The following is a 57,156-nucleotide window of genomic DNA, read 5'->3' on the forward strand; positions in this document are numbered from 1 at the left end:
AGAACGGCAAGTACGAGATCAGCGGCGAGGGCCTGAGCCTGTCGCCGGTGGCCTTCGCCGACTACCTCGCCGATCTCACCGAAGCCTATCCGATCATCTCGATCGAGGACGGCATGAGCGAGGACGATTTCGAGGGCTGGAAGGCGCTGACCGACAAGATCGGCCACAAGGTCCAGCTGGTGGGCGACGACCTGTTCGTCACCAACCCCAGCCGCCTGACGATGGGCATCGAGAAGGGCCTGGCGAACTCGCTGCTGGTCAAGGTCAACCAGATCGGCACGCTGACCGAGACGCTCGAAGCCGTCTCGATTGCCAACCGCAACGGTTACACCGCCGTGATGTCGCATCGTTCAGGCGAGACCGAGGATGCGACCATCGCCGACCTTGCCGTCGCCACCAACTGCGGCCAGATCAAGACCGGCTCGCTCGCCCGTTCGGACCGGCTTGCCAAGTACAACCAGCTCATCCGCATCGAGGAAGAGCTGGGCAAGGCCGCGCGTTACGCCGGCCGCGGCGCGTTCGGCCGCCTGAGCGTATAAGGGAAACGATGCGGGTGACCGGTGCCGGGCATTGGCACCGATCACCCGCTCCCCCGCATCGCCGGCCGGTCAATCCTCCCATGGGGAAAGAGGCGGTGACGGCCCGGCCGGTGTCAGCGTGCGGCGGCGATGTCCTTGGCGGACTCGTCGAGCAGCACGACCGAGCGTGACGCGGAGGCGAAGTATTCGAGCATGGCGGCGTAGCCGCGCGCGCTCAGTTTGACGTAGACCCGCCGCGCATCGCCGGGATCGGCCTCACGCATGAGCAGGCCCTGCTTCTCCAGGATGGCGATCCAGCGCAGCGCCGTCGTCGAGGGGACGGCAGAGCCGATGCAGGCGCTGGTCACCGAGACGCGGCGACGCTCCTTGGCCGCGATGAAGAGGTCGAGCAGGATATCCCAGGCCGGTTCGCCGAACAGTTCCTCCGAGCGGAAGATCTTGGTCCGCCGGCGGCGGTCATCATATGTCTGGCGGGCCAGTTCGACCCAGATCGGGTGGTCCTGGCTGGCCGCGGCCTTGCCGCTTTCTCGTGTCTCTCCGGCAAGGGCGAGGCTTTCCAGGATCGCCGAAGGGCTTTCCCCGATTTCCAGTTCCCGCGCCATGGCCAACAGTTCGTTGGCGATGCCGATGAGGCGGATCGCCTTGGCCCGATTGCGCATCAACTGGTCCGTGTTCTCCATCCAATAGGGCCGCCAGATGCAGGCCGCGCGACTTCGTTCGCGAAAGTCATCGCGGCGGTTGTTGCCATCGTTGCGAGAAAAGCCGCGAAGACCAGCGCATCATGCTGGTCAGTCGCGTCCTGTTGCTTCGTCCGCCACGGATAAATCATAGGCAGACTCACGAGGGGGCGTCTCGCGTAGCTTAATCCGTATTGGACGCTTTGCGCGGGATATCGAATTCGCGACAGAGGGCTTCGATGGCAGTCTCGAGATGGGCTGCGGCGACGAGCGCGCCGATGGCCTCGATTTCGCCCAGCCGCGATTCCAGATCTGCGACGAGCGATTTCGCAATTGCGTCCTTGTTCACCCAAGAGTTCTCCAGCGGGCGAGGATGTCGTTCCTCGTCCGGACTCGACACCACGAGCCTTGGTTTGCGACCCGCCGGTTGGCCCGGCGCCGATTGTTTCAGGTTATATCTCCGTTTTCGATCAAAATCGGAGTCATCTTGGGTCGAACTACACGAAGACGGAGAATTGAAAACCGGCAATTTCGCGATGTCCTAGATGTGAACATCTTGAAATCACCGATTACCTCAGGGTGTATTGCGTAATCATGAATGAATTTTCTACTTATATGTAGATTTTCTTATAAGTAGATTTACTTATGCGAATGTAGGCATTGTCCATTCGCCTCGCCGGGGCGCCTGTTGGTGTCCACGCGCGCCCGGGAGCATATCGTGCTTCAGGCGCCGAAGCGCTCCTTGAGCTGGTGCAGCGCGATCGCGGCCTTGGCTGCCTCGCCGCCCTTGTCCTTCTGCGCCGCGTCCGCACGCACGAGCGCCTGCTGTTCGTTCTCGACGGTGAGGATGCCGTTGCCGATGGCGATGCCGTCCATGGTCAGCGCCATGATCCCGCGGGCGCTCTCGCCGGCGACGATCTCGAAATGGTAGGTCTCGCCGCGGATGACCACGCCGATGGCGACGTAGCCGTCATAGTCGCCGGTCGAGTCGGCGAGCGAGATGGCGGCGGGGATCTCCAGGGCACCGGGCACCGTGATGACGTCCGCCTTGTGTCCGGCCGCCTTGAGCGCGGCCTTGGCGCCGGCGACCAGCATGTCGTTGAGATGGTCGTAGAAGCGGGCCTCGACGATGAGGAAGCGGGCCATGTCAGTTCGATCCTTCGCAAGCCGGGGCGGTGATGGGCCGCTCGCCGACGATGTTGAGCCCGTAGCCTTCCAGCGCCACCAGCGAGTGATGGGTGTTGGTCAGCAGGACCATGTCGTGAATTCCCAGTTCCGCGAGAATCTGGGCGCCCACGCCGTAGTCGCGCAGTTCCTCGAGGTCGGGCGTGCCGCCATTGCGGAACTCCTGCTTGATGTCCATCACCCGCGACATCAGCTTGTTCATCGGACGGTTGATGACCACGATCACGCCAGAGCCCTCATCGGCGATGATGTTCATCGAGTGCTGCAGCAGATCGGTGCGGTCGCCGGTAGTCTCGCCGAAGATGTCGGCGAACAGCGAAAGCGTGTGCATGCGCACCAGCGTGGGTTTCGAAGGGTCGATGCGGCCCTTGACCAGTGCCACGGTCTCGTCGCCGGTCGCCCGGTTGAAGTAGCTTCGTGCCACCCAGTCACCGCCGTGGCGCGACTGGAAATTCAGTTCGTTGCGCTTCTCGATCATGCGATCGTGCTTGCGGCGATAGGCGATGAGGTCGCGGATCGTGCCGATCTTGAGATCGTGCAGGCGTGCAAAGCCAATGAGGTCGTCCATGCGCGCCATGGTGCCGTCCTCCTTCATGATCTCGCAGATCACGCCGGAAGGATTGAGCCCGGCGAGGCGCGAGATATCGACAGCCGCCTCGGTATGACCGGTACGGACCAGCACGCCGCCGTCGCGGGCGCGCAGCGGGAAGACGTGGCCGGGGGTGACGATGTCGTCGCGGGTCTTGGTACCATCGATGGCGACCGAGATCGTACGTGCGCGGTCGCCCGCCGAGATGCCGGTGGTGACCCCCTCGCGCGCCTCGATCGAGATGGTGAAGGCGGTTTCATGCCGCGTGCCGTTGTGGCGGCTCATCAGGTTGAGCCCGAGTTCATCGACCCGCTGGCTGGTCAGTGCTAGGCAGATCAGCCCGCGGCCGTGCGTGGCCATGAAGTTGATCGCCGCCGGGGTCGCCATCTGCGCCGGGATGATGAGGTCGCCCTCGTTCTCGCGGTCCTCGTCATCGACGAGGATGAACATGCGGCCGTTGCGTGCCTCGTCGATGATCTCCTCGATCGGCACCAGCACTTCGCGCTCGTCGTTCGAGAACAGCACGCGCTCGAGTTTGCCGAGGGTATCGGCGGTGGGGTTCCAGTCGTCCTCGGTGCAATCACGCAGGGTATTGGCATGGAGGCCGGCAGCACGCGCCAGGCTGGACTTGCTCATGCCGCCCTCGGTAACGAGCTTGCGGACCTTGTCGATCACATCGGTTGCCATTGTGGTGTACGATCTCACATTACGATGTGATCGAGGTAATCGTCATTCACATTGCGATCAAGAGCCTTTGAATTCCGGTGCGCGCTTTTCGAGGAATGCGGCAACGGCTTCCTCGTGGTCGCTGGTGGCATGCGCCGCAGCCTGCATGGCCGATGCCATTTCGAGAAGCGTCGCAAGGTCTGCGCGGCGGCCTTCCCAGAGGAGGCGCTTGGTCATCCGGACGGCGTGCGGAGGGTTCGCGGCAATGCGGCGGGCGAGGGCGCGCGCTTCGCCGAGCAGGTCGGCATCGGGCACGACACGGTTGACGAGGCCGCAGGCGAGTGCCTCGGCTGCGTCGATCGCATCGCCGGTCAGCGCCATCTCGGCGGCTTTCGACCAGCCGATCACGCGGGGCAGCAGCCACGAGCCGCCGTCGCCCGCGATCAGGCCCAGCTTCACGAAGCTCTCGGCGAATCTGGCGCTCTCGCCGGCGATGCGCAGGTCGCACATACAGGTGAGGTCGCAGCCCGCGCCCATCGCGGCGCCGTTGACGGCGGCGATGACGGGTACTTCGAGCGCCGCGAAAGCGAGCGGGAGGCGCTGGATACCGCGCTTGTAGGAGAGTCGCGTGGCGGAAGGCGATCCGGCATTGAGGCTGCCGCCGGGTTTCATTGCGTTGATATTGCCGCCCGAGGAAAATCCCTTCCCCGCGCCCGTTAGGATGGCGACACGCGCCTTCGGGTCGGCTTCCAGCCGGGCGAGCGCGGCGAGCAAGGCCTCGATCACCTCGGCGTCGGAGATGGGATTGCGCAGTTCCGGCCGGTTGAGCGTGAGAAGGACGATGCCTTCGTCGTCGATCTCGTAAAGCACTGCGTCATTCATCGTATCGTCTCCTGTCCGGTCGCGATGCTTTAGCATGTGGCCTGTCATGCGAAAGACCCGGCCGGCGTGGTGCCGGCCGGGTCTTCGATCGGGATCGCCGGATTGGAGACGCTCAGGCGTCCTGCTTGCGCGCCATCATTCTGGTGATATCGACCTGGCCGGTCGCAAGCCCGCCCATGAAGCCGCCGTCCACCGGCAGGACCACGCCGTTGACCACGCCGGCCAGGTCGGAGTTGACGAGAACCAGCGGCCCGGCCTGCTCCTCGGGCGTGGTGTAGCGGCCGAGCGGCTCGGCGGCGGCATCGACCACGTCCTTGCCGGAAACCGCATGGAATGTCGCCATCATCGGCGTCTGCGTCGGCGAGGGGAGCGAGCAGTTGATCCGGATGCCCTGCTTGATGAGACGGGCACCCATGAACTGGGTCCAGACGATGACGGCCTCTTTCGAGAAGGCATAGCCCTCGCCGACCTGGTCCATGTTCGCCTCGCACCAGTCTAGGCCGGCCTGGAAACCCTGCGTTGCCAGAAGTTGCATGTGCACCGGGATCCGGCGACTCCAGCCCAGGCCGCCGGTGGAAGCGATCGATACGATCGCTCCTTTGCCGCTCATCAGCGGGATGACCTGTTCGGTCAGGTGCCGGGTGCCGAGGAAATTGACCTTCATCGTGTCCATGGCCGGGAAGCCGCCGCCGCCCGGCAGGCCGGCGCAATTGAACAGCGCGTCGATCTTGCCGCCGACACCCGCCACGGCCGCTTCCAGGCTGGCCGGATCGCGCAAGTCGATCTGCGTGAACGACGCCATTGGCACGGTGCTGGGCTTGAAGTCGAAGCCGTGGACTTCGGCGCCGAGCGATACCAGCAGCTTCGCCGCCGCCTCGCCCATGCCGGAGAAACAGCCGCTGACGATTACGCGCTTGCCCTGATAGCCCAGAACATCACTCATCTTGCCGATCCTTCCTCTCTCGGGCTCGGTGCGGGATGGGCCGACCTGCCGCTTGCTGCGCGTAGCTAGGCGCTGTGGCGTGGTCGGTTCAACCATGGCTGCGGCTCATCGCGGGTACGATGGGCCGGGCCCGAGATTCGCGCTAGCGTTCTCCCGCCCCGTCCGCGCGGCGCCGTTCCGCGTCGGCGCGTCGGTGTTTGCGGCGGGCGAGTTGGCCCATCGAGGGTACGCCGTCGTCGATGAGGTCCGCCAGCACCGCGCCGCGCTCTCCGGGTGGGCGGGTGGGGCCGACGGTGGTGTCGCAGAAGGTCTGGCGCTCTATTTCGGCATTGAGCAGCGCTCCGAGCAGGACGCCGTAGGCCGACAGGAATAGCCACATCAGGAACACCACGATGGCCGAAAGCGAGCCGTACGTGGCGTTGTAGTCGCTGATGTAGGCGACATAGAGGGAGAACCCGAACGACACCAAGAGCCACAACAGCGTCGCCAAGAGTGATCCGGGAGCCAGCCAGCGCCACTTCGCGGGGCGGCGATCCGGACCATAGCGCATGATGAGCGCGAACCCGCTGCTGCCCAGCGCGATGGCCGCCACCCAGGTCAGGATTTTGAAGGTGAGTTGTGTCGCGTCGCCGAGGTATACGCTCGTCTGGGTTTGCAGCCAGGCGAAGACACCGCCGGACAGCACGCCGGTCAGGGCCAGCATGACCGCCGCCAGGGTGAGGGCGCCGGTCCGCAGGGTCATCGCGATGAAGCCGCGTGTCTCGCGCTCCTCGTTGATGATGTTGAGCGCGCTGACCATGCCGCCCGCCGCACGCATGCCTCCATATATCGCGAAGAAAAGCGCGATCACCAGCGCCAGCCCGGTGACCCCGGAGTTGGTCGAGATGATCCGCATCAGTTGCTCCTCGAGCAGCCGTGCGACTTCAGGCGGGACCACGCCGACGATGCTCTGCATCTGCTGGCGCACCATGCCGACGTCGGCGACGAGGCCGTAAACCATCACTGTGGCGGCGATCAGCGGGGTCAGGGCAAGGAAGGTGTAGAACGCGAGGCCAGCCGAGAGCAGCCCCAGTTCGTGGAAGCCGATCATCACGTAGACGCGCTTTACCACCCGCAGCCAGGCGGCGCCCGGCATCGCCCAAGGCGCCTGTGCATCGGCGCCGGGTACGGCCTCGACACCCGTGCTCCCGCCGCTATGCATGGTCAACCTGTGTTAACGAGGGAACTTTCGCTGTTGCAATGCGATAGGCTTCTTCAGGAGGGGCCGGGCAGGCCGGTTCGGCAAAGGGGTGATTCGTCGCAGTGTCCATGTTCAGGCTAATCGACCACCGGGCGGCTTGTTCCCTGGCTTCGCGCGAAGGTTCAGTGGCGGAAGCTCTGGCCTTGGTACTGGCGCTGGCAGCAGTGTTTCCCGCCGGTCCGGCGCTTGCGCAGACGACCGCGACCTCCGGGACGGATGCCGCGCAGCCTGTCGACGATGCCAATCTGGAGGCTGGCAAGCTGGCGGTTCCCGCGCTGCCGGCAGAACCTGCGCTGCCGCAGGTCGATCCGATCATTCCGGACGGGGAGTTCAATTCCTCGGTTCCCGCGCTCGACGCTGCTGACGATCCCGAACTCGACAAGCCGCTCGAATCGATCGAGGAGTTCGAGCGTCGCACCGCCACCAGGCAGGCCGGGGCGAAACCCGAGGAGGGGCAGTCGGCCCCGGCGGGCGACCCCGCGCTTGCCGATGGCGACACCAGCGAGGCGATCGGCGATGCCCCGGTACGCGATGCGGAGTTGTCCGCGCCGCTTCCCGCGCTCGACCAGTTCGAGGTGACGCCGGTGAAGATCGCCGAGGATGCCGATGCGGACAGGAAGGACGTCGAAGTCCGCTATCGGCTCGACCTGAAGGGTCTGGACCTGGCGGACAAGGACACCGACACCGACCTCAAGGCGGAATTCAAGTCGGCTTCGGCGCTCGAGAAGGGCGACGGCAAGGCCTCCAACACGGCGATGATCGCGGCGCGTCTGACCGAGGACAGTCAGCTCATGGAGACCGTCCTCGCCTCCGAGGGCTGGTACAGCCCGCAAGTCCGCACGCGGATGGAGCCGCCGTCGAGCAAGGACGATCCGGCGATGACCGCCGTGATCCAGGTCAATCCCGGCAAGCGCTACGTCTTCTCCGATATCGTGATCAAGGCCGACCCGACCGAGCCGCCCGGTCTCATCGCCGACAATTTCCCGCTCAAAGTGGGCGAACCGATCGTCGCCGAGCGGGTGCAGGGTGCCGAGGCGCGGGTGGCCGTGGCGCTGCCGGAGAACGGCTACCCCTTCGCCGAAGTGGGACAGCGCGACATCCTGCTCGATCAGGATGCGGGCAACGGCGTCTACACGCTGCCGGTTACCGTCGGTCCGCGCGGGCGCTTCGGCGGCTTCCGGACCGATGGCGACCTCGCCTTCGATGCCGACCACATCCAGGTTCTCTCCCGGTTCAAGCGGGGGGAACTCTATGACAGTCGCAAGGTCGACGATCTGCGCAAGGCCCTCGTCGCCACCAGCCTGTTCTCCACGGTCTCGGTAGAGCCGGAAAAGACCGGCGAGGCGGCAGGCGACGGTGCCGAATACGTCACCCTCTACGTCAAGCAGGACGCCGGCCCGCCGCGCACCATCGCCGGATCGCTGGGCTATGCCGCCGGCGAAGGCATCACCGCGCAGGCGACCTGGACGCATCGCAACATGTTCCCGCCCGAGGGCGCGTTGATCGCCCATGCCATCGCCGGTACGCGCCAGCAGGGCGCCGGGGTCACCTTCCGCCGCTCCAACGCGGGCAAGCGCGACCGCACCTTCGAACTCGTGGCCGAGACGTTCCACAACGATTACGACGCGTACAGCGCCTATACGGGACGTATCGCGGCGCGCATCGCGCGCGATTCCACGCCGCTGTGGCAAAAGCGGTATACTTACGCCTTCGGCATCGAGATGCTGGGCACCGCCGAAACCGACTATGACGCCGCGACCGGCGGACGCAAGCGTAACACCTATTACGTCGCCGGGCTCAACGGGCAGGTCGGCTTCGATACGTCCGACGACCTGCTCAATCCGACCAAGGGCTATCGCCTGACAACGCTGCTGCAGCCCGAAGCGACCGTGCGCGGTGGGTTTGACCCTTACATCCGCGGGCGGATCGATGCATCGACCTACTATCCGGTGAACGACAGCCTGGTACTGGCGGCGCGTGTGCGACTGGGTACGATCCAGGGCGCCGGGCTGTTCGACATCGCGCCTTCGCGCAGGCTCTACGCAGGCGGCGGCGGTTCGGTGCGCGGCTATGCCTATCAGGCGCTCGGCGAGCAGGCGCCGGACGGCAACCCGGTCGGCGGTCGCAGCCTCAACGAGGGGTCGTTCGAGGCGCGCTACCGCTTCGGCAACTACGGCGTGGTGGCATTCCTCGACGCGGGGCAAGCCTATCGGGAGACGACCCCGCAGTTCAACGACCTGCGCTACGGCGTGGGTATCGGCGGGCGCTTCTACACCAACTTCGGTCCGATACGCCTCGACGTCGCCACTCCGCTCGGCCGCAAGCCAGGAGAGGCGCGCCTCAACATCTACGTATCGATCGGGCAGGCATTCTGATGGCCGGGGAAGACAACATCGGCGAGGGCAACCAAGGTAACGGCGACGGCATGGTGCCGCAGGACGCTACCGTGACCACCGGCGGGGATGCCTCCCGCCCCTCGCGCTGGCACCGCATCCGGGTGCGGGCGCTCAAGACGATCGCCTTCGTCGTGCTGGGCGTGGCCGCGTTCGTCCTGGCGGTCGTGCTGGGCATCAACACCGGCCCGGGCCGCCGCTTCGTGGCCGACCAGATCGCCGCGCTCGAATTCGAGAACGGCATGCGCATCACGGTCGCCCGGATCGATGGTTCGCTCTACGGCAAGATGATCCTGCGCGGCCTGTCCGTGCGCGATCCCAAGGGCGAGTTCCTCTATTCGCCGGAGATCCGCATAGACTGGAGCCCGTTCTCCTATCTGCAGAACCATGTCGACGTGCGCAGCGCCACGGCGCAGCGCGTCGTCCTGCGCCGCACGCCGCATTTCCGCGAAACCCCGCCGAGCAACGAGCCGCTGCTGCCCGATCTCGATATCGACGTCGGCACCCTGCGCATCGACCGCTTCGTCGCGGAGGCACCGGTCGCGGGCAAGCGGCGTATCGTCACCGTCTCCGGCCGCGCGCACATCGCCGATGGCCGCGCGCAAGTCAGTGCCAAGGGCGGCACAATCGCCGTCGAGGGCAAGGAAGGTGGCGACCGCTTCGATGCCACGCTCGATGCCGTGCCCGCCCGCAACCGGCTGGACCTTTCGCTCGACATGGATGCGCCCAAGGGCGGCCTCATCGCCGGACTGGCGGGGCTGACCCAGCCGGTCACGCTGAAGCTGGCCGGCAAGGGCGACTGGAAGGCCTGGAACGGCAATCTCAACGCCGATCTTGGCGATGGCGAACTGGTGCGCCTGGCGCTGACCGCGCGGGACGGCACGTTCGCGATCAAGGGGCCCACGCATGTCGCCAGGCTGTTCACCGGCCCGACCGCGAGCCTCCTCGGCCCGATCACCGACATCGACCTGACCGCCGCTTTCGAAAAGCGTCGGGCACGGGTTTCCGGCCTCATTTCCAGCGATGCCTTCCGCCTGACCCCGAATGGCCTCGTGGACCTCGGCGAGAACCGCTTCGAGGATCTGAAGCTGGCATTCCTGCTGACGAAGCCCTCCGCCATCGCGGAGAACTTGAGCGGCGCCGGCCTGACCGCCAACCTCGCGCTCGACGGCGCCTTCGCCACGCCCTCGGTGAACTACGAGATCGCCGCAAGGCGCATCGTGATGAACGACATGGGGCTGGAGAACCTGTCGGCCAGGGGCGCCGCCAAGGTCGATGCCGGGCATATCATGATTCCGGTCGCGGCCCGCGTAGCGCGTATCACCGGGCTCGACAGCGTGGCAGGCGGCAAGCTCGCCAACGTCAATCTCAATGGCGATCTCGCGATCGAGGGCACGCGCGTCCTGTCGGACAACATGCGACTGCGTTCGGACCGCATCGATGCCGGGCTGATCCTCGTCGCCGACCTGAGCAAGGGGCTCTACACCGGGGCGATCGACGGCAAGATCGACAATTATCGCGTCGAGAGCGTCGGCATCTTCAACATCCGCACCAACATGGACCTTAAGACCGAGGGTCAGGGCTTCGCGTTGCAGGGCACCGTGCGGGCGCGCTCGACCAAGCTGCTCAACGACAGCCTGCAGACGTATCTGGGCGGTAATTTCTCGGCCTCTTCCAACGTCAGGTATGGCTCGGACGGGGTCGTGCGCTTCTCGTCGGTGCGGATGAACGCGCCGTTGCTGAAGGTTACGGGCGGGCAGGGTAGCTGGTCCCCCGATGGCCGCATCGCACTGGCCGCGAACGGCACTTCCAGGGAATACGGCGCGCTGGGCGTCCGGGTCACCGGCACGATCCAGAACCCCGACGCCCACGTCACCGCCGAGCATCCTGGCCTCGGCATCGGCCTCGCCAACCTGGACGCGCGGATCAAGGGCGCGCCGGGCGGCTACCGGCTCGATGCCAAGGCGGATACCGATTACGGTCCGCTGCGTGCCGACGTCACCCTCGGTCTCGGCAAGGCCACCTCGGTCCAGATCAATAGCGCGAACCTGTCGGGCGTCGATTTCGCCGGGCGCATCGTCCAGACCCCGGCCGGCCCCTTCGCGGGCCAGCTGACCGCCACCGGCAACGGCATCGGCGGCGTCGTGCGGCTCGACGCTGAGGGCAAGTACCAAGCGGCCGACTTCAACCTGCGCGCGAAGAACGCCATCTTCGACGGTCCCGCCAAGCTCTCGATCGGCTCGGCGATCATCGACGGGCGCGCGGTGCTTTACGACAAGCCCTATATCGTCGCCGACGCCCAGATCGCCGGGACCAGCGTGGGTGCGCTCGACCTCGCCGCCGCACGCGTGATCGTCGACTACCGTGACGGGCGCGGCAAGGCGAAGGGCCTGATCGAGGGCGTCAGCGGCGTGCCGTTCCGCCTCGGGCTCAACGCCGACCTACAGCCCGAACTGTGGCGCGTGGCGCTGCAGGGGCGCGTGCGCGGGCTCGACGTCAAGACCACCACACCGGCGCGGATTGTGCCCAGGGATGGCACTTACGAACTGCTGCCGACCAACATCGCCTTCGGCGGCGGCAGCCTCAAGCTCGCCGGCTCCTACGGTGAGGGCATGAAGTTGCAGAGCCGTCTCGAAGGAGTCGACCTCGCGATCCTCAACGCCTTCGCGCCGGGCTACGGCATTGGCGGCAAGGCGAGCGGCAGCTTCGATTTCGAACAGGCGAGCGCCACCGCCTTCCCGCGTGCCGACGCGCGCCTGACGCTGAACAACTTCACCCGCACCAGTTCCTCCGCGGTCAGCCAGGGCGTCGACGTCAATTTCGTCGGCAAGCTGCTGCCCGATGGCGCGGAAGGCCGCGCGGTGATCCGCCGCGCCGGAACCGTGATTGGTCGCCTGGTCGCCAGCCTCAAGCCGCTTCCGCCAGGAGAAGGGCCCTGGAGCACGCGCTTGATGGAGGCGCCGCTCGGCGGCGGCATCCGCTACAACGGTCCTGCCGACACGCTGTTCTCCTTCGCGGGGATTTCCGGACAGACGCTGACGGGCTCGGTCGGGCTGGCGGCCGACTTCTCGTGCCGCGTCTCGGACCCGTGCATCAACGGCGTCGTCCAGGGGCGCGACATGGTCTACGAGAACCAGGCCTATGGCACGCGCCTCAGCAACATGGCGCTGGCGGGCAAGTTCACTGGCAATTCGCTCGAACTGACCTCGCTGACCGCCCGCGCCGGTGACGGCACGGTGAGCGCCAGCGGCAGGGTCAGCCTCGCCGCCGACGCCGGCTATCCGATGGACCTGACGGTGAAGCTCGACCGTGCGCGCCTGGCCCGCAGCGATGCGCTGTCGGCGACCGCGACCGGAAACTTGCGCCTGACCAAGGCGGCGGGCGAGCCGGCGCTGCTGTCCGGCGAGATCCGCCTGCCCGAAACGCGCTACCAGATCGTGCGCGAGGGCGCGGCTCAGATCCCGCGCCTTACCGGCGTACGCTTCAAGCCGCCCGTCGGGCCGCATCGCATCACCGGCGACGAACCCGCCCCGACCGCCACCAGCGCCTTCGCACTCATCCGGCTCGACCTGCGCCTCCGTGCGCCGGAGAAGCTCTATGTCTCGGGCATGGGCCTCGAATCGGAATGGAGTGCGGACTTCCGTGTCAGCGGTACCAGCGCGGCGCCGTCGCTCTCGGGCGAGGTCAAGCTGGTGCGCGGCACGCTCGGCTTCGCGAGCCGCTCGTTCGAGCTCAGCGACGGCCTGATCTCGTTCAACGGCGGCCAGACGATCGACCCGACCGTGGACATCACCGCTACCGACGATGTCGACGACGTCACCGTCAACGTGAACGTCACCGGGCGTGCGATGAACCCGACGATCGATTTCTCGTCCGATCCCAGCCTGCCGGACGACGAAGTCCTCTCGCGCATCCTGTTCGGCAGTTCGATCTCCAACCTGTCGGCGCTGCAGGCGGTCCAGCTGGCTTCTTCGCTGAACTCGCTGCGGGGTACGGGGGGCGGGCTCAATCCGCTGGGCAAGCTGCGTTCGGCGGCCGGGATCGACCGCCTTCGCATCCTCGGCGCCGACGAGACCACCGGCCGCGGCACCGCCGTCGCGGCGGGGCAGTACCTGACCGATGACATCTACGTCGAACTCATCACCGATGCGCGCGGCTTTACCGCGACGCAGCTGGAAGTGAGCGTGACCAAGTGGCTGTCGGTGCTCAGCCAGGCCGGCGGTTCGGGCGTCAACAGCCTGAACGTGCGTATCAAGAAGGACTACTGATGCGCGCCGGAATGCTGACGGTTCTCGCGCTCGCGGCGCTGCTGGGGGGCTGCAAGCGCGAGCCGAGCTTCGACGAGCGCTACGATGCCGCCAACAAGTCGATCGTCGAGCGGGCAAAGCGCATCGACGCGCAGATCGCCGCTACCGGTGCGCCCCCCTCGGGTTCGAGCGAGGGGGCATCCAGGGCTCCGTGAAACTTCGGGTTTACCTCTGATCGCTAGGACCGGTGCCTGCCCCCTCCAGCCTCCAGAAGGAACCCCATGCAGCCTGACGACAACGACCGGCTTGCGCCGCGCGGCACGGTGCTGCTCCAGGCGCGCTGTCGCAAGTCGAGCTGGCACGTCTTTCCGGTGGAACTGGGCGATCTGTCGCAGGGTGGCTGCAGCATCGTCGGCAGCGGCGAATCGTTCGCTGTGGGCGAGGTGGTGCGCCTGACGTTCGCGAACCTCAAGCCGATCGAGGCCCAGGTGCGCTGGGTGGTCGAGGGGACCGCCGGCGTCGAGTTCCGCGCCGCGCTCAAGGCACGGGTGATCGACGAACTGAGCGCGGTTTATGGGATATCGGGATAGCGAAAGGGTGGTGGACGCACTTGGGCTCGAACCAAGGACCCGCTGATTAAGAGTCAGCTGCTCTACCAACTGAGCTATGCGTCCCCACAGGGTCTTCGCAGAATAGGATGGTGGACGCACTTGGGCTCGAACCAAGGACCCGCTGATTAAGAGTCAGCTGCTCTACCAACTGAGCTATGCGTCCACGCTACCTGTCCTCGAAGGGCCTTGCGGCCCCGCCGGTCGGCGGCGGAGAGGCCCCTATAACGGCAGATTTTCACATTGGAAGCGAAAATGTGAAAAAGTTTTACGCGGCCCTCAACGCAGCGAACCTCTTCCCTGATTCCAACGGTTTACGGCCATGATCGTGCCAAGGCAGATCATGTTCGTCAGCATCGATGTACCGCCGTGGCTCATGAAGGGCAGGGGAATGCCCACGACCGGTGCCAGGCCCATCACCATCATCAGGTTGATCATGACGTAGAAGAACATCGTGGTCATCATGCCGGCTGCCAGCAGGCTGGAGAACCGGTCGGGCGCCCGCCGCGCCACGCCCAGGCCCCAGCCCAGTACCACCGTGAATACGAACAGCACGAACAGCCCGCCCATCAGTCCCCATTCCTCGGACATGGTGGCGAATACGAAGTCCGTGTGCGGCTCGGGCAGGTATTGCAGGTGGCTCTGGGTGCCGTTGCCGAAGCCCTTGCCGAAGACCCCGCCGGAACCGATCGCGATCTTGGACTGGGTGATGTGATAGCCGGTGCCGAGCGGATCGGCCTCCGGGTCGAGGAACACCAGGACGCGGTTGCGCTGATAGTCGTGAAGCAGGGTGAAGAAGGCGATCGGCGCGATCACCATCAGGGTACCGCCCGCGCCGACGAACCACCACAAGGGCAGCCCGGCGAGGAACATCGTCACCACGCCTCCGAAACAGATCGCCAGCGCCGTGCCGAGATCGGGCTGGATCATCACGAACAGCGCCGGAATCCCTATCAGCACGCCGGCAGGGACCAGCCCGCGCCAGCTTGCGGTCATCGCATGGGGCAAGGTCTCGTAGAACCGTGCGAGGACGAGGACGATCGCGGGTTTCATCAATTCCGAAGGCTGGAGCGACATGAAGCCGAGGTTCAGCCAGCGCTGGCTGCCGCCGCCGACCGCGCCGATCAACTCGACCAGCACCAGCAGCACCAGGATGCCGCCGTAGACCGGATAGGCGACCAGGCGAAAGAAGTTGCGGCTGACGCGCGAGATGCCGACCGCCATGACGAGAAACAGGCAGAAGCGCACGACATGGCTCAGCGCGTAAGGCTGCAGGCTGCCGCCCGCCGCCGAATAGAGCACCGCCGCGCCCAGCGAGACGAGCCCGCACAAGGGAATGATCATCTGCCAGGGCTGGCGCGAGATCGCTTCCGGCACGATCGAGCGGTTCATGGCGTCTGGCCTCCGGTCGAGGGTGTGGGCGTGGGAGCGGCGGGCGTCGGGACGGGCTCGGGCCGGTCGGCGGCGTCGGGCTCGGGCGCGGGGGACTGCGCCCCGCTGATGGGCTGGCGCGGCTCGTCGGGGTCGTCCGCGCCCTGCAGGCGGCGGCTCTCCTCTTCGGGCGAGACCTTGGGCGCGCTGACGCCATATTGCGCGCTATAGGAGCGGAAGCGCGCATCGAGCCGTTCCTTGGCGGTGCCGCCCCAGGTCTTTTCCAGTTCGAGGAGGATATCCATCCCCTTCTGCCGGTCGAAGATATAGGTCATCACGTCACGCGCGATCGGATAGGCGGAGCCGGAGCCGCCACCATGCTCGACGACGACGGAACAGGCGTATCGCGGTGCTTCGGCCGGCGCGAAACAGATGAAGTGGCCGTGATCCCGGTGCTTCCACAAGCCGCCCTTGCCGTTGCCGACATTGAGGCCGACCACCTGCGCCGTACCGGTCTTGCCGGCAAGCTTGATGTCGGGGAACGGCAGCCTCGCATGCGGAGCCGAGCCGGGGCCGTTGGCGACGTCGGACATGGCCTGGTGGATGTAGGCGAGGTGATCGGCCGGAATGCCCATCGAGGGCTGCTGCTCGTTTTCGTGGCCGTGGATCAGGCGCGGCATGATGATGCGGCCGCTGGCGAGGCGCGAGGCCTGGATCGCCTGTTGCAGCGGGTTCACCAGGAAGTAGCCCTGGCCGATCGTGGCGTTGACCGTGTCGAAGGTCTGCCACTCCTTGCCGTACTTCTTGAGCTTCCACGCCGGGCTGGGCACGGTGCCGTAGGACTGGCCGGCCACCGGCAGCGGGAATTCCTGCCCCAGCCCCAGGCGCTTGGCCATGGCGGCGATCGGGTCCATGCCGATGCGCTGGGCGAAGTGATAGAAGTAGACGTCGCAGCTCTGGTAGATGCCCTTGGCCATGTTGACCTGGCCGTGGCCGCGATGGTTCCAGCAGTGGAACACGCGGTTGCCCACGCGCAGGCCGCCGCCGCAGAACACCGATTCGTTCGGATCGAGGCCCGCTTCCATGAACGAGAGCGCCACCATCGGCTTGACCGTCGATCCTGGCGGATAGAGCCCGCGCAGCACCTTGTTGCGCAGCGGCACATGGTCGTCGTCCGACAACATCTTCCATTCGAGGCGGCCGATGCCGTCGGAGAAGCTGTTGGGATCGAAGCTGGGCATCGAGCACATCGCGAGCACGTCGCCGGTCTGGCAGTCCATCACTACCACGGCAGCCGATTCCGGGCCGATCCGGCGGGCGGCGTAATCCTGGATGGCGGCGTCGATGGTCAGCTTGATCGTCTTGCCGGGAACGTCCTCGCGCGTGTCGAGGTCGCGCACGATGCGGCCGGATGCCGTAACCTCGACACGGCGCGCACCGGGCTTGCCGCGCAGATCCTTCTCGTAGAACTTCTCGAGCGCGTCCTTGCCGACCTTGTAGCCCGGGGTGATGAGGACGGGGTCGTGGTCCTTCTCGTACTCCTCGGCCGAGGCGGCGCCGACGTAGCCGATCAGGTGGCCGACCGAAGGTCCGGTGGGATAGAAGCGCGAATAACCGCGCTGGGTGACGACCCCCGGCAGGTCCGGCAGGCGCACGCTGACGGCCGCAAAGCGCTCCATGTCGAGCCGCGAGGCGACCTCGACAGGCGCGAAGCCGTGCGCGCGTTCCAGCTTGTCCTGCAGATCCTGCATCGCGATCGGGGTGAGCGAAAGCAGCTTGCCCAGTTCGGCGATGGTGCGGTCGGGGTCGGTCATCCGCTCGGGGATGACGTCGACACGGAAGTCGGCGCGGTTCGACGCCAGCGGCTGTCCGTTGCGGTCGAAGATCCAGCCCCGGCGTGGCGGGATCAGCGAGAGGTTGACGCGGTTGCTTTCAGCCTTGAGCTTGTACTTCTCGTTCTCGAACACCGAGAGATAAGTCATTCGCGCGGCCAGCAGGCAGCCGATGCCGCCCTGGATGCCGCCGATCACGATCGTGCGGCGGTCGAAGCTGTTGCGCAGGGTGCCGGTGGTGACGTGCGACGGACGCAGCAGGCGCCGGAAATTGAACTTCATCGCATGACCACGAAGGGCGTGAGCCGCAGACGGTCCATCAGGGCCACGAAACGGCCGACGAGCGGATAGGAAATCACGGAAATCAGAACCTGGGGCACGATGACTCGAAGGGGGGCGGAGGCTCCGGCGATGTTCGACACGCCGAGGCACAGCACGATATACGCCACGATGAGACCGTTCGCCACCAGCCACTCGGTCAGGAAGTTGCGCCAGGGCAGGCGGGCCTCGACATTGTCCAGCACGATCGTCGCGATTGACCACAAGAGGACGGCGGTGCCGAAGGGCGAGCCGGAGAACAGGTCGTCGACCAGGCCGAGCGGCAGACCGGCCCACATCGGCAGCAGGCCGGGGCGCAACTGCCGCCAGGCGACGAAGATCAGGAAGCCGAGCGGCGGCAGCACCGGGGCCGAGGCGATCAGCAGCCAGCCCGGTGCGAGCGACCCGAGCATGACGGTCAGCCAGGGCACCGCGCTCGCGATCGTGCGCGAGGGCTTGCGGTTGATCCTCTGCCTGACCACGGTGTCGTTGCCGGACAAGAGCGCCATGCTCACTCGCTCCCCGGGGCGGGCTCGGCGGGGGGAGGGGGCGGCGGAGGGGCCCAGGCCCTTTCGACGACGACGTAGTCGGTGTCCGAAGGGTTGCTCAGCACCCGCGCCACCGCGCCGTCGCGCAGCAGTTCGGTGACGACCGCGAGCGGGGTGCCCGGGCGATAGAGGCCGCCCGATCCCGAAGTCACCATCACGTCGCCCTTGCGCAGTGGGTTGAGCCCCAGATTGACGAGGCGGATGCGGATGGTGCCGTCGCCGTGGCCTTGCGCGAAAGCCGGGATCCCGTCCTTCGCACGGCGCACCGGCACGATGCTTTCGGTATCGGTGATAAGCAGTACGCGCGCGCTCGATGCGCCGACTTCCAGCACGCGGCCGACCAGCCCGGTGGGCGCGCGCACCGGCATGCCCTTGACCACGCCCTTGTCGGCACCGGCGCCGAGCGTCGCGAAGCGGCGCGTGCTGGCGCCGGTGGAACTGACCAGCCGGGCATAGGCGACGGGCTGCGCGTCATCCTCGCGCAAGTCCAGCAACTGCTTCAGGCGGCGGTTCTCGTTCTCGGTGGCCTGGGCCTTCGCGAGACGCACCTTGGCCTCGGCCAGTTCACGCTCCAGCCGCGCATGCTCGCGGCCGGACTGGAAAAAGCCGCCGATCTCGCCGATGAAGTCCTTGCTGGCGCGGCGGGTGCCGGCGGTCGCCTGGGCCGGCGATTCCGTCAGGTCCGCCGCCGCGCCGCGCAGCATCGAGAACGCGTTCGGGTTGACGATCGAGACGACGAGCAGGATCACCCCCACCACCGCGCCAAGCACGCCGGCGGCGTAATGGAAGAACGTCGTGTATTGCGCCCTGCGCGAAAAGCCGGAGCGCCGATTGGCTGGCGGTGCCATGCGCCATGCACTCCTGTCATTCCCGCGCGGCGGTCCGGTGCAGGAGGTCCGCCGCGCCCCTCAGGGAACCCGCGCCTCGCAAGGCGCGGTGCCCAATTCGATTAGGCGGACATCAGGACGCCGCGATAGATCGGGTCTTCCATCGCGCGGCCGGTGCCGAGCGCGACGCAGGACAGCGGATCTTCCGCAACGCTGACGGGCAGGCCGGTTTCCTCGCGCAGGTAGTCGTCGAGGCCCTGGATCAGCGCGCCGCCGCCGGTCAGGACGATGCCCTGGTCGACGATGTCGGCGGCGAGTTCCGGCGCCGTGTTCTCGAGAGCGATGCGCACGCCTTCGATGATCTGGCCGATCGGCTCGGCCAGCGCCTCGGCGACGTTGGCCTGGGTGATGGTGATTTCCTTGGGCACGCCGTTGACGAGGTCGCGGCCCTTGATGTGGATCGTCTCGCCCACGCCGTCGGCCGGCATGATGGCGATGCCGTAGTCCTTCTTGATGCGCTCCGCCGTGGCGTCGCCGATCAGCAGGTTGTGGTGGCGGCGGACGTAGGAGACGATCGATTCGTCCATCTTGTCACCGCCCACGCGCACCGAGGTGGTGTAGGCGAGGCCGCGCAGCGAAAGCACCGCGACTTCGGTGGTGCCGCCGCCGATGTCGACCACCATCGAGCCTACCGGCTCGGTGACGGGCATGTCGGCGCCGATCGCGGCAGCCATCGGCTCGAGGATCAGGTAAACTTGGCTGGCGCCCGCGTTGCTGGCGGCATCGCGAATGGCGCGGCGCTCCACCGAGGTCGAGCCCGAGGGGACGCAGATCACAATCTCGGGGTAGCGGAACAGGTTCTTCTTGCCGTGCACCTTGCGGATGAAGTGCTTGATCATCTCTTCCGCGATCTCGATGTCGGCGATGACGCCGTCGCGCAGCGGGCGGATGGCCTCGATGTTGTCGGGGGTCTTGCCCATCATCATCTTGGCGTCGTCACCGACGGCCTTGACCTTCTTGACGCCGTTCATCGTCTCGATGGCGACCACCGAAGGCTCGTTCAGCACGATTCCGCGATCCTGCACGTAGACGAGCGTATTGGCTGTGCCCAGGTCGATCGCCATGTTCTGGGAGCCGAGTTTGAAGAATCGCGAGAAGACGCCGGCCATCTAAATTCCGTTTCTTACCAATCGTTTGCCGAATCATTCTCGACAACGACGACAGGGGGTTGCGGGTAGGAGGGCTCGCCTTAGCCCATCGATTCGGGAAAGGCCAAAATTTTGTGGTCATTTCCGGGGGGAAACCGGCCGCGTCCGTCTCGAATTAATCGCGGTTCGTCGCTAGGTTTCGGGTGACTTGGAATAACACGTCATGCCAGGGCCGCGGGCCGTTCTCAGGGCGGTCGCCTTGAAGACAGGTTGCCGCTAAGTACGGCCCACGGTCCCGGCATGCGCCGGTATGACGATTTTAAAAGCGCGAAGCGAAGCCCATGCCCACGATCCGCCGCCTGCCCGAACATCTCGTCAATCGCATCGCGGCAGGCGAAGTGGTGGAGCGGCCCGCTTCCGCGCTCAAGGAACTGGTCGAGAACGCGATCGACGCCGGCTCCACCCAGATCACCGTGCGCCTCGCCTCGGGCGGGCTCGACATGATCGAGGTGACCGACGACGGCTGCGGCATGCGCCCCGACGAGATCGCGCTGGCGTTGGAACGCCACGCCACTTCCAAGCTGCCCGACGAGGCGATCGAACTGGTCGCGACGCTCGGCTTCCGGGGCGAGGCGCTGCCCTCGATCGGCTCGGTCGCGCGGCTGACCATCGAGAGCCGGCCACACGATGCGGCGGAAGGGTGGAAGCGCGTGGTCGATCACGGCATCGTCGCGGCGGATGGCCCCGCCGCGCTGCCGCCGGGCACGCGCATCCGGGTCGAGGATCTGTTCGGCAAGGTGCCGGCGCGGCGCAAGTTCCTGCGTTCGCCGCGTTCCGAATATGCCGCTTGCCAGGACGTCGTGCGCCGTCTGGCGATGGCGCGCCCCGATGTCGGTTTCACCATGGAGCACGATGGCCGCCGCGCCCTGTCGGTGCAGCCGCGAGAGGAACTGGCGGCGCGCGTCGGCCGCCTGATCGCACGCGAACTGGCAGAGGACGGCGTCGTCATCGAGGCCGAGCGCGGCACGGCGCGGCTTACCGGGGTTGCGGGTTTGCCGACCTACAATCGCGGCGTCGCCGATCACCAGTATCTTTTCGTCAATGGCCGGCCGGTGCGCGACAAGTTGCTCGTCGGCGCGGTGCGCGGGGCCTATTCGGACATGCTGGCGCGCGATCGCCATGCGGTTCTGGCGCTGTTCCTCGACATTCCTCCCGAGGAAGTCGACGTCAACGTCCATCCGGCCAAGACAGAGGTACGCTTTCGCGATCCGGCCTTCGTAAGGGGCTTCCTGGTCGGCGCGCTGCGTCATGCGCTCGAAGCGGCGGGTCAGAAGAGCGCGCAGCCGCCGCAGGCCTCGGCGATGGGCATGTGGCAGGTGGAGCCGCTGGCGCCGCCTCCCGCCCCGTCGATCGGCTCGTTGTTCGCCCGCGAATATTCGGCCCCCCGCACCGGCTACCAGCCGTCCCGTTTGTCGGAGGAAAGCGCGGCCTGGCGCTCCTACGAGGCGGAGGTGATGGCCCAGCCCGCCGCCCGTGCCGAAGCGGCTCAGGAGGCGAGCGAGGAGGCACTGCGCTATCCGCTGGGCGTCGCGCGCGGGCAGGTGGCGGGCACGTACATCGTCGCCGAGGCGGAAGACGGCCTCGTCATCGTCGACCAGCACGCCGCGCACGAGCGCCTCGTGCTCGAAAAGCTCAAGGCGGCAGGCGCAGAGGCGGCCATGAACCGCTCTCAGGCATTGTTGCTGCCGGAGGTGGTCGAACTCGAGGAAGTCGCTTGCGACGCGCTGGAGGATAAGCTCGGCGATCTCGCCCGCCATGGCCTTGTGCTGGAGCGCTTTGGCCCGGCGGCGATGCTGGTGCGCGCCGTGCCATCGGTGCTTTCGAAAAGCGACGTTTCGGCGCTGGTGCGCGATGTTGCCGACGACCTCGCGCGCAACGGCGATGCCTTGTTGCTGGGAGAGAAGCTCGACCTCGTGCTGGCGACGATGGCCTGCCACGGCTCGGTCAGGGCAGGGCGCATGCTGTCGGTGGCGGAGATGAACGCCCTGCTGCGTGAAATGGAGCGCACGCCGCGTTCGGGCCAATGCAACCACGGGCGCCCTACGTGGGTGAAATTGGCGCACGGCGATATCGAGAAGCTGTTCGGTCGAAAGTGAGGGGACGGCTCACGCCCCATTGCAGGCATTCAATCAGTCGATAAATATAGGCAATGGACGTTTTTAGGGGCCCAACAGTAAAGCGCGTTCTTTGGGTTGGCGTGGCAATTGCGACGCTGGCGGCGATTTACATCGTCACGTTCCGTCCTTTTGTCGCGCAGATGGGTGCTACGATCATGAGCCCTCTATCTGCCCGTAAGAGCGGTGTAATCCTTGATGACGCACAGCGACTTTTGGCTTTCGTTCCGCTATCATCCGACCGTGCCGACGATAGCCTTCGCTTTGTTGCGATGCCCTCATTCGGTAAACGCTGGATGGCAGTATCGCTCGCAAGGAACGGCACCAATGCCTTGGGCAGAGTTGCCGTGCTAGATCGGTCAACAGGTATCGTCAGCACGCGCAAGTTTCAGATGAACGGTGCGGACTTTGATGAAATGATGGCTCAATGGGACAATGAGACAAGTGGATACTGGGGCGAACTCAGTATGTGGACGGACGGGACGCCTCTAGGCTTCGAGCGCAGAATTGGAAAATACGTGGTGTCGGGTATTGGAAACTCTCCCTGCCATTATGATGGACTAGGTAATTTGGCGGCATTGTATATCGGCCCGCATGTAGCGGAAATGCGAGACCTTCAAGCACCTGACTTCGAGAAGATTCGTCGGAGCAATGCCTGCTAACCACCCAAATCAGACATCACGTCTCGCGCTGTTGGGTTTGGAGCTTCCTCCTACGCCCTGCGTTATGTCCATGCATGGGCGAGAAAACCAAGGATTTGCGGCTGTCTTTTCTGCCGCCAGCTTGGTTAAACTCGCTCATCAGGACATCGAGAAACTGTTCGGGCGGAAGTGATGCAAAGAATGGCTGTGTTGGCGATCGCCCTGGCGCTTCTGGCCGGGTGCGGCGAAGAGGATCCCGCCAAACGCGCGGCAGAGGATGCCCACGACGTGGCGATGGTGGAGCGCATGAGCCGCGAGCCGTTCAAGCCGATTGTCCCGATCCCGATCACCCAGACGGACATCGCCCGCTACGGCCTCGACAAGCCGGGCTGCCGCTTCGGCAAGAAGGGGCAGGCGCCGGTCTTCATCGCGACGCGCGACGAGGCATTCATGCGCGTTGGCGGCGATCTCAAGCGCTATGCCGCGCGCGACCTCGCGGCTGACCTGCCGGGCGGGGCGCGCACGACGTATGTGGGGCTGAGCAGCTGGGTCGACCTCGTCCGCCAGCCCGATGCCGGAGTACCGAGCGACCAGTACACCTGGCCGGCGCGGCTCATCGTCCATGATGCGCAGGAACGTGTTGCCTATCGGGCCGATGGCACGGTGACCTGCCGCGACTGATTCCGGGCGCGGGCTTTTGTTGCCGGTTTATTGACGAAGATCGCGAATTGCGCAGTATGCCCGTCCGCTAACTCGGGGGTATTGCATGAAAAAATGGACTTGCGCCGTCATCGCGGCGCTGATTACGGCGACGGCTGCGCCCGTGCTGGGCGAGGCCCAGTCCACTACCCCGAAGACTACGTCCGCTGCGACCAGTTCCAGCGCTCCCGAGGTGCCGGCGGCGGTGATGGAGGCGGTCAAGTCGCTGAACCCGCAGCGCGGCAGGATCGCCATCGCTCAGGCCAACGCCACGCTCGACCTCGGCGACGCCTACGATTTCTATGGTCAGGCCGATGCCCGCAAGATCCTGGTGCAGGTCTGGGGCAATCCGCCGCAGGCCGGCGAGAACGTCCTCGGGCTGGTGATGCCAGCTGGAGCATCGCCGCTGTCCGACAACTGGGGCGCGGTGGTGACTTACGAGGATACCGGCTTCGTTTCCGACGACGACGCGGCTGAGGCCGATTATGCCGAACTGCTCTCGCAGATGCAGGAGGGCGAGGCGGAACGCAACGAGCAGCGCAAGGCGCAAGGCTATCCCGCCATCCACCTCGCCGGTTGGGCCGAGACTCCCCGCTACGATGCAGCAACGCACTCGGTGGTCTGGGCGCAGGATCTCTCGTTCACCGATACACCGGTGCATACGCTGAACTACGATGTGCGCACGCTGGGGCGCAGGGGGGTGCTCAGCATCAACTTCATCTCGTCGATGAGCCAGTTGCCCTCGATCCGCCAGGCGGCGAAGGCGTTCACCACGCATGCATCGTTCGACAGCGGCTCGCGCTATGCCGACTTCGATGCCTCGACCGACAAGAAGGCGGACTATGGCATCGGCGGCCTCGTCGCGGCGGGCGTGGGCCTGGCGGTGGCGAAGAAGCTTGGCATCTTCGCGCTCATGCTGAAGTTCATCAAGCCGATCCTGATCGCGCTGGTTGCGGGCTTCGCGGTCCTGCGCAACAGGATCGCCGCGCTGTTCGGACGCCGCCGGCGCGAAGAAGAGGAGCAGTGGGAGAACACGGAAACGGTTGACGGTGCGGAGCCCGGCAAGGACGGCGATCCGGCCTGATCTGGATGGCCGCTCCCGCGCTTGCGGCGCGGGGGCGGCCGGCCGTCAGCCCTGTGCTTTCAGGAAGCGCATCGACAATCCGTGGTACAGCTTTTCCTTGCACACGAACTGGGCGGCGAAGTCACCGACGAGCGCGGCGGCCAGCAGCGGCATCATCAGGCCCCGGCTGGCGGTGGTCTCCGAGATGATGATGACGGCGGTCAGCGGTGCGCGCACGACCCCGGTGAAATAGGCGACCATCCCCAGCAGCACGACCGCGCCCGGAGGGTAGTCTGGAAATGCACTGCGCAGGAGGTCGCCGATGCCCGCGCCGATCGACAACGAGGGGGCGAAGATGCCGCCCGGCAGGCCCGACACGGCGGTGGCCAGCGTCGTCGCGAACTTGGCGGCGCCGAACCATACCGGAACGTCGCCCCCGGCTATGATGCTGTTGGCGCTTTCGTAGCCGGTGCCCCAGGTCAACCCTGTCGTCACCCCGAGCACGGCGACCAAGGTGCCGCAGAGGGCGGCGAAGATGACCGGGCGGGCGCGCAGCCAGGCGATCGGACGCAGCGGCGTAGTCCCGGCGGCGAGCATCAGCCGCGAGAACAGTGCGCCAGCCATGCCGCCGACTGCGCCGGCGACCGGCGCGACCACCAGCGCCTGGGATATGCCCATGGTTTCGCGCATGGCGCCGAAGTAGATGTAGTCCCCCGCCACGCCAAGGCTGACCATGCCGGCGATCAGCACGGCTGCCATGACCAGCAGGGTCATGCGCTGCTCGTAAGCGGCGGCGAGTTCCTCGATGGCAAAGGCGACACCGGCCAGCGGGGTGTTGAACGCCGCGGCGACTCCGGCGGCACCACCGGCGATGTAGACCGATGAACGCAGCGGGATGCGCAGCAGGCGATGCACGCGCCCCATGATGGCGGCAGCGATCTGCACCGTCGGCCCCTCGCGTCCGACCGATGCGCCGACGAGCAGGGCGCCGGCGGTCAGCAGGAACTTGGCGACGGCGGCGCGGGCGGAGACGAGGGTGGACAATGCTGCTTCGGGCGCCTTGGTCGCGGCCATGACCTGCGGAATTCCGGAACCTCTGGCAAGCGGTGCGAAGCGGTTGGTGAGCCAGACTATCGCAGCGAATCCGGCAGGCGTGGCAACCAGCGGCGCCCACCAGCACCATGCGTCGAACCGATGGAACAGGGCGTTGGCCCTGTCCGCGAGATCGGCAAAGAGCAGGGCGACGATACCGACCAGCACCGCGCCGCCGACTATGGCCACGCGTCGGCGCCACACCAGCGCTTCCGGGCCGTGGCGTCGCAGGGCGATGCGCAAGGCTCGTAACGAGGGGTGGCGGGGCAATTTCAAGGCGCGGACTCGCTTGCGGCGGCGGACAGAGCTGGTGAACGGGTGCCCGGGCCTCATGGTCCGGATGGGGCGTCATGTCTACCCGGTGGACAGGCCATCCGCCGCGGGGCCAAAGCCGGACACGAAAACCCCCGCCGGTGAGGGCGGGGGCATCGTCATGCGGGCAAGCGTTGTATCAGGCCAGTTCGACCGCGATCGCGGTGGCTTCGCCGCCGCCGATGCAAAGGCTGGCGACGCCCTTCTTCAAGCCCTTTTCCTTCAGCGCGTTGATGAGGGTCACGATGATGCGCGTGCCCGAGGCGCCGATCGGATGGCCGAGTGCGGTCGCGCCGCCGTGGATGTTGACCTTGTCGTGCGGGATGCCGAGGTCGTGCATCGCGAACATGGCGACGCAGGCGAAGGCTTCGTTGACTTCGAACAGGTCGACGTCGGCGAGGTTCCAGCCCACCTTCTCGACCAGCTTGGTGATTGCACCGACCGGGGCGGTGGTGAACTTGGCCGGCTCCTGCGCGTGAGCCTCGACGCCGACGACGGTGGCCACCGGCGTCAGGCCCTTGGCATCGGCAACGCTCTTGCGCGTCAGCACCACGGCGGCGGCACCGTCCGAGATCGAGCTGGAGCTGGCGGCAGTGATGGTGCCGTCCTTGGCGAAGGCAGCGCGCAGGGTGCGGATCTTGTCCGGGTTGCCCTTGGGCGGCTGCTCGTCGGTGTCGACGACGACTTCACCCTTGCGGGTCTTCACGGTGACGGGGACGATCTCCGCGGCGAAGGCGCCCGAGGTGATCGCTTCCTGCGCGCGGCGCAGCGACTCGATCGAGTAATCGTCCTGGTTCTCGCGGGTCAGCTGGTATTCGTCGGCGGTGACTTGCGCGAACGAGCCCATCGAGCCGCCTTCGTAGGCGTCTTCCAGACCGTCGAGGAACATGTGGTCGTAGATCGTGTCATGACCGGCGCGTGCGCCCGAACGGTGCTTCTTCGAAAGATACGGGGCGTTGGTCATCGATTCCATGCCGCCCGCGATCACCACGTCGAGCGAACCGGCGGCCAGCGCCTCGGCACCCATGATGACGGTCTGCATGCCCGAGCCGCAGACCTTGTTGACGGTCGTCGCCTGCACCGATTTGGGCAGGCCGGCCTTCAGCGCGGCCTGGCGGGCAGGGGCCTGGCCGAGACCGGCGGGCAGCACGCAGCCCATGTAGATTCGCTCGATGTCTTCGCCAGCGACGCCTGCGCGCTCGACGGCGGCCTTCACCGCAGTCGCGCCGAGGTCGGTCGCCGATACGTCCGCCAGCACGCCCTGCAGGCCGCCCATGGGGGTGCGCGCATAAGAGAGGATGACGATCGGGTCGGAAGCCGAAATCTGGGCCATTGGCATACCTTTCACACTGATGACTGTTCTAGTTGACGAACGGGATAATGTTGCGCTGCGTCAATTGCAATGATGCGACAGTACGAGCCGCCTCTACACCGTCCCGCCGGTTTCCTCCGGAGATGGGAAGCTCCGCCTGATTGCCAAGATATGTCGGCCGCGTTTCGCGAGCAATTCGCAATAAACCGGTTGCACGAAGCGACTTGACGATTGCGTCAGGCGCCTCGGGGTGGGCAAGCGCCGGGAAACTGCGGGATTGGACACTTTGTCGTGTTGCAATGCAATGCGAATGGCGGATTATTGTGCCGGGATACCCTTGCGAGGCGCGGTAGGCTGGCCTAAGGACGCGCCAACTTGACGGGCTCACCATGACATATTCGAGTCCGCCAACGTCGCATTCGCGGTAAGAGGCAAGAACATTGACCGATCTGTCGCAATACCTGCCGATCCTCATCTTCCTGGTGATCGCGCTTGGGCTTTCGTCCGTGATCGTGTTCCTTCCGCTGGGCGTTGCCCGGCTGACCGGCACGCACCAGCCCAGCGCCGACAAGAACAGCGAATATGAGTGCGGCTTCCCCGCCTTCGAAGATCCGCGCAGCCAGTTCGACGTGCGATTCTACCTGGTGGCGATCCTCTTCATCATCTTCGACCTCGAAGCTGCCTTCCTGTTCCCCTGGGCCGTGTCGCTCAAGCTGACGGGCTGGGCCGGCTGGACGACGATGATGGTATTCCTGGGCGAACTGGCCATCGGCCTCGCCTATGCATGGAAAAAGGGAGCTTTGGACTGGGAATGAGCACGCTCGTTAACTCGGCGGGCCAGCCTCTGGCCCCGATGTCGCCGGTCGGCGGCGCGATCACCGCGCCCGACCAGTCGTTTTTCAAGGATCTCAATCAGGAAGTGTCCGACAAGGGCTTCCTGGTCACCTCGACCGAGGAACTGTTCCAGTGGGCCCGCACGGGTTCGCTGTGGTGGATGACTTTCGGTCTCGCGTGCTGCGCGGTCGAGATGATTCACGTCAACATGCCCCGCTACGACATGGAGCGCTTCGGCGCCGCGCCGCGCGCTTCCCCGCGCCAGTCGGACGTGATGATCGTGGCAGGCACGCTCTGCAACAAGATGGCCCCGGCGCTCCGCAAGGTCTACGACCAGATGTCGGAGCCGAAGTACGTCATCTCGATGGGCAGCTGCGCCAACGGCGGCGGCTACTATCACTACAGCTACTCGGTGGTGCGCGGCTGCGACCGCATCGTGCCCGTCGACATCTACGTGCCGGGTTGCCCGCCGACTGCCGAAGCGCTGCTCTATGGCGTGATGCAGCTGCAGCGGAAGATCCGCCGCGTGGGCACCGTCGAGAGGTAAGGCCAGATGCCCGTTCTGCATTCCGCTCCAAAGATCGCCTCGAACGAAGGCGTCCTCGACGCTCTCGTCGCCGCGCTGGGCCCCAAGGTCGTGTCCGCGAAGGAGGAGCATGGCGAGATCGTGCTCACCATCGCGCGTGACGAGATCGAGAACGCGCTGCGCATCCTGCGTGACGATCACGAATACCAGCAGATGATGGAAATCGCCGGTGTCGACTACCCGTCGCGTCCTGAGCGTTTCGAAGTCGTCTACATGCTGCTCTCGGTCACGAAGAACCATCGCATCATGGCGAAGGTGACGGCGGCTGAGCACACCCCGGTCCCGACGATCACCACGCTGTGGCCGAACGCCGGCTGGCTGGAACGCGAAGTGTTCGATATGTACGGCGTGATCTTCGCCGGCAACAAGGACCTGCGCCGCATCCTCACCGACTACGGTTTCGAGGGCCACCCGTTCCGCAAGGACTTCCCGCTCACCGGCTACCAGGAACTGCGCTATTCCGAAGAGGACAAGCGCGTTGTGTACGAGCCGGTCAGCCTCGCGCAGGATCTGCGCCAGTTCGACTTCATGAGCCCGTGGGAAGGCGCCGACTACATCCTTCCCGGTGACGAGAAGGCTCCGGCTCCCGCAGCGCCTGCCGCCGCTCCGACGCCCAAGGCGACCGAGAGCAAGGCCGACACTGGCGCTGGCGACAAGGCGAACGAAAAGGCCGCCGATAAGGAATCCGCACCCGCTCCGGCCAAGACCGAAGACGGGAAGGCCCCTGAGGCACCCAAGGAAACCGAAAGCCGTCCGGACAAGGGAGACGCCAAGTGAGCATGCTGCTTGAACAGTCGCCCACCACCGGCGACGAGGTCATCACCAACTACACCATCAACTTCGGTCCCCAGCATCCGGCGGCCCACGGCGTTCTGCGCATGGTCATGGAGCTGGACGGCGAGATCATCGAGCGGATCGATCCGCACGTCGGCCTGCTGCATCGCGGCACCGAAAAGCTGATCGAGCACAAGACCTACCTCCAGGCGCTGCCGTACTTCGACCGCCTGGACTACTGCTCGCCGCTCGGCATGGAGCACTCCTATGTGCTCGCGATCGAAAAGCTGCTGAACCTCGAGGTTCCGCTGCGCGCCCAGTACCTTCGCGTGCTGTTCGCCGAGCTGACCCGCATCTGCAACCACATGATGAACATGGGTTCGCACATCATGGACATCGGCGCGATGACGCCGAACCTGTGGCTGTTCGAAATCCGCGAGGACTGCCTCAACTTCTTCGAGCGCGCCTCGGGCGCCCGCATGCATTCGGCCTGGTTCCGTCCCGGCGGCGTGCATCAGGACGTGCCGCTCAAGCTGCTGACCGACATCGCCGACTGGCTCGACACGCGCCTGCCGGAACTGTTCGAGGACGCGCTGAGCCTCGTCGCCGACAACCGCATCTTCAAGCAGCGCAACGTCGATATCGCCACGGTATCGAAGGAAGACGCGCTGGCATGGGGCTTCTCCGGCCCGATGATCCGCGGTTCGGGCATCGCCTGGGATATCCGCAAGGCGCAGCCCTACGACGTCTATGACCGCATGGACTTCGAGGTTCCCGTCGGCACCAGCGGCGACTGCTACGACCGCTTCATGTGCCGTGCCGAGGAAGTGCGCCAGTCGGCCCGCATCATGAAGCAGTGCCTGCGCGAAATGCCCGAAGGTCCGGTGGCTTCCACCGACCGCAAGGTGGTTCCGCCCAAGCGCGCCGAGATGAAGTCCTCGATGGAATCGCTGATCCATCACTTCAAGCTCTACACCGAAGGCTTCCACGTCCCGGCGGGCGAAGTCTACGTCGCGACCGAAAGCCCCAAGGGCGAATTCGGCGTCTATCTCGTCTCGGACGGCTCGAACAAGCCGTACCGCTGCAAGATCCGCCCGACCGCGTTCAGCCACCTGCAGGCGATGGACTTCATGTCCAAGGGCCACATGCTGCCTGACGCCACAGCGATCCTTGGCGCGATGGACATCGTGTTCGGGGAGTGCGACCGCTAATGGGCTCGTTCTCCATCTGGCATTGGCTGATTGTGTTGCTGTTCGTTTTGCCGATCAGCTTCCTGCCCAGCATCATCGCGTTCGCACGCGGTCATGCCCAAAAGTGGATCGTGTTCATCGTCAATTTCTTCCTCGGTTGGACCGGTATCGGTTGGATCGTGGCATTGGTGTGGGCCATCGTCGGCAAAACTGCTGCGCAGGCGCGCATCGACAACGGTGTGTTTCAATGAGCAACCTAGATACCGCCAAGGCTATGATCGCGGCCTACAACGCGCAGGACGTCGACACGTACGTTTCGTACATGACCGACGATGCCTGCGAGGCGAACTATCGCGGCGCCGTCGTGCGCGAAGGCAAGGAGGGGACCCGTTCGGGCCTCGCCGCCGCTTTCGCGAAGTGGCCGCAGAACAAGGCCGAGATCGTCGAGGCCTCGCAGATCGGCGCTTACGTGCTGATGCGCGAGCATGTGACGCGCGGACCTGCGAGCGACGGTTCGGAACTCGTGGACCCGTTCGACGTGATCGCGGTCTACAGCTTCGAAGGCGACAAGTGTTCGCGCGTCGAATTCATTCGTTGATGATCGCAAAGGGGTGGGACCTGTGACGAAGTTCAACACTGTAGAAATGATCCGTATCTGGGCGACCCTCACGGGTCTGTTCCTCGTCGGGCTCTACTTCGTCGTTCTTTGGCTCGGGATCGCTCCCTCGCCGATGATCGCCATGCTGGCGACTGCCATCGGCGGCTTCGAGATTTTCTTTTTCGGCCAGGATCAGTGGCTGAAGCGCAGAGGTAAGCATGGCTGACCGCTATATCGAACCCGATACGCCCGAACTGCGGGCCCGTTGGGGTAATTTTGCCTGGACCGAGGCGAACGCCGCCAAGGCCAAGGACATCGTCGCGCGCTATCCCGAAGGGCGTCAGCGCTCGGCGGTGATGCCGCTGCTCGACCTTGCCCAGCGCCAGGTCGGTGCCGAAGAGAACACGCAGGGCTGGCTGCCGATCCCGGTGATGGAATATGTCGCGGCTGAGCTCGACATGCCGATCATCCGCGTGGTCGAGGTCGCCTCGTTCTACACGATGTACAACATCGCGCCGATCGGCCGCTTCCACGTGCAGGTCTGCGGCACCACCCCGTGCATGCTGCGCGGCTCGGACGATCTGCTCGCGACCTGCAAGTCGCGCGGCATGAAGAAGGGCCACATCTCGGCCGACGGCCTCTGGTCGTTCACCGAGGTCGAGTGCATGGGCAACTGCGCCTCGGCCCCGATGGTCCAGATCAACGACGACAATTACGAGGACCTAACCTCGGACCGCCTGAACGCCGTGCTCGACGCACTGGCGCGCGGCGAGACGCCGAAGGCGGGCACGCAGGACCCGGCCCGTCACACCGTGGAACCGGTGGGCGAGCCGACCAACCTCGTCGCCATGATGACCGAAAACCATGACTATCGGAGCGAGTGGTAATGGCTCTCCTCGATAAGGATCGCATCTTCACCAACCTCTACGGCTTCCAGCCGTGGAACCTGAAGGAAGCGCAGGCGCGCGGTGCGTGGGACAACACCAAGGACCTGATCGCGCGCGGCCGTGACGCCATCATCGACGAGATGAAGGCTTCGGGTCTGCGCGGGCGCGGCGGTGCGGGCTTCCCCACCGGCATGAAGTGGTCCTTCATGCCCAAGCAGCCGCCGCTCGACCAGAACGGCAACCCCAAGCCCAGCTTCCTGGTCATCAACGCGGACGAATCCGAACCGGGTTCGTGCAAGGACCGCGAGATCATGCGCCACGATCCGCACCTTCTGTTCGAAGGCGCTCTGGTGGCCGGTTTCGCAATGGGTGCGCGTGCGGCCTACATCTATATTCGCGGCGAATACATCCGCGAGGCCGAAGTGCTCTTCGCCGCGCGTGAGGAAGCCTACGCGGCGGGCCTGCTCGGCAAAAACGCCGCCGGTTCGGGCTACGACTTCGACGTGTTCGTCCATCGCGGCGCCGGCGCCTACATCTGCGGCGAAGAGACCGCGATGATCGAAAGCCTTGAAGGCAAGAAGGGCCAGCCCCGCCTGAAGCCGCCGTTCCCGGCCGGCGCAGGCCTCTACGGCTGCCCGACCACGGTGAACAACGTGGAATCGATCGCGGTGGCTCCGACCATCCTGCGTCGCGGCGCCGCGTGGTTCTCCTCCTTCGGGCGCGAGAACAACAAGGGCACCAAGCTCTTCCAGATCAGCGGGCACGTGAACCGTCCCTGCGTGGTCGAGGAAGAGATGTCGATCCCGTTCAGCGAACTGATCGAGCGTCACTGCGGCGGCATTCGCGGCGGCCGTGACAACCTGCTGGCGGTGATCCCCGGCGGTTCGTCGGTGCCGCTGGTTCCGTCCGCCGACATCTGGGACGCGCCGATGGACTTCGACGGCCTCAAGGCGGTCGGCTCGGGTCTCGGCACCGCCGCCGTCATCGTCATGGACAAGTCCACTGACATCGTCCGCGCTATTTCGCGCCTCTCGTACTTCTACAAGCATGAGAGCTGCGGCCAGTGCACGCCGTGCCGCGAAGGCACCGGCTGGATGTGGCGCGTGATGGAACGCCTGCGCACCGGCGACGCGCATGTCGAGGAAATCGACATGCTGCAGCAGGTCACCAAGCAGGTCGAAGGCCATACCATCTGCGCGCTCGGCGACGCAGCTGCCTGGCCTATCCAGGGCCTCATCAAGCACTTCCGTCCCGAGATCGAGCGCCGCATCGAAGCGCGCAACGGCTCGCTGCAAGAGGCTGCAGAATAATGCCTAAGGTAAAAGTAGACGGCGTCGAGATCGAGGTTCCCGCAGGCGCCACCGTGCTGCAGGCCGCCGAACTCGCCGGCAAGGAAATCCCGCGCTTCTGCTATCACGAGCGCCTGAGCATCGCCGGCAACTGCCGCATGTGCCTGGTCGAAGTGAAGCCCGGACCGCCCAAGCCACAGGCAAGCTGCGCGCTTCCCGCCACCGAAGGCCAGGAGATCCGCACGGATTCCGAAATGGTCAAGAAGGCGCGGGAAGGGGTCATGGAATTCCTTCTCATCAACCACCCGCTCGACTGCCCGATCTGCGATCAGGGCGGCGAGTGCGACCTGCAGGACCAGTCGGTCGCCTACGGTCGCGGCGGTTCGCGGTATCACGAGCACAAGCGTGCGGTGACCGAGAAGTACATGGGCCCGCTCATCAAGACCACGATGACGCGCTGCATCCACTGCACCCGCTGCGTGCGCTTCTCGGAAGAGATCGCCGGCGTGGACGAGATCGGCGCGCTCTATCGCGGCGAGACCATGCAGATCACCACGTATCTGGAGAAGGCCGCGCATCACGAGATGTCGGCCAACGTGATCGACCTCTGCCCGGTCGGCGCGCTCACCAGCCGTCCCTACGCCTTCGAAGCCCGTCCCTGGGAGCTGAAGAAGACGCTCTCGATCGACGTCTCGGACGCGACCGGCGCGAACATCCGCATCGACGCACGCGGCCGCGAAGTGCTCCGCGCCCTTCCGCGCAACAACGATGACGTCAACGAGGAATGGCTGAGCGACAAGGCGCGCTTCCAGGTCGACGGCCTGACCCGCCGCCGCCTCGACAAGCCGTTCTTGCGCCGTGACGGCAAGCTGGTTCAGGCCACCTGGAACGAGGCTTTCGCCGCGCTCTCGACCCTGAACCCTGCCGCGTCGATCGCGGCTGTCGCGGGTGACATGGTCGACTGCGAGACGATGTTCGCCGCCAAGGCGCTCGTCAGCGCGCTCGGTTCGACCCTGCTCGAAGGTCGCCAGACCGGCATGGACTACGACACGTCGAGCCTGGCCGCGGTCAACTTCAACACCACCTTCAACGACATCGAGACGGCTGACGCCATCCTGATCGTCGGTTCGATGGTCCGCTGGGAAGCGCCGACGGTCAATGTCCGTCTGCGCAAGGCCGTGAAGCGCGGCGCCAAGGTGTTCCTCATCGGTCCCGAGTGGGAAACCACCTTCGGCGGCGAGTTCCTCGGCGAAGACCTCTCGCTCCTCGGCAACCTGCCGGGCCACGTTGCGGACACCCTTTCGGGCGCCAAGCGTCCGGCGGTGATCCTGGGCGGCGCGGCTCTCGGCCGTGGCGGTCTGGAAGCCGGCCTTGCTCTTGCAGGCCAGTTCAACCTTGTCCGCACTCTGGAAGACGGCACCGCCTGGAACGGCTTCAACGTGCTGCACATGGCCGCTTCGCGCATGGGCGGCCTGATGCTGGGCTACGCGCAGAAGGGCGGCATCGCCGACCTCGCCGCCGCCAAGCCCAAGGTGCTGATCTCGCTCGGCGCCGACGAAGTGGACTACACCAAGTTCGCGGACTCGATGATCGTCTACATCGGCCACCACGGTGACAAGGCTGCCCACGCTGCCGACGTGATCCTGCCCGCTTCGGCCTACACCGAGAAGGCAGGCACTTACGTCAACACCGAAGGCCGCGTGCAGTTCGCCGACAAGGCCGTCTTCGCGCCCGGCGACGCGCGCGAGGACTGGACGATCCTGCGTGCGCTGGCCGACGCCTTCGGCGTCTCGGTCGGCTTCGACAGCTTCGACCAGCTTCGCGCCGCCATGGTTTCGGCAGTCCCGGCGCTCGGCGTTGAGGGTCTGGCCGACTACGGCGCTGCGCTCCCGGCTGGCGGCGGTTCGGCTTCGGGTGCGATCGCCTATCCGATCAAGGACTTCTACATGACCAACCCGATCGCGCGCGCCAGCGCGACGATGCAGCGTTGCTCGGCCGAGCTGCTGCACGGTGAAGAGTTCGCGGAGGCCGCGGAATGACTTCGTTCTTCCAATCCCTCGGCATGCCCTTCGAAGGGGCATGGCTGCTCTCGACGATCTGCGGAATTCTGCTGATCGCGCTGCCGCTGATGCTCGCCGTCGCGATGATCATCTACGTCGACCGCAAGATCTGGGCCGCCATGGCACTGCGCCGTGGTCCCAACGTCGTCGGCCCGTTCGGTCTGCTGCAGTCCTTCGCGGACGGCCTCAAGGTCTTCCTGCAGGAAACCATCATTCCTTCGGCTGCGAACAAGGGCATCTTCCTGATCGCGCCGGTCGTCACCTTCACCGTGGCGCTGATGGCATGGGCGGTGATCCCGTTCAACTCGAACGCGATCCTGGCCAACATCAACATCGGTCTGCTCTACGTTCTCGCGATCAGCTCGCTGGGCGTCTACGGCACGATCATGGCGGGCTGGGCTTCGAACTCGAAGTACCCGTTCTTCTCGGCGATGCGCGCTTCGGCGCAGATGATCTCCTACGAAGTCTCGATCGGCTTCATCCTGATCTGCGTCGTGCTGTGGTCGGGCACGTTCAACATGAACGGCATCGTCCTGGCGCAGAAGGGCCACGTCCTGGGCATCATCAACGGCTTCGTCGCGAACCCGCTGCTGTTCCCGATGTGGGTGATGTTCCTGGTTTCGAGCCTTGCCGAAACCCAGCGCGCTCCCTTCGACCTTACCGAGGCGGAATCGGAACTCGTCGCCGGTTACCAGACCGAATATTCGTCGATGGCCTTCGCCGCCTACTGGCTGGGTGAATATGCCAACGTGCTCCTCATGTGCGCGCTCAACGCGACGCTGTTCTGGGGTGGCTGGCTGCCGCCGCTCGATATTCCGGTTCTGTACCTGATCCCGGGCTTCGTGTGGTTCCTGCTCAAGATCCTCTTCTTCTTCTTCGTGTTCAGCTGGGTCAAGGCGACGGTTCCCCGTTACCGTTACGACCAGCTGATGCGTCTGGGCTGGAAGGTCTTCCTCCCCGTTTCGCTCGCTTTCGTCGTGATCGTCAGCGGCTACCTCATGGCTACCGGACACTTCGCATGACCGTCGCATACCTCATCAAGAGCTTCACGCTCTGGGAGTTCGTGAAGGCGCACTGGCTGACCTTGAAGTATTTCTTCAAGCCCAAGGCGACGATCAACTACCCGTTCGAGAAGAACCCGCTTTCGCCCCGCTTCCGCGGCGAGCACGCCCTGCGCCGTTATCCCAACGGCGAGGAACGCTGCATCGCCTGCAAGCTGTGCGAGGCGATCTGTCCGGCGCAGGCGATCACCATCGAGGCGGCTCCCCGCGTCGACGGTTCGCGCCGCACCACGCGCTACGACATCGACATGACCAAGTGCATCTACTGCGGCTTCTGCCAGGAAGCCTGCCCGGTCGATGCCATCGTCGAAGGGCCGAACTTCGAATACGCGACCGAAACGCGCGAAGAACTGCTTTACGACAAGGCCAAGCTGCTGGCGAACGGGGACAAGTGGGAGCGTGCTATCGCCGCGAACCTTGAAGCCGACGCGCCGTACCGTTAACCGGCGCGCGCAAGGAAACGGGCTTCCCATGATCCATATTATCGCCTTCTACCTCTTCGCGGTGATGACGGTGGCCTCCGGCGCCATCACCATCCTCTCGCGCAACCCGGTGCATTCGGTGCTCTGGCTGATCCTGGCGTTCTTCAACGCCGCCGGCCTGATGGTGCTGACCGGCGCCGAGTTCATCGCGGCGCTGCTGGTCATCGTCTACGTCGGTGCGGTCGCGGTGCTGTTCCTGTTCGTCGTCATGATGCTCGACATCGACTTCGCCGAACTGCGCGCCGGTTTCGTCCGCTACTTCCCGTTCGGGGCGCTGGTGGCCATCGTACTGCTGGCCGAGATCGTGCTGGGCATCGGTGCCTACCGCGCCGGTAACCTGGAACTGGGCACGCCGGACGGTACTGCCGCTACCGCTGCGGGCCTCTCGAACATCGAGGCGATCGGCGGACTGCTTTACAGCCGCTACCTGTTCCTGTTCGAGGCCGCGGGCGTCATCCTGCTCGTCGCCATGATCGGTGCCATCGTGCTGACCCACCGCCAGCGTAACGACACGCGCGGCCAGAAGATCAGCAAGCAGAACCAGCGCCGTCCGCAGGACGCGACGGTCAACGTCAAGCCTGAAATCGGCAAGGGGGTCTCGCTGTGATCGGCGTCGAACATTACGTGGTCGTGAGCTCGATCCTCTTCGTGCTCGGCGTCCTCGGCATCTTCATCAACCGCAAGAACATCATCGTCATCCTGATGTCGATCGAACTGATCCTGCTTGCGGTGAACATCAACCTCGTCGCGTTCAGCGCCTTCCTGCACGACCTGACTGGCCAGATCTTCGCCATGTTCGTGCTGACGGTGGCTGCGGGCGAGGCCGCAGTGGGGCTTGCTATCCTCGTGATCTACTTCCGTGGCCGCGGCACCATCGCCGTCGACGACGTCAACCGGATGAAGGGGTAAGTCCGTGTCGATCTACCTCATCGTCTTTCTGCCGCTGCTGGCGTCGATCCTTGCCGGGTTCGCGAACAAGTCGCTCGGCTTCGTCGTGCCCAAGGTGCTGACGACCGGCGCGCTGTTCATCGCCTGCGGCCTGTCCTGGCCGATCTTCATTGCCTTCCTGACCGGCAGCGCTGAAGCCAGCGTCTTCCCGGTCCTGAAGTGGGTTGCCTCGGGCACGATGACTTTCGACTGGGCGCTGCGCGTGGATACGCTCACCGCCGTCATGCTCGTGGTCATCACTTCGGTCTCGGCGCTCGTGCACCTCTATTCGTGGGGCTACATGAGCGAGGAGCCGGATCAGCCGCGCTTCTTCGCGTACCTCTCGCTGTTCACTTTCGCCATGCTTATGCTGGTGACGGCGGACAACCTGGTGCAGATGTTCTTCGGTTGGGAAGGCGTGGGCCTCGCCTCGTACCTCCTGATCGGCTTCTGGTTCCGCAAGCCTTCGGCCGGCGCCGCCGCGATCAAGGCCTTCGTGGTCAATCGCGTGGGCGACCTTGGCTTCATGCTCGGCATCTTCGGCACGTATCTGGTGTTCGGCACTGTCTCGATCCCCGAGATCCTGCATGCCGCGCCGTCGATGGCGGGTTCCACCATCGGCTTCCTCGGCCACCGGTTCGACACCATGACGGTGCTGTGCCTGCTGCTGTTCGTGGGCGCGATGGGCAAGTCGGCGCAGCTTGGCCTGCACACCTGGCTTCCGGATGCGATGGAAGGCCCGACCCCGGTGTCGGCGCTGATCCACGCGGCCACCATGGTCACCGCGGGCGTCTTCATGGTCTGCCGCCTCTCGCCGATGTTCGAGCAGAGCGAGACCGCGATGCACGTCGTCGCCGTGGTCGGTGCCTGCACCTGCTTCTTCGCCGCCACGATCGGCTGCACGCAGTGGGACATCAAGCGCGTCATCGCCTATTCGACCTGTTCGCAGCTGGGCTACATGTTCTTCGCGGCCGGTTCGGGCGCGTTCGGCGCGGCGATGTTCCACCTGTTCACGCATGCCTTCTTCAAGGCGCTGCTGTTCCTTTGCGCCGGTTCGGTCATCCATGCGATGCACCACGAGCAGGACATGCGTTTCTACGGCGGTCTACGTAAGAAGATCCCGATCACCTTCTGGACGATGACGGCGGGTACGCTGGCCATCACCGGTGTCGGCATCGCCGGTGTGATCGGCTTCGCGGGCTTCTACTCGAAGGACGCGATCCTCGAAGCGGCCTTCGGTTCGGGCACGCAGGTCGGCACTTTCGCCTTCTGGATGGGCATCTTCGCCGCTCTGATGACGAGCTTCTATTCGTGGCGCCTGGTCTTCCTGACCTTCTTCGGCAAGCCGCGCTGGAACCAGTCGGAGCACGTCCAGCACGCCGTTCATGACGCCCATGGTCACGGCCATGACGATCATGCCCACGACGCGCACGGTCATGATGACGCGCATGCTCATGACGACCACGCGCACGATGACCATGCCCACGCACCTGCCGATCTCGGCATGCGCGGTCCTGACTACGGCGACCATGGCGACGGCACGGGTGGCTATCACCCGCATGAAAGCCCGCTGGTGATGCTGCTGCCGCTGCTGATCCTGTCGGTCGGCGCTGTCGCTGCCGGTTTCGTCTTCAACCATGCCTTCGTCTCCGAAGGCGAGGGCGAGTTCTGGAAGGGCGCGCTGGTCTTCCACGAGCACCTGATCCACGCCATGCACGGCGTTCCGATGTGGGTGAAGTGGGCGCCGTTCACGGTCATGGCCATCGGCTTCGTCACCGCGTGGTACGGCTATATCAAGAACACCGCGTTCCCGAAGGCGGTCGCCGACCAGCTCGGCCCGGTCCATACTTTCGTCTACCGCAAGTGGATGTTCGACGAGCTCTACAACACGATCTTCGTCAAGCCTGCCTTCTGGCTCGGCGGCGTGTTCTGGAAGGTGCTCGACATCGGCGTGATCGACCGCTTCGGTCCCGACGGTGCGGCGGCTGTCGTCGCCAAGGGTTCGACTTACGCGCAGAAAGTCCAATCGGGCTATCTCTACAGCTACGCTCTTGTCATGCTGCTGGGCCTTGTCGGCGCCATCAGCTGGGTGATCGCGGGATAAGATGATGACTGGTTTTCCGATCCTCAGCCTGATGCTGCTGGTGCCGCTCCTCGGCGCACTGGCATGCCTCTTCCTCGAAGCGAAAGCGGCGCGCACCGTCGCGCTGCTCGCAACCCTCGTCGATCTCGTCCTCGGCATCGCCCTGTGGATGAACTTCGATGTGGGCGGCGCCCAGTGGCAGTTCACCGAGCGCCTGAACATCTTCTCGGGCTTCACTTACGCCCTCGGCATCGATGGCATCGCCTTGCTGCTCATCATGCTTTCGGTCTTCCTCATGCCGATCTGCATCGGCGCGAGCCGCTCGATCGAGAAGCGCGTGGGCGAATACATGGCCGCCTTCCTGCTCGTCGAAGTGTTCATGCTCGGCGTGTTCATGGCGCAGGACATGTACCTGTTCTACATGTTCTTCGAAGCCGGCCTGATCCCGATGTATCTCATCATCGGCATCTGGGGCGGTGCAGACCGTATCTACGCTTCGTACAAGTTCTTCCTCTATACGCTGCTCGGCTCGGTGCTGATGCTCGTCGCGATGCTGTGGATGGTCCACACCGCCGGGACCAGCGACATCCCGACGCTGATGGCCTACGACTTCGACCCGCAGGTCCAGACCTGGCTGTGGCTCGCCTTCTTCGCCAGCTTCGCGGTGAAGATGCCGATGTGGCCGGTCCACACCTGGCTTCCGGCGGCGCACGTTCAGGCGCCGACGGGCGGCTCGGTCATCCTGGCGGGCGTCCTGCTGAAGATGGGCGGCTACGGCTTCATCCGCTTCTCGTTGCCGATGTTCCCCGAAGCCTCGGTCTATTTCGGACCGCTGGTGTGGGGCCTGTCGATGGCCGCCGTCGTCATCACCTCGCTGATCGCGCTGGTGCAGAGCGACATGAAGAAGCTGATCGCCTATTCGTCGGTCGCGCACATGGCGATCGTCACCATCGGCCTGTTCGCCTTCAACGTGCAGGGCCTCGAAGGCTCGATGCTGGTGATGCTCAGCCATGGTCTGGTCGCAGGCGCGCTGTTCCTGTGCGTCGGCGTCATCTACGACCGTCTGCACACCCGCGAGATCAGCCGTTACGGCGGCCTCGCGATCAACATGCCGCGCTACGCCGTGTTCTTCCTGCTGTTCACGATGGCCTCGATCGGCCTGCCGGGCACCAGCGGGTTCGTCGGTGAATTCCTCAGCCTCGGCGGCATCTATCAGGTCTCGACCTGGACGGCGCTGATCTGCACCACCGGCATCATCCTGGGCGCGGCATACATGCTGTATCTCTACCGCCGGGTCGTGTTCGGCGAGCAGAAGAACGCCGATGCCGCCGCGATGCCCGACCTCGACGCCCGCGAACTGGCGATGGTCATCCCGCTCGCGCTCGCCGCGCTGTGGATGGGCGTCTACCCCGAGAGCTTCATCGCTCCGATGCGTGCCGACATCGCCGCGCTCGACGCGCGCCTCGCCCGTGCCAAGCCGGCCGGTGACAGCGCGCCTACACCTGGAAAAGCTAAGCCTGCGCACGAAGAATCCGCTGCGCATGGGGGGTCACACTGATGGACTGGTCGCACTCCCTGCGCCTTATCGCGCCGGAAGAAACGCTGAGCATTGCAGGTCTGATCCTGCTTCTGATCGCCGCCTGGGGCGGTGACAAGGCAAGCCGCCTGATCTCGATCCTCGCCGTCACGGCGCTGGTCGGGGCCGCGTTCCTCGTCGCCCCCGCGCTATGCGGCGGGCACATGGGTCCGGACTACTCAGCATTCTTCGGCCAGGTTCACGCCGATGCCTTCTCGGCCTTCGGCAAGATCCTGATCTACCTTTCGGCCGCCGCCACGCTCGTGGTCGCGCCTGCCTTCTTCGAGCGCCTCGGCGCGATGCGGGCCGAATTCCCGATCCTCGTGATCTTCGCGGCGGTCGGCAGCGGCATGATGGTGTCGGCAGGCGACCTGCTGGCGCTCTACATCGGCCTCGAAATGAACTCGCTCGCCGCTTACGTGCTGGCCGCCTTCGTGCGGACCGACGGACGCTCGGCGGAAGCAGGCCTCAAGTACTTCGTGCTGGGCGCGCTGGCCTCGGGCATCCTGCTGTTCGGCATGAGCCTGACTTACGGCTTCACCGGCACCACCTCGTTCGCGGGCATCAACGCGGCGCTGGCGGGCGGCCTGTCCAACGGCGCGCTGTTCGGCATCGTGTTCATGCTGGCGGGCCTTGCCTTCAAGATCAGCGCCGTGCCGTTCCACATGTGGACGCCCGACGTCTACGAAGGCGCGCCGACCCCGGTGACGAAGTTCTTCGCCACTTCGGGCAAAGTCGCGGCCATCGGCCTGACCATGCGCGTGATGCTCGATGCCTTCGGCGACCAGTCGGACGCATGGCGCCAGATCATCGTCTTCGTGGCGCTCGCCTCGATCGTGGTTGGTGCGCTGGGTGCGATCGGCCAGAAGAACATCAAGCGCCTGATGGCCTATTCGTCGATCAACAACGTCGGCTTCATCCTCGTGGGTCTCGCTGCGGCGAACCCGCAGGGTGCTTCGGCGATGCTGTTCTACCTCGTGATCTACGTCGCGATGACTGTCGCGGGCTTCGTCACCGTGCTGATGCTGCGGGACGAAAATGGCGACAACGTCGAGGAAATCGGCCAGTACGCGGGGCTCTCGCGCACCCGTCCGGGTCTGGCCGCCGCGCTGGCCTTCGTGATGTTCAGCCTTGCCGGTATCCCGCCGATGTTCGGCTTCTGGGGCAAGTTCCTGGTGTTCAAGGCCGCCGTCGATGCTAACATGATGCCGCTCGCGGCGATCGGCTTCGCGGCCTCGGTGATCGGCGCGTTCTACTACCTGAAGGTCGTCAAGGTCATCTACTTCGATGAGCCGGTCGATGCCATCAAGTGGAAGAGCGACGTGTGGCACAAGGCGATCCTCGGCGTGACCTGCCTGTTCATCTCGCCGCTGGGCTATCTGCTGAGCGGATGGCTGCAGGGCCTGACGGATACCGCCGCGACTGCGCTGTTCCACACGCTTTGATCGAAATCGTAGCAGAAACGGGGTCCACGAATCAGGATCTCGCGCAGCGGCTCTCCGGCGGTGAATACCTGCCAGAGGGCCGCTGGCTCGTTGCGAACCGGCAGAATGCGGGCAGGGGGCGTCTTGGCCGCGTCTGGGATGACGGTGCGGGCAATTTCATGGGCTCGACCGTTGTACGCATCGCGCCCGGCGATCCATCACCCGCCACGCTGGCGCTGCTGACGGGTCTTGCGGTTCATGATGCGCTGTCCCGCTTCGTCAGCCATGGCCTGATGCTCAAGTGGCCGAACGACCTGCTGCTTCACGAAGCCAAGGTCGCGGGCATCCTGCTGGAGATGGTATCAGGCGTGGTCATCGTCGGCATCGGCGTGAACCTCGTTCACGCGCCGGAAGTCCCGGGCCGCCGGACTGCAGCTCTGGGCGATCTGGCTCCGAGCCGCGATATCTTCGCCGAGGCGCTGGCTGCCAGCTTCGACACCGAACTGCAGCGCTGGCGCTCGGTCGGCCTTGCCCCGCTGCTGCGTCGCTGGCAGAGTGCGGCGCACCCGCAGGGAACCCCGCTTCGGGTGCTTCCGCCCGGTGAAGACGCGGTCGAAGGTGCGTTCGCGGGACTGGCGGAGGACGGAAACCTCCGCCTCGCCCTGCTTGACGGATCGATCCGGACGATCCACGCGGGTGACGTCCTGCTCGTATGAGGAACTGAAAGAGCATGCTGCTCGCTATCGACGCCGGCAATACCAATGTCGTCTTCGCGCTGCTGGAAGGTCGCACGATCAAGGGCCGCTGGCGCATCGCCACCGACCCGCGCCGCACGGGCGACGAATACGCCGTCTGGCTGATGCAACTGCTCGCCATTCGCGGCGTGAAGGCGCAGGAAGTCACGCAGATCGTGATTTCCACCGTCGTCCCCCGCGCGCTGCACAACCTCGAGATACTGGCCCGCCATTACTTCGAGATCGAACCGCTGATCGCTGGGCAGGGCAGGGCCGAGTACGGCATCGACATCGACGTGGAACAGCCCAGTTCGCTCGGCGCCGACCGTGCGGTGAACGCCATCGCCGCGCACGACAAGCATGCGGGAGACCTCATCGTCGTCGATTTCGGCACCGCGACCACCTTCGACGTGATAGACTTCAACGGAGCCTACAAGGGCGGCATCATCGCGCCGGGCATCAACCTCTCGCTCGACGCGCTGGTTGGCAATACGGCGAAGCTGCCGCGCATCGCCATCGCCGCGCCCAAGAGCACCAGCGTCGTCGGCCGCAACACCGAGGACCAGATGCTGATCGGCGTCTTCTGGGGCTACGTCGCGATGATGGAGGGCCTGATCGCCCGCATCCGCGCCGAGATCGGCCGCCCAGCCAAGGTCATCGCCACGGGCGGCCTTGCCGTCCTGTTCGACGAGGCCACCAATATCTTCGACGCGGTCGATGCCGATCTCACGATCGACGGCCTCGCCATCATTGCCGAAAGGGCAAATTCTAAGTGATTCCCGGTAAGGAACTTCTATTTTGTGCGCTCGGCGGTTCGGGCGAAATCGGCATGAACGTCAATCTCTATGGCTGTCAGGGCAAGTGGCTGATGGTCGATCTGGGGATGACGTTCTCCGGCAACGAATATCCCGGCGTCGACCTGGTCTTCGCCGACCTCGACTTCATCGAGAACGAGCGTGAGAACCTGCTCGGCATCGTCCTGACCCATGCCCATGAGGACCATATCGGCGCGGTCCCGTACTTCGCCGAGGAACTGGGCGTGCCGCTTTATGCGACGCCGTTCACCGCCAAGCTGGTCGCGGCCAAGCTGGAAGAGGCGGGCATCCTCGACCGGGTCGAACTCATCGTGGTCGATGACCTGGAGAACTTCCAGATCGGCCCGTTCGGCATCCGCTACGTTCCGCTGGCGCACTCGATCGCCGAAGGCAACGCGCTGCTGATCGAGACGCCGTACGGCCGCATCTTCCACACCGGCGACTGGAAGCTGGACGACGAGCCGCAAGTCGGCACCCCGGCGACGCAGGCCGAACTTACCGCCATTGGCGACGAGGGCGTTCTGGCTCTCGTCTGCGATTCCACCAACGTGTTCAATCCTGAGGCTTCCGGTTCGGAAGGCGACGTCTACCGGGGCCTGCTGGCCGAAGTGAAGAAGCACAAGGGCCGCCGCGTGCTGGTGACGACTTTCGCCTCCAACGTCGCGCGCCTGCAGACGCTGGGCGATGTCGCGAAGAAGACCGGCCGCCAGTTGTGCGTCGCGGGCCGCTCGCTCGACCGCATCATCCAGACCGGCCAGTCCTGCGGCTATCTCAAGGACTTGCCCGACCTCATCGATCCCGACACCGCGATGGACTTGCCGCGCGGCGACGTGCTGATCGTCGCCACCGGCGGGCAGGGCGAACCGCGTGCGGCACTCGCCCGCGTGGCCGAGGGCAATCACCCGATCAAGCTCGACAAGGGCGACGTGGTGCTGTTCTCCAGCCGCCAGATTCCCGGCAACGAGATTCAGATCGGCCGCATCCAGAACCGTCTGGCGGAGCAGGGGGTGATCGTCGTCACCGACCGCCAGAGCGAAATCCATGTGTCGGGTCACCCCGGCCGTCCGGAACTGGAAGCGCTTTATTCGTGGATCAGGCCGCAGATCCTGCTGCCGGTGCACGGCGAAATCCGCCACATGAAGGAACAGGCGCGGCTCGGCGTCGCGAGCGGCATTCCCAAGGCGATCTTCCAGAAGAACGGCGATCTCGTGCGTCTGGCGCCCAGCCATCCGGGCAAGTTCGGCGAAGTGCGCGCGGGCCGTCTGGTGCTCGACGGCGACATCATCGCGCCGGCCGATGGCGAGGCGATCATCATGCGCCGCCGTATCGCCTTCAACGGCGTCGTCTCGGTGGCAGCCGACCGCAAGGGCCATGTCGAGATTTCCGCGCTGGGCCTGCCGCTCGACGAGGACTACGCCGGGTTCGTCGAGGAAGCGAAGCGCGACGTGGCCGAGGCGCTGAAGCGTGCCGGCAAGGCGGATCGCGATACGCGTTCCGAAGCCGCGCGCCTTGCCGCGCGCCGCGCCGCGACGCGCTGGTCGGGCAAGAAGCCGCAAGTACAGGTGCTGCTGCTGGAGGATTGATGCGATGGCGATGAACTGGACGTCGATGATCGCGATCTATGCGTTGTTCTGGGTCATGAGCGCGTTCATCGTCCTGCCGGTGGGCCTGCGCACGCCCGACCAGGTCGAGGGGCATGTCGTGCCGAAGGGCCATGCCACCAGTGCGCCGGTGAATTTTCGCCCCGTGCTGGTCGCCAAGCGGGCCACGGTCGTCGCCGCGATCCTGTTCGGGCTCTATTATGCCAATTACGCGAACCAGTGGATTACCGTCGAGGACATCAATTTCTTCGAGGCGCCGGTGAAGGATCTTGGCTACTAGGCGCGCCATGGACAAGCATGACATCGGGGCCGTATGCGTGGCGGCCCTCTACCGCTTCACGCGTTTCGAAGAGCCTGCGGCGATCAGGGGCCCGCTGGAAGACCTGTGCCGCGAACAGGGCGTCAAGGGCACGCTGCTGCTGGCCGGCGAAGGCATCAACGGAACCATCGCCGGGACTGCGGCGGGGATCGACGCCGTGCTGGCGCATGTCCGGGCGCTTCCCGGCTGCGCGGACCTCGACGTCAAGTTCTCCGATGCGCCGACGATGCCGTTCCATCGCATGAAAGTGCGGGTCAAGCGCGAGATCGTCACCATGGGCCAGCCCGATATCGATCCGCTGGCCAGCGTCGGCACGTATGTCGAGCCCGGTGACTGGAACGCGTTGATTGCCGATCCCGGTACGATCGTGATCGACACCCGCAACGATTATGAAGTCGCGGTCGGCACCTTCGCCGGTGCGATCGACCCTGAAACCCGCAGTTTCCGCGACTTTCCGGAGTGGTTCCGCAATGAGCGCGAACGCCTGCTCGGAACGGGAACGGCGCCCAAGGTCGCGATGTTCTGCACCGGGGGCATCCGCTGCGAGAAATCGACCGCGTTCCTGAAGCAGGAAGGCGTCGAGGAGGTCTATCACCTCAAGGGCGGCATCCTCAAATACCTGGAGACCGTCCCACGCGAGGATAGCCTCTGGCAGGGCGAGTGCTTCGTCTTCGACCAGCGCGTGACGATCGGCCACGGGCTGGAGCAGGGGACGTACGAACTGTGCCACGCTTGCCGCCGTCCGGTGGACGCAGCGGCGCGGACTTCCGAACTTTACGAAACGGGTGTCAGCTGCCCCGCCTGCCATGGCGAGCGGACTGCAGAGCAGCGCGCCGGCTATCGCGAGCGGCACCGGCAGGAAATGCTCGCCGCCGAACGCGGCGAGGCGCACGTCGGCGCCGCCTACCGCGCCGGTTGAACTACCGGAACTAGCGCATCGTCGTTCCCGCGAAGGCAGGAACGGCGAGACGCCTGGCGGTGATGTCGCTCTAGCTGCGCAGCCGCTCGATGCCCTGCGCCAGCGCGACGTAGAGCTTGCCCATGTCCGAGGACAGCAGCGTCACGCCCAGTGCATTGCCGTCGCGCGTCGAGAGTACCTGCCGCAGGATCGACTCGAAATCGTGGATGTAGCGGCTGACGTTGGCGCGGAAGGTGTCGTCGCGCTCGAAGATCTGCTGGATCGCCTTGGCCTCGCCCGCGTCGAGCAGGCTGACCGCCCGGCGGGTGAAGATGCCGCGATCGCCGCGCAAGTAGGCGGCCCAGGCGCTGTCGGCGATTTCTCCCGACAGTACCGAGGCGATGTCGATCGCGTTGGAGTTGAGCGATTCGGTGATGACCGCCGCGCGCCGGGCGAAATCGTTGTCGACCTGCTCCTCGGCCTGCGTCCGTGCCTGCGTGACGCGGCCTTCGAGGTTGCCGACGAGGTCGTCCACCTTGGCGATCTGGTCGCGCAGCTGCATCGCCGCCTCGCGGCTCGCGCCCGAGGCATGGGCGACGGCCTGTTCCAGCTGGCCCGAGATTTCGGCGACTTTGCCGCGCATGGCCTTTTCGATGGCGGCCGCGCTCTCCTCGCCCAGGACTTCGGCGACGCGGGTGATGCGTTCGGCGCTGTCGTCCTCGATCGCCGAGACGGTTTCGTCGAGCGTGGTGCCGAGCGCGGCGAGCGCGGCGACGAGGGCGCCCCCGGCCTTGTCGGCAGCGGCCTGCGTTGCCTTGTCGATCTCTCCCAGCGTCGCCTGCAGGCGCTCCAGCAAGGCGGCATGATCGGCGCCGCGCGCGGAAATCTGCGCCTGCGCCTGTGACAGGCCGGAGATCAGCGCGTCGAGGTCGCGGCCGGAGACGCCGATTTCCGCCGCGACATCCTCGCCGCCCTGGCTCGCTTCGCGCAGCTGCCCCAGCACGGCGCCCAGACCGTCCTGAAGACGCCGCAGGCGATCCTCGGACACGGCGAGCGCTTCGGGCAGGGCGGTGTTGGTGTGGCGCGCGCTGGCCTGGATGAGTTCGAGCAGACGGACGCTGTCGTCGGTCAGCTTCTCCACCTCGCCATCGGTGGCGGCGAGCGTCGCACGGGCGGCGGTGAGCCGGTCGGTCAGCGCCGCAAGGCTGGCCGAGAGGTGGTCCTCGCTCTCGCCGGCATGCGCCGCGATCGTCTCCAGCCTGGCTTCGAAGCGGCCGAGTTCGCCGGTGACCGCAGCCGCCCGTTCGGCGAGCGCGGCGGCCTGGATGCGGTGGCGCTCCAGCCGTTCGGCGATCGAGGCGTCGAGTTCGCCGAGCATGTGGTCGATGCGGGCGACGGCGTGGCGTTCCTGCTCGACCTGCCGCGACTGGCGTTCCTGCGCTTCCATCGCAAGACGCTCCGCGCGCAGCCCGATCGATTCGTCGATCTGGCGCGCTTCGGCAGTGATCGTGGCGAGGCGTCCCGCGAGGGCGTCCACCGCGCCCTGCTGGGCTTCGGCGATCGCGGCGTTGGCGGCTTCCTGTTCTTCGGACAAGTCCGCGAGCGAGGTGCGCAGCGCGTCCGTCGCGCGCTCCTCGGCGTGGCGCAGGGCGCGCGATACGACGTCGCTCTCGTCACGCAGCGCCACGAGGCGGGCGCGCAGCGAGGTCAGGCTTTCGGCTTCCTGGCGATCGAGCTGGCGGCGGCTCTCGTCGATCTCGTCGGTCAATGCCTTGGCGCGGGTGCGGATCGCGGCGAGGGCATCAACTTCGTGCCGGTCGAGCTGGGCGCGGAATTCCCCGCCGCGTTCGTCGAGCGCGGCGAAGCGCGCGGTCACGGTCTGTTCGAGCTGCTCGCCGCGCTGGTTGAAACCGTCGAGCGTCTCGTTCACCTGTTCGCGCAGCATCGCCACCTGGCGGGTGCTGGCCGATCCGAACTCGTTCAGGCGGTTGAACCCGTTGATCATGTCCTCGAGCTGGGCATGGGCGGTGCGCCCGGCGTGGGCGATCGTGTTCGTCACGTCCTTGGCCGAACTGGCGATGACCGGCAGCTGGCCGCGCAGCTTCTCCATGTTTTCCAGCGCGGCATTGCTGACGGTGCTGATCGAATCGACCCGGGCGCCATTGTCGCGCACCAGTTCCTGCAGCCGGTCGGCGTTCTGCGACAGCCGCTCGGCGGCAAGGCGGCCGAGGGTTTCCAGGTCGCGCGACTGCGAGGCGATGAATTCACGGGCCAGGCTGAGTTCGCGGTTCACCGTCGTCAGGCGCCGTTCGAGCAGCGCGGATTCGCTCGACAGCACGCGGGCGACATCGCCGAACCGGCGCGCCTCGCGCGCGCTGCTCCGCATCGTCAGGAGCCACACCACGCCGACGAGGAGCACGGGGACGCTCCACTGCGTGACCAGCGCGGGCACTTCGGACAAGGGGAACCCCCCGGCCAGCGCAGGCAGCCGCGCGGCGAGGAAAAGCGCGGTCCAGGCGGCGACGACACCGCCGGCCAGTGCGGGTGCGACCCAGCGGCGCGCCGAGGCTTCACCGGCGGGTTCTTCGCCGTCATCGCTGGCGGCCGGCGCGACCCATGCGTCGTCCCACGATGCCGCCGCTTCAGCGTGCGCCCCGGTTTCCTGCGCGATTTCGGATGTCTCGGTCCCGGCCGCTTCGCCCGTGCCCGTCCCGAATGCGATGATCCTGTTTTCCCCAGCCATCCGCAGACGATACCACGAGCGCCCGGCCAATAAACCCTGCTTTAAGACTTCGCGGATTAACCTGGGGAAATGGCTTATGAAGCAGGCGCCCTCGAAGCGACCCTCGCTGCCGCTGCAGGCGGCGATCCGGTGCTCATGGCGGAGTTGCGGGCGGCGTATATCGAAGGCGTCGCGCGGCAGGTCGACCTGCTCGAACGCGCCCGCTGCGACGGCAACTGGGTGGTCGCGGCGACGCGGCTCAAAGGCCTTGCCGCCAGCTTCCATTCGGCGCGGCTGCTGGTGCTCGCACAGGCCGCGCTCGACGCGGCACCGGGCGAGCCCACCGCCGTGCGCGGACTGAAGGCCTATCTCGCGGAGTTTTCCCGAGACTGATCCAGCACTTTGGCTTGGCACTCGCGGCGGACCTGCCTACATCTGTAAGCGGGGTGCTGGAGTTTCGAATTTGCGCATAGCATTGTTGGCCATGACGGAGCCTGCCACATCGGGGCAGCCGTTCCCGCGCGCATTCCTGCGCGTGGCGGGCGCGAGCGTCGCGCAGCACCAGTTGGGCATGGCGATCGCGCTCGAATGCCAGCGCGTGATCTGCATGGCGCGCGGCACTTCGCCCGAACTGATCGCGCTCCAGCACGATGCCGAGGATGCGGGCCTGCAGTTCGCGATCGCGACGGGCGCCGGGCAACTGGCCGGGCTGGTGACCGCCGGCGACGAACTCGTCGTGATCTCGGAAGGTCTCTTCGCCGATCCGGCACAGGCGGTGGCGCTGCTGGAGGGGCGTGCGCCGGTGGTCCTCGTGCAGCCGGTGGAGGGCGCGCTGGCGGCCGGGTTCGAGCGCATCGACATCAACCGCGCAACCGCCGGGCTGATGCGCGTCTCCGGCGCGATGGTCGAGCGCTTGCACGAACTGCCCGTCGACGTCGATGCCGTCTCGGCGCTGACACGCATCGCGCTGCAGTCCGGCACCGCCATGCGCGAGGTGCCGGCGGTGGCCCGCAGCGGCTCCGGATGGCGGATGGTCCGCAGCGAGGCGGAAGCTTACGCGCTCGAGGACGAATGGATGCGCGCCCGCTTCGCGCAGGACGGGGTGCGCACGCCTGGGCGCACGATCGCGCGCTTCGCGGTGCTCAGTTTCGGTTCGTCGCTGCTGCATGCGGGCAATGCCAGCAACGTGGTTTCGGCGGCGGTTCTGGTGGCGCTGTTCATCGCCGCGGGCATGGGGTGGTTCGGGTTCGTGTGGTGCGCCTTCGCGCTGCTGGCGGTCGCCTGGCTGCTCGTCGAGGCGAGCCGCCTGCTGCGCGCGGCGGAACGGCAGGCGCTCGGCCAGGCCTGCCCGGCGATCCCGCGCGCCGATGCGCTGGTCTGGCTGGTCGATGTCGCCTTCGCCGCGCTGATCCTGCTCGACATCGAACGGTTTCCGGCGGAGCCGCTGGTCGCCTGGCTGTGTACGCCGGCGATCCTGCTGCTTTTGCTGGTGCTGCTGCCACGCGTCGCCGAGGGGCGGATCGCGGGGCTGTTCGGTGACCGGGCGCTGCTCGGGCTGCTGCTCGCCTTCGCCTCGGGCTTCGGCCAGGTGCTGCCGGTCGTCAGGCTGCTGTCCGTCGGTGTGGTCGTCGCGGCGCTCGTGCTGCCGCGCCGGCGCGACGGATAACCCCGAATTAACCAGATGCCGGTTAGACGGGTCATATGATCGATCAGGCCGTCCATTCGGCAGACACCCCGGGCACCGTGGCCAGGCTGCGGCGCGACCTCGCACGCGGCGACGCGGCGGCGGCGGCGGCCGTGCCGGTGCTGCGCTATCTGGTCGCGGCCGAGGAAAGCGCCTTGCTGGGCGAGGAGATCGTGACGCGCGTGCGTGCGATGCTGTCGGACCTTGCCGCGCAGCTTCTCGACGCCCTGATCGGCGAGGCCGACCGCCGGGCCCACGCGCCCGACGAGATCGCCGTGCTGACGCGGGCGTTCCTCGACGATCCTCTGCTGCTGGGCCATGTCCATGCCCTGGCGCTCGAGTGGCAGTTGACCGAACGGCTGCAGGAGCGGCTCGCGCTCGATCCGGTGGCATCGCCTCTGGTGCTGGCGCGTATCGCCGCCGGGGATGCCTCGGCACGCGGCTTCCTGGCGGCGCAGGCGCGATGGAGCCAGGCCCAGCGGCGCATGGCGCTGCCGATCGCGGAACTCCCGGCCGAAGTGCTCGAGGCGGTGCTGGCCATCCTGCGCACGCTGGCCGGGGCCGAGCCGGCCCTGGCCGACCGCGTTAACGCGGTCGAAGCGGCGGCGCGCAGCCTTCATGGCGAGACGGAGAACCGGCTCGCGCAAGCGCAGGCGCTGGTGCGCGAAGCCGGTGACCGGTCGCCCATCGTCGCCGAGGACGGCGCCGCGCTGTTCCTGACCCGGCTGGCGATGGCCTCGGGCCAGACGCGCGAGGCGGCCACGCTGGCGACCCAGCCCGGCCAGCAGGCGCGTCTGGTGCTTGGACTGCAAGCCGCAGGGGCCTCGGCAGGGGTGGTGGAAGAACAGATTCTGGCGCTTCATCCCGGCGCCGCGGCGCCGCAGGGACTGGCGGGCGGCGATGCCGTTCAGGCGGCCGCGATCCTGTCCGGCGAAGGGCTGGCGGGATGAGCGGGGCAGGGGCCATCCTCGCGCGCGGGGCCTGCGATGGGCAGGACCGGCTGCTGACGGCCGACGAGCCGCTCGCCGGCCTGCAATTGCGCTGCGGCGGCGACATGCCCGGTACGATCGCGGTTCCCGAGCTGCTCGATCTCGTGCGCAGCGTGCGGCGTACCGGCAGGTCGGCGGCGCGCGCGGTCAATGCGCAGGACGGCAGCGATGCGATCTCCAGCTGGGTGGAAGTGGCGCCCGAGGGAGAAGGCACCGCGATCCAGGTCCGCAGTTGGCAGGCCACGCCGCTGGTGTCGGAGGACGGCGCGGCGGCGGGGCAGCGCCGGGCGGCGATCGATCGTCATCTCGCCGAGCTTTCCGCCTGGCTGGACGACGGCCAGCGGGTGATCGTAGTCACCTCGCAGGCTCCCGAGCTTGCCGCGCTGACGGCGGCGATGGAGCAGGGCGCGGGGCGTTGCTGGACCGAATTCCTTCCCCCCGCCGAAGTCACGCACCAGCAGCCGCTGCATTGGCGGCTGCTCGATGGCGCCCCGGTGATCGTCGCCGGATCGCCGCGCGACTGGCGGGTTTCGCTGATCCCCCAGATCCGCCCCGGCTTCGAGCCCTCCGGCTTCGAACTGCTGCTGCTTTCGGATCAGGCCGCATCGCCGGCGGCGGCGCCCCCGGCCTCGGCTCCACATCCTCCAGCGCCGCGCCGGGCACTGGTCGGGCAGGATCTCGCCCCGGTGCTCAAGCAGCCGATCGCCCGGATCGTCGCCAATGCGGAGACGATCCGTACCCGCCTCGCCGGGCCGCTGCCGGACGCCTACGCCGACTATGCCGGCGAAATCGCCAGCGCGGGCAAGCTGCTGCTCGATCTGCTGGACGACATGGCCGACCTCGAAGTGGTCGAGGCGGACAGTTTCTCCACCACGCCGGATTTCATCGACCTTGCGGAAGTCGCGCGGCAGGCGGCGGGCATCCTCGGGGTCAGGGCGCGCGAGAAGGGCATCGTCCTGCAGGCGCCGGAGGCAGGCGAGACCGTGCCGGCGCTGGCGGAATTCCGGCGCGTGCTGCAGGTGCTGCTCAACCTCGTCGGCAATGCGATCCGCTATTCGCCCGCCGGTTCGCAGATTGTCATCAGCGTGGAACGCGATGGCGAGCGCGCGCGGGCGACGGTGGGCGATCAGGGGCCGGGGCTCGCGCCCGACCAGCAGGCGCGGGTGTTCGAGAAGTTCGAGCGGCTCGGCCGAAGCGGCGATGGCGGCTCGGGGCTGGGGCTCTACATCTCGCGCCGGCTCGCCCGCGCGATGAATGGCGACCTGACCGTGGAAAGCGAAGCCGGCCAGGGCGCGCGATTCATTCTGGAAGTGCCGGTCGATCCGGAAGGTTGAGGGTCAGGCGCGCCGCGCCAGCCAGACGACGATCGCCCCCACCATCGCCAGCACGACACCGCGAATGGCCCAGGCCCGCTGGCCCACCATGATGCTGTCGTGCGGCCATTTCAGCACGCCGGTGCCCTGGAAGGCCACGAAGAGTCCGGCGCAAATGGCGAGCAGGCCCAGAAGCAGGGCCAGGATTCGAATGAACAGCATGTTTATAGCGCCCCGTTGAAGCATCGAGCATGTGCCCGTGATGCGGCGGGATTGTGGCGGGGCGCCGCAGATAACGAAAAAGGCCCCCGCTTTCGCGAGGGCCCCGTTCTTTTCCCGGATTTGCGGCTCAGCGCTGGCCGAGCGGCACGTAGTCGCGCTGCGTCGGGCCGGTGTAGAGCTGGCGCGGACGGCCGATCTTCTGGCCGGGATCGGAGATCATTTCGTTCCACTGCGCGACCCAGCCCACGGTGCGCGCGAGCGCGAAGAGCACGGTGAACATGGTGGTCGGGAAGCCGATCGCCGAAAGGATGATGCCCGAGTAGAAGTCCACGTTCGGGAACAGCTTCTTCTCCGCGAAGTAGGGATCGCTGAGCGCGATCTCTTCGAGGCGCAGCGCGGTCTCGAACAGCGGATCGTCCACCTTCAGCGCGTCGAACACTTCGCGCACGGTCGACTGCATGACAGTCGCGCGCGGGTCGTAGTTCTTGTAGACGCGGTGGCCGAAGCCCATCAGGCGGAACGGGTCGTTCTTGTCCTTGGCACGATCGATGTAGTGCTGGATCTTGTCCGGCGTACCGATCTCCTTGAGCATGTTGAGCGCGGCTTCGTTCGCGCCGCCATGTGCGGGGCCCCACAGGCAGGCGATGCCGGCCGCGATGCACGCGAAAGGGTTCGCGCCCGACGAACCGGCAAGGCGCACGGTCGAGGTCGAGGCGTTCTGCTCGTGGTCGGCGTGGAGGATGAAGATGCGGTCCATCGCCTTTTCGACGGCCGGGATCACCTCATACTCTTCCGCGGGCACGCCGAAGGTCATGCGCAGGAAGTTGCCGGTGTAGCTCAGCTTGTTGTCGGGGTAGACGAAGGGCTGGCCGACCGAATACTTGTAGGCGGCGGCAGCGATCGTCGGCATCTTCGCGATCAGGCGGTGCGAGCTGATCTTGCGATGCTCGGGGTCCGCGATGTCGGTCGAATCGTGGTAGAACGCCGAAAGCGCGCCGACCACGCCGCACATGATCGCCATCGGGTGCGCGTCGCGGCGGAAGCCCTGGTAGAACTGGCGCAGCTGCTCGTGCAGCATGGTGTGGCGCGTGATGGTGTTCTCGAACGTGGCAAGCTCGTCCTTGCTCGGCAGTTCACCATTCAGCAGCAGGTAGCTCGTTTCCATGAACGAGGAATTCTCGGCCAGCTGGCCGATCGGATAGCCACGGTGCAGCAGCACGCCTTCGTCGCCGTCGATGTAGGTCAGCGCCGACTCGCAGCTCGCGGTCGAGGTAAAGCCCGGATCGAACGTGAACGCGCCCGTCTGGCCGTAGAGCTTGCGGATGTCGATGACGTCCGGACCCACGCTTCCCTTGAGAACGGGATAGTCGTGTTCCGCGCCGCCGACGCTCAGTTTAGCCTGATCACCCACCAATTATCTCCTTATGACTGCGACCCGGCGGGAACCTGAGCCTGCTCGCCGATGCGCGCGAGGCTCTCTTCCCGTCCGAGCAATACCAGTACGTCGAATATCCCCGGCGAGGTCGTCTGACCCGTCAGGGCTGCCCGCAAGGGTTGCGCGAGCTTGCCGAGACCCAGTCCCAGGTCTTCGGCCATTGCCTTCAGGTTGGCTTCCAATGCCTCGAGAGTCCAGTCGGCCTGGCCGGACAGGCGCCCATGGATCGCGGCGAGGCGCTCGCGCCCCTCGTCGGTCAGGAGCGCCAGCGCCTTCTCGCTCATGGCGAGGGGGCGCTGGGCGAAGAGGAAGACAGAGCCTTCTGCAAGTTCGTTCAGATCCTTGGCACGGACCTTGAGCACGGGCATGGCGCGGACCAGCAGGTCGGCGGGCTCGTCGCCGTCCACGCCTTCGAGGCGCGCTTCGACGAGGCCGGCCAGCCGCACGTCGTCGGCCTCGCGGATATAATGCCCGTTGAGATTCTGGAGCTTGGCGAGGTCGAAGCGCGAGGGGCTCTTGCCCACGTCGACCATGTCGAACCATTCGATCGCCTGCTCGCGGCTGATGATTTCCTCATCGCCGTGGCCCCAGCCGAGGCGCAGCAGGTAGTTGAACACGGCTTCGGGCAGCAGGCCCATCTCGTCGCGATAGGCATCGACGCCCAGCGCGCCGTGGCGCTTGGACAGCTTGGCGCCGTCCGAACCGTGGATCAGCGGAACGTGGCCGTAGACCGGCACGTCCCAGCCCATGCCGTTGATGACGACGAGCTGGCGGAAGGCGTTGTTCAGGTGATCATCGCCGCGCAGGACGTGGGTTACGCCCATGTCGTTGTCGTCCACCACCACGGCCAGCATGTAGGTCGGGGTACCGTCGCCGCGCAGGATGACGAAGTCGTCGATTTCCTCGTTCTGCACGGTCACCGTGCCCTGCACGAGATCCTCGATCGTCGTCGAACCCTCGCGCGGGGCCTTGACGCGGACCACCCACGAGCGGTCGGCCGGCCAAGTCGCGGGATCGGCATCGCGCCATTCGCTGTCGATGCGGAACGGGCGGCGTTCTTCCTGCGCCTTCTGGCGGCGCTCGGCGAGTTCTTCCTGGGTCAGGTAGCAGCGATAGGCGTGGCCGTTCGCCATCAGCTGCGCGGCCACTTCGGCATGACGGTCCGAGCGGGCGAACTGGAACACCGGCGCCTCGTCCCCGTCGAGGCCGAGCCACGAGAGGCCGTCGAAGATCGCGTCGATCGCCGGCTCCGTGGAGCGGGCGCGATCGGTATCTTCGATGCGCAGCAGGTACTTGCCGCCGTGGCGGCGCGCGAAGAGCCAGTTGAACAGCGCGGTGCGAGCGCCT

The 57,156-nt window shown here is 66.0% G+C and carries 52 protein-coding genes, 2 tRNA genes and 1 pseudogene (1 of these 55 only partly in view); 35 read left to right on the forward strand and 20 right to left on the reverse strand.

All coding sequences use genetic code 11. From position 1 onward, the window contains the following. Positions 1-539 (forward strand): annotated as a pseudogene (gene eno / locus V2S85_RS00005) (phosphopyruvate hydratase); the annotation flags it as partial. A gap of 113 nt (positions 540-652) precedes the next feature. Here eno and V2S85_RS00010 read toward each other — a convergent pair. From V2S85_RS00010 to V2S85_RS00040, 7 genes are all read right to left on the reverse strand, one after another. Then, positions 653-1,219, reverse strand: a complete 567-nt coding sequence (locus V2S85_RS00010; protein ID WP_330700850.1) for a winged helix DNA-binding protein — start codon at positions 1,217-1,219, stop codon at positions 653-655. 181 nt (positions 1,220-1,400) lie between these two features. Then, a complete protein-coding gene (locus V2S85_RS00015) occupies positions 1,401-1,565 on the reverse strand; it encodes a hypothetical protein (protein ID WP_330700851.1) in 165 nt (54 codons plus the stop codon). A 374-nt stretch (positions 1,566-1,939) separates the two neighbouring features. Next, a complete protein-coding gene (gene ribH, locus V2S85_RS00020) occupies positions 1,940-2,362 on the reverse strand; it encodes a 6,7-dimethyl-8-ribityllumazine synthase (RefSeq protein WP_330700852.1) in 423 nt (140 codons plus the stop codon). 1 nt (position 2,363) lies between these two features. Next, positions 2,364-3,677: a 3,4-dihydroxy-2-butanone-4-phosphate synthase gene (ribB, locus tag V2S85_RS00025; protein WP_330700853.1), complete on the reverse strand. Its 1,314-nt coding sequence runs from the start codon at positions 3,675-3,677 to the stop codon at positions 2,364-2,366. Positions 3,678-3,734: 57 nt separating this feature from the next. Next, positions 3,735-4,538 carry a crotonase/enoyl-CoA hydratase family protein gene (locus V2S85_RS00030; protein WP_330700854.1) on the reverse strand — a complete coding sequence of 268 codons (804 nt, stop codon included), beginning with the start codon at positions 4,536-4,538 and terminating at the stop codon, positions 3,735-3,737. 112 nt (positions 4,539-4,650) lie between these two features. Further along, positions 4,651-5,481 (reverse strand): coniferyl-alcohol dehydrogenase, encoded by an 831-nt coding sequence (locus V2S85_RS00035; RefSeq protein WP_330700855.1) that lies wholly within the window; start codon positions 5,479-5,481, stop codon positions 4,651-4,653. Positions 5,482-5,623: 142 nt separating this feature from the next. After that, positions 5,624-6,616: a YihY/virulence factor BrkB family protein gene (locus tag V2S85_RS00040; protein ID WP_330700856.1), complete on the reverse strand. Its 993-nt coding sequence runs from the start codon at positions 6,614-6,616 to the stop codon at positions 5,624-5,626. Positions 6,617-6,789: 173 nt separating this feature from the next. Between V2S85_RS00040 and V2S85_RS00045 the strand changes: the two genes are divergently transcribed. The 4 genes from V2S85_RS00045 (at position 6,790) to V2S85_RS00060 (ending at position 13,951) form a co-directional block, all read left to right on the forward strand. Continuing rightward, complete coding sequence (locus V2S85_RS00045) at positions 6,790-9,096, forward strand: autotransporter assembly complex protein TamA (protein WP_419198148.1); 2,307 nt, start codon at positions 6,790-6,792, stop codon at positions 9,094-9,096. Between the two features lie 50 nt (positions 9,097-9,146). Continuing rightward, complete coding sequence (locus tag V2S85_RS00050; RefSeq protein ID WP_419198155.1) at positions 9,147-13,382, forward strand: translocation/assembly module TamB domain-containing protein; 4,236 nt, start codon at positions 9,147-9,149, stop codon at positions 13,380-13,382. Then, positions 13,382-13,576 carry a hypothetical protein gene (locus V2S85_RS00055; protein WP_330700859.1) on the forward strand — a complete coding sequence of 65 codons (195 nt, stop codon included), beginning with the start codon at positions 13,382-13,384 and terminating at the stop codon, positions 13,574-13,576. The genes V2S85_RS00050 and V2S85_RS00055 overlap by 1 nt, the downstream gene beginning before the upstream one ends. A gap of 66 nt (positions 13,577-13,642) precedes the next feature. Beyond that, entirely contained in the window at positions 13,643-13,951 is a 309-nt protein-coding gene (locus V2S85_RS00060) for a PilZ domain-containing protein (protein ID WP_330700860.1), read from the forward strand. A gap of 8 nt (positions 13,952-13,959) precedes the next feature. Here the strand turns inward: V2S85_RS00060 and V2S85_RS00065 are convergent. The 7 genes from V2S85_RS00065 to V2S85_RS00095 all read right to left on the reverse strand — a co-directional run bounded on the left by V2S85_RS00065 (position 13,960) and on the right by V2S85_RS00095 (position 20,034). Further along, positions 13,960-14,035 (reverse strand) — tRNA-Lys (locus V2S85_RS00065). Between the two features lie 24 nt (positions 14,036-14,059). Continuing rightward, a tRNA-Lys gene (locus tag V2S85_RS00070) sits at positions 14,060-14,135 on the reverse strand. Between the two features lie 113 nt (positions 14,136-14,248). Then, on the reverse strand, positions 14,249-15,361 hold the full coding sequence (rodA, locus tag V2S85_RS00075) for a rod shape-determining protein RodA (RefSeq protein ID WP_330700861.1): 1,113 nt from the start codon (positions 15,359-15,361) through the stop codon (positions 14,249-14,251). After that, positions 15,358-17,454, reverse strand: a complete 2,097-nt coding sequence (mrdA, locus tag V2S85_RS00080; protein WP_330700862.1) for a penicillin-binding protein 2 — start codon at positions 17,452-17,454, stop codon at positions 15,358-15,360. Before mrdA ends, rodA begins: the two co-directional genes overlap by 4 nt. Further along, on the reverse strand, positions 17,451-17,999 hold the full coding sequence (gene mreD / locus V2S85_RS00085) for a rod shape-determining protein MreD (RefSeq protein WP_330700863.1): 549 nt from the start codon (positions 17,997-17,999) through the stop codon (positions 17,451-17,453). Before mreD ends, mrdA begins: the two co-directional genes overlap by 4 nt. A gap of 2 nt (positions 18,000-18,001) precedes the next feature. Beyond that, positions 18,002-18,886 (reverse strand): rod shape-determining protein MreC, encoded by an 885-nt coding sequence (mreC, locus tag V2S85_RS00090; RefSeq protein ID WP_330700864.1) that lies wholly within the window; start codon positions 18,884-18,886, stop codon positions 18,002-18,004. Between the two features lie 101 nt (positions 18,887-18,987). Beyond that, positions 18,988-20,034: a rod shape-determining protein gene (locus V2S85_RS00095; RefSeq protein ID WP_330700865.1), complete on the reverse strand. Its 1,047-nt coding sequence runs from the start codon at positions 20,032-20,034 to the stop codon at positions 18,988-18,990. A gap of 320 nt (positions 20,035-20,354) precedes the next feature. On the opposite strand from V2S85_RS00095, the gene mutL reads away from it, so the two are divergent. From mutL to V2S85_RS00115, 4 genes are all read left to right on the forward strand, one after another. Next, positions 20,355-22,169 (forward strand): DNA mismatch repair endonuclease MutL, encoded by a 1,815-nt coding sequence (gene mutL / locus V2S85_RS00100; RefSeq protein ID WP_330700866.1) that lies wholly within the window; start codon positions 20,355-20,357, stop codon positions 22,167-22,169. A gap of 101 nt (positions 22,170-22,270) precedes the next feature. Further along, positions 22,271-22,849, forward strand: a complete 579-nt coding sequence (locus V2S85_RS00105) for a hypothetical protein (protein WP_330700867.1) — start codon at positions 22,271-22,273, stop codon at positions 22,847-22,849. 180 nt (positions 22,850-23,029) lie between these two features. Next, entirely contained in the window at positions 23,030-23,509 is a 480-nt protein-coding gene (locus V2S85_RS00110) for a hypothetical protein (protein WP_330700868.1), read from the forward strand. A gap of 85 nt (positions 23,510-23,594) precedes the next feature. After that, positions 23,595-24,611, forward strand: a complete 1,017-nt coding sequence (locus tag V2S85_RS00115) for a DUF2167 domain-containing protein (protein ID WP_330700869.1) — start codon at positions 23,595-23,597, stop codon at positions 24,609-24,611. Between the two features lie 45 nt (positions 24,612-24,656). Here the strand turns inward: V2S85_RS00115 and V2S85_RS00120 are convergent, their stop codons facing one another. Continuing rightward, entirely contained in the window at positions 24,657-25,952 is a 1,296-nt protein-coding gene (locus V2S85_RS00120; RefSeq protein WP_330701372.1) for a chloride channel protein, read from the reverse strand. 181 nt (positions 25,953-26,133) lie between these two features. After that, positions 26,134-27,327 (reverse strand): acetyl-CoA C-acyltransferase, encoded by a 1,194-nt coding sequence (locus V2S85_RS00125; RefSeq protein ID WP_008833065.1) that lies wholly within the window; start codon positions 27,325-27,327, stop codon positions 26,134-26,136. 419 nt (positions 27,328-27,746) lie between these two features. Between V2S85_RS00125 and V2S85_RS00130 the strand changes: the two genes are divergently transcribed. The 22 genes from V2S85_RS00130 to V2S85_RS00235 are packed head-to-tail and all read left to right on the forward strand — an operon-like array spanning position 27,747 to position 47,465. Beyond that, positions 27,747-28,121, forward strand: a complete 375-nt coding sequence (locus tag V2S85_RS00130) for an NADH-quinone oxidoreductase subunit A (RefSeq protein WP_008833064.1) — start codon at positions 27,747-27,749, stop codon at positions 28,119-28,121. A 38-nt stretch (positions 28,122-28,159) separates the two neighbouring features. After that, a complete protein-coding gene (locus V2S85_RS00135) occupies positions 28,160-28,687 on the forward strand; it encodes a NuoB/complex I 20 kDa subunit family protein (RefSeq protein ID WP_197524448.1) in 528 nt (175 codons plus the stop codon). 6 nt (positions 28,688-28,693) lie between these two features. Beyond that, positions 28,694-29,503: an NADH-quinone oxidoreductase subunit C gene (locus V2S85_RS00140; RefSeq protein WP_330700870.1), complete on the forward strand. Its 810-nt coding sequence runs from the start codon at positions 28,694-28,696 to the stop codon at positions 29,501-29,503. A gap of 2 nt (positions 29,504-29,505) precedes the next feature. Further along, a complete protein-coding gene (locus V2S85_RS00145) occupies positions 29,506-30,711 on the forward strand; it encodes an NADH-quinone oxidoreductase subunit D (RefSeq protein WP_036522905.1) in 1,206 nt (401 codons plus the stop codon). Next, a complete protein-coding gene (locus tag V2S85_RS00150; RefSeq protein ID WP_330700871.1) occupies positions 30,711-30,941 on the forward strand; it encodes a superinfection immunity protein in 231 nt (76 codons plus the stop codon). The genes V2S85_RS00145 and V2S85_RS00150 overlap by 1 nt, the downstream gene beginning before the upstream one ends. Further along, entirely contained in the window at positions 30,938-31,288 is a 351-nt protein-coding gene (locus V2S85_RS00155; RefSeq protein ID WP_036522908.1) for a nuclear transport factor 2 family protein, read from the forward strand. The genes V2S85_RS00150 and V2S85_RS00155 overlap by 4 nt, the downstream gene beginning before the upstream one ends. A 22-nt stretch (positions 31,289-31,310) precedes the next feature. Beyond that, on the forward strand, positions 31,311-31,514 hold the full coding sequence (locus V2S85_RS00160; RefSeq protein WP_008833059.1) for a hypothetical protein: 204 nt from the start codon (positions 31,311-31,313) through the stop codon (positions 31,512-31,514). After that, positions 31,507-32,175 carry a complex I 24 kDa subunit family protein gene (locus V2S85_RS00165; protein WP_036522910.1) on the forward strand — a complete coding sequence of 223 codons (669 nt, stop codon included), beginning with the start codon at positions 31,507-31,509 and terminating at the stop codon, positions 32,173-32,175. The genes V2S85_RS00160 and V2S85_RS00165 overlap by 8 nt, the downstream gene beginning before the upstream one ends. Beyond that, entirely contained in the window at positions 32,175-33,485 is a 1,311-nt protein-coding gene (nuoF, locus tag V2S85_RS00170) for an NADH-quinone oxidoreductase subunit NuoF (protein ID WP_330700872.1), read from the forward strand. The genes V2S85_RS00165 and nuoF overlap by 1 nt, the downstream gene beginning before the upstream one ends. Continuing rightward, positions 33,485-35,503, forward strand: coding sequence for an NADH-quinone oxidoreductase subunit NuoG (gene nuoG / locus V2S85_RS00175; RefSeq protein ID WP_330700873.1), 2,019 nt, complete (start codon positions 33,485-33,487; stop codon positions 35,501-35,503). The genes nuoF and nuoG overlap by 1 nt, the downstream gene beginning before the upstream one ends. Continuing rightward, positions 35,500-36,546, forward strand: a complete 1,047-nt coding sequence (nuoH, locus tag V2S85_RS00180; RefSeq protein WP_330700874.1) for an NADH-quinone oxidoreductase subunit NuoH — start codon at positions 35,500-35,502, stop codon at positions 36,544-36,546. The genes nuoG and nuoH overlap by 4 nt, the downstream gene beginning before the upstream one ends. Beyond that, on the forward strand, positions 36,543-37,028 hold the full coding sequence (nuoI, locus tag V2S85_RS00185; protein ID WP_008833054.1) for an NADH-quinone oxidoreductase subunit NuoI: 486 nt from the start codon (positions 36,543-36,545) through the stop codon (positions 37,026-37,028). Before nuoH ends, nuoI begins: the two co-directional genes overlap by 4 nt. 28 nt (positions 37,029-37,056) lie before the next feature. Continuing rightward, positions 37,057-37,674, forward strand: coding sequence for an NADH-quinone oxidoreductase subunit J (locus V2S85_RS00190; protein ID WP_008833053.1), 618 nt, complete (start codon positions 37,057-37,059; stop codon positions 37,672-37,674). After that, positions 37,671-37,976, forward strand: a complete 306-nt coding sequence (gene nuoK / locus V2S85_RS00195) for an NADH-quinone oxidoreductase subunit NuoK (protein WP_008833052.1) — start codon at positions 37,671-37,673, stop codon at positions 37,974-37,976. The genes V2S85_RS00190 and nuoK overlap by 4 nt, the downstream gene beginning before the upstream one ends. Before the next feature lie 4 nt (positions 37,977-37,980). Beyond that, a complete protein-coding gene (gene nuoL, locus V2S85_RS00200; protein WP_330700875.1) occupies positions 37,981-40,098 on the forward strand; it encodes an NADH-quinone oxidoreductase subunit L in 2,118 nt (705 codons plus the stop codon). Between the two features lie 4 nt (positions 40,099-40,102). After that, positions 40,103-41,635 carry an NADH-quinone oxidoreductase subunit M gene (locus V2S85_RS00205; protein WP_330700876.1) on the forward strand — a complete coding sequence of 511 codons (1,533 nt, stop codon included), beginning with the start codon at positions 40,103-40,105 and terminating at the stop codon, positions 41,633-41,635. Continuing rightward, positions 41,635-43,098, forward strand: coding sequence for an NADH-quinone oxidoreductase subunit NuoN (gene nuoN / locus V2S85_RS00210; RefSeq protein WP_008833049.1), 1,464 nt, complete (start codon positions 41,635-41,637; stop codon positions 43,096-43,098). Before V2S85_RS00205 ends, nuoN begins: the two co-directional genes overlap by 1 nt. After that, complete coding sequence (locus tag V2S85_RS00215; protein ID WP_330700877.1) at positions 43,095-43,793, forward strand: biotin--[acetyl-CoA-carboxylase] ligase; 699 nt, start codon at positions 43,095-43,097, stop codon at positions 43,791-43,793. Before nuoN ends, V2S85_RS00215 begins: the two co-directional genes overlap by 4 nt. A gap of 14 nt (positions 43,794-43,807) precedes the next feature. Further along, a complete protein-coding gene (locus V2S85_RS00220; protein WP_330700878.1) occupies positions 43,808-44,587 on the forward strand; it encodes a type III pantothenate kinase in 780 nt (259 codons plus the stop codon). Further along, a complete protein-coding gene (locus tag V2S85_RS00225) occupies positions 44,584-46,209 on the forward strand; it encodes a ribonuclease J (protein WP_330700879.1) in 1,626 nt (541 codons plus the stop codon). The genes V2S85_RS00220 and V2S85_RS00225 overlap by 4 nt, the downstream gene beginning before the upstream one ends. Positions 46,210-46,219: 10 nt before the next feature. Further along, complete coding sequence (locus tag V2S85_RS00230; protein ID WP_330701373.1) at positions 46,220-46,507, forward strand: DUF1467 family protein; 288 nt, start codon at positions 46,220-46,222, stop codon at positions 46,505-46,507. A 7-nt stretch (positions 46,508-46,514) separates the two neighbouring features. Beyond that, the gene (locus V2S85_RS00235) at positions 46,515-47,465 is read left to right on the forward strand and encodes a rhodanese-related sulfurtransferase (protein WP_330700880.1); all 951 of its coding nucleotides are present in this window, start codon (positions 46,515-46,517) and stop codon (positions 47,463-47,465) included. Positions 47,466-47,535: 70 nt separating this feature from the next. Here the strand turns inward: V2S85_RS00235 and V2S85_RS00240 are convergent, their stop codons facing one another. Then, positions 47,536-50,187 carry an ATPase gene (locus tag V2S85_RS00240; RefSeq protein WP_330700881.1) on the reverse strand — a complete coding sequence of 884 codons (2,652 nt, stop codon included), beginning with the start codon at positions 50,185-50,187 and terminating at the stop codon, positions 47,536-47,538. Between the two features lie 69 nt (positions 50,188-50,256). Between V2S85_RS00240 and V2S85_RS00245 the strand changes: the two genes are divergently transcribed. From V2S85_RS00245 to V2S85_RS00260, 4 genes are all read left to right on the forward strand, one after another. Continuing rightward, entirely contained in the window at positions 50,257-50,559 is a 303-nt protein-coding gene (locus tag V2S85_RS00245) for an Hpt domain-containing protein (protein WP_330700882.1), read from the forward strand. 91 nt (positions 50,560-50,650) lie between these two features. Further along, positions 50,651-51,832, forward strand: a complete 1,182-nt coding sequence (locus tag V2S85_RS00250) for a hypothetical protein (protein WP_330700883.1) — start codon at positions 50,651-50,653, stop codon at positions 51,830-51,832. 35 nt (positions 51,833-51,867) lie between these two features. Next, a complete protein-coding gene (locus V2S85_RS00255) occupies positions 51,868-52,800 on the forward strand; it encodes a hypothetical protein (RefSeq protein ID WP_330700884.1) in 933 nt (310 codons plus the stop codon). After that, entirely contained in the window at positions 52,797-54,173 is a 1,377-nt protein-coding gene (locus tag V2S85_RS00260; RefSeq protein ID WP_330700885.1) for a sensor histidine kinase, read from the forward strand. Before V2S85_RS00255 ends, V2S85_RS00260 begins: the two co-directional genes overlap by 4 nt. A 3-nt stretch (positions 54,174-54,176) precedes the next feature. Here the strand turns inward: V2S85_RS00260 and V2S85_RS00265 are convergent, their stop codons facing one another. From V2S85_RS00265 to gltX, 3 genes are all read right to left on the reverse strand, one after another. Next, positions 54,177-54,374 (reverse strand): hypothetical protein, encoded by a 198-nt coding sequence (locus V2S85_RS00265; RefSeq protein ID WP_330700886.1) that lies wholly within the window; start codon positions 54,372-54,374, stop codon positions 54,177-54,179. A 127-nt stretch (positions 54,375-54,501) separates the two neighbouring features. Next, positions 54,502-55,785 (reverse strand): citrate synthase, encoded by a 1,284-nt coding sequence (locus tag V2S85_RS00270; RefSeq protein ID WP_330700887.1) that lies wholly within the window; start codon positions 55,783-55,785, stop codon positions 54,502-54,504. A gap of 11 nt (positions 55,786-55,796) precedes the next feature. Beyond that, positions 55,797-57,156, reverse strand: partial view of a glutamate--tRNA ligase gene (gene gltX, locus V2S85_RS00275; protein WP_330700888.1) — the 3' portion only. 107 nt of this gene lie beyond the right edge of the window; the window shows 1,360 of its 1,467 coding nt (coding positions 108-1,467); its start codon lies beyond the right edge, outside the window; its stop codon occupies positions 55,797-55,799.

Origin of the sequence: Novosphingobium resinovorum, from assembly GCF_036352595.1 — a bacterium.
GTDB lineage: Bacteria > Pseudomonadota > Alphaproteobacteria > Sphingomonadales > Sphingomonadaceae > Novosphingobium > Novosphingobium resinovorum_B.

Coding starts and splice junctions, on each gene's coding strand:
- V2S85_RS00010 (WP_330700850.1), bottom strand. CDS start 1,219: ATGGAGAACACGGACCAGTTGATGCGCAATCGGGCCAAGGCGATCCGC.
- ribH (WP_330700852.1), bottom strand. CDS start 2,362: ATGGCCCGCTTCCTCATCGTCGAGGCCCGCTTCTACGACCATCTCAAC.
- ribB (WP_330700853.1), bottom strand. CDS start 3,677: ATGGCAACCGATGTGATCGACAAGGTCCGCAAGCTCGTTACCGAGGGC.
- V2S85_RS00030 (WP_330700854.1), bottom strand. CDS start 4,538: ATGAATGACGCAGTGCTTTACGAGATCGACGACGAAGGCATCGTCCTT.
- V2S85_RS00035 (WP_330700855.1), bottom strand. CDS start 5,481: ATGAGTGATGTTCTGGGCTATCAGGGCAAGCGCGTAATCGTCAGCGGC.
- V2S85_RS00040 (WP_330700856.1), bottom strand. CDS start 6,616: ATGCCGGGCGCCGCCTGGCTGCGGGTGGTAAAGCGCGTCTACGTGATG.
- V2S85_RS00045 (WP_419198148.1), top strand. CDS start 6,790: ATGTTCAGGCTAATCGACCACCGGGCGGCTTGTTCCCTGGCTTCGCGC.
- V2S85_RS00050 (WP_419198155.1), top strand. CDS start 9,147: ATGGTGCCGCAGGACGCTACCGTGACCACCGGCGGGGATGCCTCCCGC.
- V2S85_RS00055 (WP_330700859.1), top strand. CDS start 13,382: ATGCGCGCCGGAATGCTGACGGTTCTCGCGCTCGCGGCGCTGCTGGGG.
- V2S85_RS00060 (WP_330700860.1), top strand. CDS start 13,643: ATGCAGCCTGACGACAACGACCGGCTTGCGCCGCGCGGCACGGTGCTG.
- rodA (WP_330700861.1), bottom strand. CDS start 15,361: ATGAACCGCTCGATCGTGCCGGAAGCGATCTCGCGCCAGCCCTGGCAG.
- mrdA (WP_330700862.1), bottom strand. CDS start 17,454: ATGAAGTTCAATTTCCGGCGCCTGCTGCGTCCGTCGCACGTCACCACC.
- mreD (WP_330700863.1), bottom strand. CDS start 17,999: ATGGCGCTCTTGTCCGGCAACGACACCGTGGTCAGGCAGAGGATCAAC.
- mreC (WP_330700864.1), bottom strand. CDS start 18,886: ATGGCACCGCCAGCCAATCGGCGCTCCGGCTTTTCGCGCAGGGCGCAA.
- V2S85_RS00095 (WP_330700865.1), bottom strand. CDS start 20,034: ATGGCCGGCGTCTTCTCGCGATTCTTCAAACTCGGCTCCCAGAACATG.
- mutL (WP_330700866.1), top strand. CDS start 20,355: ATGCCCACGATCCGCCGCCTGCCCGAACATCTCGTCAATCGCATCGCG.
- V2S85_RS00110 (WP_330700868.1), top strand. CDS start 23,030: ATGGCTGTGTTGGCGATCGCCCTGGCGCTTCTGGCCGGGTGCGGCGAA.
- V2S85_RS00115 (WP_330700869.1), top strand. CDS start 23,595: ATGAAAAAATGGACTTGCGCCGTCATCGCGGCGCTGATTACGGCGACG.
- V2S85_RS00125 (WP_008833065.1), bottom strand. CDS start 27,327: ATGGCCCAGATTTCGGCTTCCGACCCGATCGTCATCCTCTCTTATGCG.
- V2S85_RS00135 (WP_197524448.1), top strand. CDS start 28,160: ATGTCGCCGGTCGGCGGCGCGATCACCGCGCCCGACCAGTCGTTTTTC.
- V2S85_RS00140 (WP_330700870.1), top strand. CDS start 28,694: ATGCCCGTTCTGCATTCCGCTCCAAAGATCGCCTCGAACGAAGGCGTC.
- V2S85_RS00145 (WP_036522905.1), top strand. CDS start 29,506: ATGCTGCTTGAACAGTCGCCCACCACCGGCGACGAGGTCATCACCAAC.
- V2S85_RS00150 (WP_330700871.1), top strand. CDS start 30,711: ATGGGCTCGTTCTCCATCTGGCATTGGCTGATTGTGTTGCTGTTCGTT.
- V2S85_RS00155 (WP_036522908.1), top strand. CDS start 30,938: ATGAGCAACCTAGATACCGCCAAGGCTATGATCGCGGCCTACAACGCG.
- V2S85_RS00165 (WP_036522910.1), top strand. CDS start 31,507: ATGGCTGACCGCTATATCGAACCCGATACGCCCGAACTGCGGGCCCGT.
- nuoF (WP_330700872.1), top strand. CDS start 32,175: ATGGCTCTCCTCGATAAGGATCGCATCTTCACCAACCTCTACGGCTTC.
- nuoG (WP_330700873.1), top strand. CDS start 33,485: ATGCCTAAGGTAAAAGTAGACGGCGTCGAGATCGAGGTTCCCGCAGGC.
- nuoH (WP_330700874.1), top strand. CDS start 35,500: ATGACTTCGTTCTTCCAATCCCTCGGCATGCCCTTCGAAGGGGCATGG.
- nuoI (WP_008833054.1), top strand. CDS start 36,543: ATGACCGTCGCATACCTCATCAAGAGCTTCACGCTCTGGGAGTTCGTG.
- V2S85_RS00190 (WP_008833053.1), top strand. CDS start 37,057: ATGATCCATATTATCGCCTTCTACCTCTTCGCGGTGATGACGGTGGCC.
- V2S85_RS00205 (WP_330700876.1), top strand. CDS start 40,103: ATGACTGGTTTTCCGATCCTCAGCCTGATGCTGCTGGTGCCGCTCCTC.
- nuoN (WP_008833049.1), top strand. CDS start 41,635: ATGGACTGGTCGCACTCCCTGCGCCTTATCGCGCCGGAAGAAACGCTG.
- V2S85_RS00220 (WP_330700878.1), top strand. CDS start 43,808: ATGCTGCTCGCTATCGACGCCGGCAATACCAATGTCGTCTTCGCGCTG.
- V2S85_RS00230 (WP_330701373.1), top strand. CDS start 46,220: ATGAACTGGACGTCGATGATCGCGATCTATGCGTTGTTCTGGGTCATG.
- V2S85_RS00235 (WP_330700880.1), top strand. CDS start 46,515: ATGGACAAGCATGACATCGGGGCCGTATGCGTGGCGGCCCTCTACCGC.
- V2S85_RS00240 (WP_330700881.1), bottom strand. CDS start 50,187: ATGGCTGGGGAAAACAGGATCATCGCATTCGGGACGGGCACGGGCGAA.
- V2S85_RS00245 (WP_330700882.1), top strand. CDS start 50,257: ATGGCTTATGAAGCAGGCGCCCTCGAAGCGACCCTCGCTGCCGCTGCA.
- V2S85_RS00250 (WP_330700883.1), top strand. CDS start 50,651: ATGACGGAGCCTGCCACATCGGGGCAGCCGTTCCCGCGCGCATTCCTG.
- V2S85_RS00255 (WP_330700884.1), top strand. CDS start 51,868: ATGATCGATCAGGCCGTCCATTCGGCAGACACCCCGGGCACCGTGGCC.
- V2S85_RS00260 (WP_330700885.1), top strand. CDS start 52,797: ATGAGCGGGGCAGGGGCCATCCTCGCGCGCGGGGCCTGCGATGGGCAG.
- V2S85_RS00265 (WP_330700886.1), bottom strand. CDS start 54,374: ATGCTGTTCATTCGAATCCTGGCCCTGCTTCTGGGCCTGCTCGCCATT.